This is a genomic window from Bacteroidetes bacterium GWF2_43_63, assembly GCA_001769275.1.
Taxonomy (GTDB): domain Bacteria; phylum Bacteroidota; class Bacteroidia; order Bacteroidales; family DTU049; genus GWF2-43-63.
The window spans coordinates 57,672-115,342 of the sequence record MEOQ01000042.1 but is presented as its reverse complement, the minus strand read 5'-3'; the positions used below and the strand labels follow the sequence as shown (position 1 = coordinate 115,342).

The 57,671-nt window shown below is 43.1% G+C and carries 42 protein-coding genes (2 of these 42 cut by a window edge); 20 read left to right on the top strand and 22 right to left on the bottom strand.

What is annotated here, in order from left to right:
- From A2W93_06635 to A2W93_06625, 3 genes are all read right to left on the bottom strand, one after another.
- Positions 1-357 carry the start of a hypothetical protein gene (locus A2W93_06635; protein OFY53296.1) on the bottom strand. It extends 510 nt beyond the left edge of the window, so 357 of the gene's 867 nt are visible here — the first part of the coding sequence; it begins with the start codon at positions 355-357; its stop codon lies off the left edge, out of view.
- Positions 358-635: 278 nt separating this feature from the next.
- Positions 636-1,286 (bottom strand): hypothetical protein, encoded by a 651-nt coding sequence (locus tag A2W93_06630; GenBank protein ID OFY53295.1) that lies wholly within the window; start codon positions 1,284-1,286, stop codon positions 636-638.
- Between the two features lie 212 nt (positions 1,287-1,498).
- Positions 1,499-2,563 (bottom strand): hypothetical protein, encoded by a 1,065-nt coding sequence (locus A2W93_06625; GenBank protein ID OFY53294.1) that lies wholly within the window; start codon positions 2,561-2,563, stop codon positions 1,499-1,501.
- 44 nt (positions 2,564-2,607) lie between these two features.
- On the opposite strand from A2W93_06625, the gene A2W93_06620 reads away from it, so the two are divergent.
- Together A2W93_06620 and A2W93_06615 are read left to right on the top strand one after the other, a co-directional pair.
- Positions 2,608-3,288, top strand: coding sequence for a hypothetical protein (locus tag A2W93_06620; GenBank protein ID OFY53293.1), 681 nt, complete (start codon positions 2,608-2,610; stop codon positions 3,286-3,288).
- A gap of 64 nt (positions 3,289-3,352) precedes the next feature.
- Entirely contained in the window at positions 3,353-4,978 is a 1,626-nt protein-coding gene (locus tag A2W93_06615) for an NAD+ synthase (protein OFY53292.1), read from the top strand.
- Positions 4,979-5,338: 360 nt separating this feature from the next.
- Here the strand turns inward: A2W93_06615 and A2W93_06610 are convergent, their stop codons facing one another.
- From A2W93_06610 to A2W93_06600, 3 genes are all read right to left on the bottom strand, one after another.
- Positions 5,339-5,572, bottom strand: coding sequence for a hypothetical protein (locus A2W93_06610; GenBank protein ID OFY53291.1), 234 nt, complete (start codon positions 5,570-5,572; stop codon positions 5,339-5,341).
- 11 nt (positions 5,573-5,583) lie between these two features.
- Positions 5,584-6,678 (bottom strand): ATP-binding protein, encoded by a 1,095-nt coding sequence (locus tag A2W93_06605; GenBank protein ID OFY53290.1) that lies wholly within the window; start codon positions 6,676-6,678, stop codon positions 5,584-5,586.
- Between the two features lie 168 nt (positions 6,679-6,846).
- Positions 6,847-14,613 (bottom strand): hypothetical protein, encoded by a 7,767-nt coding sequence (locus A2W93_06600; GenBank protein OFY53289.1) that lies wholly within the window; start codon positions 14,611-14,613, stop codon positions 6,847-6,849.
- Positions 14,614-14,873: 260 nt separating this feature from the next.
- Between A2W93_06600 and A2W93_06595 the strand changes: the two genes are divergently transcribed.
- The 8 genes from A2W93_06595 (at position 14,874) to A2W93_06560 (ending at position 24,618) form a co-directional block, all read left to right on the top strand.
- The gene (locus A2W93_06595; protein ID OFY53288.1) at positions 14,874-17,699 is read left to right on the top strand and encodes an excinuclease ABC subunit A; all 2,826 of its coding nucleotides are present in this window, start codon (positions 14,874-14,876) and stop codon (positions 17,697-17,699) included.
- Positions 17,687-20,308: a hypothetical protein gene (locus A2W93_06590; GenBank protein ID OFY53287.1), complete on the top strand. Its 2,622-nt coding sequence runs from the start codon at positions 17,687-17,689 to the stop codon at positions 20,306-20,308. The genes A2W93_06595 and A2W93_06590 overlap by 13 nt, the downstream gene beginning before the upstream one ends.
- A 146-nt stretch (positions 20,309-20,454) precedes the next feature.
- The gene (locus tag A2W93_06585) at positions 20,455-21,993 is read left to right on the top strand and encodes a phenylalanine ammonia-lyase (GenBank protein ID OFY53286.1); all 1,539 of its coding nucleotides are present in this window, start codon (positions 20,455-20,457) and stop codon (positions 21,991-21,993) included.
- Positions 21,994-22,059: 66 nt separating this feature from the next.
- Positions 22,060-22,401: a hypothetical protein gene (locus tag A2W93_06580; GenBank protein ID OFY53285.1), complete on the top strand. Its 342-nt coding sequence runs from the start codon at positions 22,060-22,062 to the stop codon at positions 22,399-22,401.
- Between the two features lie 22 nt (positions 22,402-22,423).
- Positions 22,424-22,861: a hypothetical protein gene (locus A2W93_06575; protein OFY53284.1), complete on the top strand. Its 438-nt coding sequence runs from the start codon at positions 22,424-22,426 to the stop codon at positions 22,859-22,861.
- A 361-nt stretch (positions 22,862-23,222) separates the two neighbouring features.
- Positions 23,223-23,666, top strand: coding sequence for a hypothetical protein (locus A2W93_06570; GenBank protein ID OFY53283.1), 444 nt, complete (start codon positions 23,223-23,225; stop codon positions 23,664-23,666).
- A 31-nt stretch (positions 23,667-23,697) separates the two neighbouring features.
- Positions 23,698-24,075, top strand: coding sequence for a hypothetical protein (locus A2W93_06565; GenBank protein OFY53282.1), 378 nt, complete (start codon positions 23,698-23,700; stop codon positions 24,073-24,075).
- A gap of 69 nt (positions 24,076-24,144) precedes the next feature.
- Positions 24,145-24,618 carry a hypothetical protein gene (locus A2W93_06560; GenBank protein ID OFY53281.1) on the top strand — a complete coding sequence of 158 codons (474 nt, stop codon included), beginning with the start codon at positions 24,145-24,147 and terminating at the stop codon, positions 24,616-24,618.
- Positions 24,619-24,985: 367 nt separating this feature from the next.
- Here the strand turns inward: A2W93_06560 and A2W93_06555 are convergent, their stop codons facing one another.
- The 7 genes from A2W93_06555 to A2W93_06525 form a co-directional block, all read right to left on the bottom strand.
- Positions 24,986-25,405 (bottom strand): hypothetical protein, encoded by a 420-nt coding sequence (locus A2W93_06555; GenBank protein ID OFY53280.1) that lies wholly within the window; start codon positions 25,403-25,405, stop codon positions 24,986-24,988.
- Between the two features lie 33 nt (positions 25,406-25,438).
- Positions 25,439-25,720, bottom strand: a complete 282-nt coding sequence (locus A2W93_06550; protein OFY53279.1) for a hypothetical protein — start codon at positions 25,718-25,720, stop codon at positions 25,439-25,441.
- A gap of 2 nt (positions 25,721-25,722) precedes the next feature.
- Entirely contained in the window at positions 25,723-27,942 is a 2,220-nt protein-coding gene (locus A2W93_06545; GenBank protein ID OFY53278.1) for a hypothetical protein, read from the bottom strand.
- A 35-nt stretch (positions 27,943-27,977) separates the two neighbouring features.
- Positions 27,978-28,433, bottom strand: coding sequence for a hypothetical protein (locus A2W93_06540; GenBank protein ID OFY53277.1), 456 nt, complete (start codon positions 28,431-28,433; stop codon positions 27,978-27,980).
- A 53-nt stretch (positions 28,434-28,486) separates the two neighbouring features.
- Positions 28,487-29,713, bottom strand: a complete 1,227-nt coding sequence (locus tag A2W93_06535; protein ID OFY53276.1) for a hypothetical protein — start codon at positions 29,711-29,713, stop codon at positions 28,487-28,489.
- Positions 29,710-31,569: an asparagine synthase (glutamine-hydrolyzing) gene (locus A2W93_06530; protein OFY53275.1), complete on the bottom strand. Its 1,860-nt coding sequence runs from the start codon at positions 31,567-31,569 to the stop codon at positions 29,710-29,712. Before A2W93_06530 ends, A2W93_06535 begins: the two co-directional genes overlap by 4 nt.
- Positions 31,570-31,971: 402 nt before the next feature.
- Positions 31,972-32,301: a hypothetical protein gene (locus A2W93_06525; protein OFY53274.1), complete on the bottom strand. Its 330-nt coding sequence runs from the start codon at positions 32,299-32,301 to the stop codon at positions 31,972-31,974.
- A 758-nt stretch (positions 32,302-33,059) separates the two neighbouring features.
- Here A2W93_06525 and A2W93_06520 point away from each other — a divergent pair.
- The 7 genes from A2W93_06520 to A2W93_06490 all read left to right on the top strand — a co-directional run bounded on the left by A2W93_06520 (position 33,060) and on the right by A2W93_06490 (position 38,513).
- On the top strand, positions 33,060-33,515 hold the full coding sequence (locus A2W93_06520) for a 50S ribosomal protein L13 (protein ID OFY53354.1): 456 nt from the start codon (positions 33,060-33,062) through the stop codon (positions 33,513-33,515).
- Positions 33,516-33,520: 5 nt separating this feature from the next.
- Positions 33,521-33,907: a 30S ribosomal protein S9 gene (locus tag A2W93_06515; GenBank protein ID OFY53273.1), complete on the top strand. Its 387-nt coding sequence runs from the start codon at positions 33,521-33,523 to the stop codon at positions 33,905-33,907.
- Between the two features lie 109 nt (positions 33,908-34,016).
- Positions 34,017-34,883: a 30S ribosomal protein S2 gene (locus A2W93_06510; protein OFY53272.1), complete on the top strand. Its 867-nt coding sequence runs from the start codon at positions 34,017-34,019 to the stop codon at positions 34,881-34,883.
- Between the two features lie 12 nt (positions 34,884-34,895).
- A complete protein-coding gene (locus tag A2W93_06505; protein ID OFY53271.1) occupies positions 34,896-35,729 on the top strand; it encodes a translation elongation factor Ts in 834 nt (277 codons plus the stop codon).
- Positions 35,730-35,823: 94 nt separating this feature from the next.
- Positions 35,824-36,333 carry a hypothetical protein gene (locus A2W93_06500; GenBank protein OFY53270.1) on the top strand — a complete coding sequence of 170 codons (510 nt, stop codon included), beginning with the start codon at positions 35,824-35,826 and terminating at the stop codon, positions 36,331-36,333.
- A gap of 94 nt (positions 36,334-36,427) precedes the next feature.
- Positions 36,428-38,251 (top strand): hypothetical protein, encoded by a 1,824-nt coding sequence (locus tag A2W93_06495; GenBank protein OFY53269.1) that lies wholly within the window; start codon positions 36,428-36,430, stop codon positions 38,249-38,251.
- Positions 38,252-38,333: 82 nt separating this feature from the next.
- Positions 38,334-38,513: a nitrite reductase gene (locus tag A2W93_06490; GenBank protein OFY53268.1), complete on the top strand. Its 180-nt coding sequence runs from the start codon at positions 38,334-38,336 to the stop codon at positions 38,511-38,513.
- Between the two features lie 4 nt (positions 38,514-38,517).
- Here the strand turns inward: A2W93_06490 and A2W93_06485 are convergent, their stop codons facing one another.
- The 4 genes from A2W93_06485 to A2W93_06470 all read right to left on the bottom strand — a co-directional run bounded on the left by A2W93_06485 (position 38,518) and on the right by A2W93_06470 (position 49,692).
- Complete coding sequence (locus A2W93_06485; GenBank protein ID OFY53267.1) at positions 38,518-39,063, bottom strand: hypothetical protein; 546 nt, start codon at positions 39,061-39,063, stop codon at positions 38,518-38,520.
- Positions 39,064-39,405: 342 nt separating this feature from the next.
- Positions 39,406-41,586, bottom strand: coding sequence for a hypothetical protein (locus A2W93_06480; GenBank protein ID OFY53266.1), 2,181 nt, complete (start codon positions 41,584-41,586; stop codon positions 39,406-39,408).
- Between the two features lie 84 nt (positions 41,587-41,670).
- The gene (locus A2W93_06475) at positions 41,671-47,787 is read right to left on the bottom strand and encodes a hypothetical protein (GenBank protein OFY53353.1); all 6,117 of its coding nucleotides are present in this window, start codon (positions 47,785-47,787) and stop codon (positions 41,671-41,673) included.
- A 471-nt stretch (positions 47,788-48,258) separates the two neighbouring features.
- Positions 48,259-49,692 carry a hypothetical protein gene (locus tag A2W93_06470; protein ID OFY53265.1) on the bottom strand — a complete coding sequence of 478 codons (1,434 nt, stop codon included), beginning with the start codon at positions 49,690-49,692 and terminating at the stop codon, positions 48,259-48,261.
- Between the two features lie 67 nt (positions 49,693-49,759).
- On the opposite strand from A2W93_06470, the gene A2W93_06465 reads away from it, so the two are divergent.
- On the top strand, positions 49,760-50,554 hold the full coding sequence (locus tag A2W93_06465; protein ID OFY53264.1) for a hypothetical protein: 795 nt from the start codon (positions 49,760-49,762) through the stop codon (positions 50,552-50,554).
- Between the two features lie 15 nt (positions 50,555-50,569).
- Entirely contained in the window at positions 50,570-51,178 is a 609-nt protein-coding gene (locus tag A2W93_06460; protein ID OFY53263.1) for a hypothetical protein, read from the top strand.
- A 144-nt stretch (positions 51,179-51,322) separates the two neighbouring features.
- On the opposite strand, the gene A2W93_06455 is transcribed toward A2W93_06460, so the two are convergent.
- From A2W93_06455 to A2W93_06435, 5 genes are read right to left on the bottom strand one after another with little or no spacing between them, the layout of a single operon-like run.
- The gene (locus tag A2W93_06455) at positions 51,323-52,171 is read right to left on the bottom strand and encodes a hypothetical protein (GenBank protein ID OFY53262.1); all 849 of its coding nucleotides are present in this window, start codon (positions 52,169-52,171) and stop codon (positions 51,323-51,325) included.
- 54 nt (positions 52,172-52,225) lie between these two features.
- Positions 52,226-53,650, bottom strand: coding sequence for a hypothetical protein (locus A2W93_06450; protein OFY53261.1), 1,425 nt, complete (start codon positions 53,648-53,650; stop codon positions 52,226-52,228).
- A 9-nt stretch (positions 53,651-53,659) separates the two neighbouring features.
- Positions 53,660-54,190 carry a hypothetical protein gene (locus tag A2W93_06445; protein OFY53260.1) on the bottom strand — a complete coding sequence of 177 codons (531 nt, stop codon included), beginning with the start codon at positions 54,188-54,190 and terminating at the stop codon, positions 53,660-53,662.
- A 29-nt stretch (positions 54,191-54,219) separates the two neighbouring features.
- The gene (locus A2W93_06440; protein ID OFY53259.1) at positions 54,220-54,915 is read right to left on the bottom strand and encodes a two-component system response regulator; all 696 of its coding nucleotides are present in this window, start codon (positions 54,913-54,915) and stop codon (positions 54,220-54,222) included.
- Positions 54,905-56,581: a hypothetical protein gene (locus tag A2W93_06435; GenBank protein ID OFY53258.1), complete on the bottom strand. Its 1,677-nt coding sequence runs from the start codon at positions 56,579-56,581 to the stop codon at positions 54,905-54,907. The genes A2W93_06440 and A2W93_06435 overlap by 11 nt, the downstream gene beginning before the upstream one ends.
- Positions 56,582-56,798: 217 nt before the next feature.
- On the opposite strand from A2W93_06435, the gene A2W93_06430 reads away from it, so the two are divergent.
- Positions 56,799-57,671, top strand: the 5' portion of a protein-coding gene (locus A2W93_06430; GenBank protein ID OFY53257.1) for a hypothetical protein. It continues 426 nt past the right edge of the window; only the first 873 of its 1,299 coding nucleotides appear in the window; it begins with the start codon at positions 56,799-56,801; its stop codon lies beyond the right edge, outside the window.

Genomic DNA, 57,671 nt, shown 5'->3' with positions numbered 1-57,671 from the left:
AGGTGCTGAGTTGTCGCTCTCACAGCAAAAGCCACGGATTTTCACTTTCACTTCGGAATTGGGCGCTATTGTAACAAAATAAGCTTTCACAATGAATAAATCCTGACATCGCGCAGTGTCTGCAATAAGCCTGCGTCCGGGCTCGACAAGAACATTCATGGGCTGGTTGCTTTTGTTTTTCATGGCTGCTTCAATAAACATCCCTCCGGTATATCCCAGATATCTGGCTGAAAATTCGAAGCCCGGATTCTCAAGACATTTTCCAAGAGGAGTGTATTGAACACCGCTCTGGTTCTGCGAAACGACAGCTCCAATCATTGAGCAGATCAGAATAAATAATACAGCTATTGATTTCATTTTGGATGGATTAATGCAAGTATAACGATTTTTTGAATGGAGATATTATATTGTGGCGCAAGGCTCTAAACGATTTACAAAATCAGTCGCAAGAGTTATCGCGATTTGAAATTTCTTCCCGACGATTCCAGGTCAGCAGGTCTGTTTGTCAACCCTTTCATGCTGACGCTAAAATGTCGGAAAGTGCACCCAACATTTTGGCGTCCAACCGACCTGCATAGAGAAAAGGAATGGACACGGAATCGTTGGGTGCTGGTGAAAAACAATTTTCAGGACAACTAATAATCACTCCATGCTGAATCATCCGAAAATTTCGCCTTGTGAGCATAAATGAAGTTCTCTTCAGAATCAAATAATTTAATGATTTGTCTCGAATTGCAGAAAACAGAGCTCCCTTTTAATATTTCATTATACGATGACCAGTAGTACAAATCAGGGGTGGGAGTTATCCGATGTTTAACCGGGTTGTTGTGAATATAAAGAATCAGTTCAATTAAATAATCATTGTTTTCAACAAGTCTTCGTTCGATTCCTCGCTCGAAAAGCACTCCAGTTCTTTTGTATTTAAAATTGAAATATTTCGAGTAGGCATCAAACATGAAATTAAGCATTCGCAGAGGATTTGGGCTTATCTGATATTCTTCAGGTATATCATTTCTTTGAAAAAGTCTCCACTTATCACTTAAATCATTTGCCCATCGGCTTCGTTTATCGAAGCAACCAATTTCCTCAAATCTCTTAATACGTACACAAAAATGATAGTGATTCTTCATCAAACACCAAGAAAGTGTTTCAAGAAAAGGATTTGCATATATTAAATACAACTCAAGAAAATGATTGTAGTCATCCTCTGATTTAAACAAGTCAATCCCGTCATTTCCTCTGTTGAAAACATGATAATATCTGCCTGCCACAAATGGCTCTTTCATTTCATTTTATTTAAACAAAACTACATAAAATCTGTTACTTCCCGACGATTCCAGGTCAGCAGGTCTGTTTATCAGCCCTTTCTTGCTGGAGTTTACCCCGCATTTGGCGGGGCTAAAATGTCGGGATGCTGTTGTCGCCGCGGCGGGGTCCAGCGCTAATGGGCGCGTGACTCTGACGCGTGACCATGATCTTAGACTTCTTCTCGACCTTTCTATTCCGTTTTCTCCGGCTTATAACCTGACTTATTCAGAATTTCCTGTGAATTGTTGTTTTTCAGCAACTGCTCGAATGTTACGTTTTTGTTTTTCGCCATATATGAACGTACAATCTGCCATCCGATATAGCGCCCGATGCGGGGTGCGCTGTTGTTCGAAAAAGCACTTGTGAAAGGAGCTTCGCCGATAAACTTATTGATTTCGCGCATTTCGGTTGAATGAAGAAGCTTTTTCTCAATAAAAAAGCCCCATACATTTCCCTGATTTTTCTCGGCCCAAAACAGCTGCTGCCCTGTATATCCAATACGAATAGAATCGGCAGCGGAAGGAACTGTCACGTCGGTAAAATAAAGCAGTTTTCCTTCGTACACCATTTTATCCAACATCGATTTGCCGGCAGGACAGTTTTTTTCAAGATATGCTCTGCAGATTTCCGTTGCACATTTAATAACCAGATAATCCTTTGTCATTCGATTCGAAATATACTGAGGGATACCCCACATATTGTAAACCGGATATTTTTCGCCCAGAAAAAGATCCAGCGCAATCACAAGATTATTGTCTGCATATTTCACCGGCAATTCAATATCGCCGCCCGAAACATACGTGTACACCGTTGGAACAGTCCAGGAGGGAATCAGATATTTAATCCGCCTGAAAGTCATGGTAAGCTCCGATTCGAGCCATGCGAGCGAAGGATATTGTTTCATGGCTTCGCGATACAACGACAGAATGGTCGGATCTTTCAGGTATTGCTTCATATAGGCAATATTCATCGGATCGTTTAAATCTTCGGGTGAATAAAAAAAGCTGTATTTATCCTGCATGTTTACGAGTCCTTCCTTCAGACTGTCAACAGGAATGGCAAATAAATCCTGTTCGTAGCGATTGATGCTCACTTTTATGAATGAAAGCGAATCCAGTTTGCTGTCGGAAACTTCACGATCAAATTCCTTTTTCTCGCGCTTACAGCCACAGCTTGAAAAACCCACAGCTATGACCATCAAGCCAATGATTAACAACAGATTGGGAGTCGCTGCAAAAATTTTTGCCTGTCTCATAATTTTATTAACTTTGTACTACGTTGAAAATAAAACCCAAAAGTATGAAAAAGATTGTATTAGCTCTGATTCTTTTATCCGCATTTGCATTTGTATCCAATGCTCAGAATGAAAAATTCTTCCGTTTCGGATTACATGCAAACACAGGCTTGGCTTGGATGAAACCAGATCAGGATTCACTCGAATATCAGGGAATGAAGATCGGAATGGGTTGGGGATTTATCGGCGAACTTACCATTGCCGACAACTTCTCATTCGCTACAGGTTTCGATGTAAATTACATGGGTGGCAAACTTCAGAAAATTGGTGTGAACCAGATTTATCCTCCCGACACGACTGCAGTCTTTTCTAAACTAACATCAAATTATCGTTTTCAATTCCTCGACATTCCGTTGACATTAAAAATGAAGACGAACGAAATCAACTATATTACATATTTTGCACGCATCGGTGGATCTATCGGTATTTGCCTCAACGCAAAAGCTGACATGGAATACAGCCCACTGAGCGGCTCTCAGATGCTTTCGCTCAACGATCAGGATCTGAAAGATCAACGCAATTTCTTTCGCGCAAACTTCCTGATTAGCGGCGGACTTGAATATTCACTCGGTGGAACAACCAGCGCACTGGCTGAGTTGTCATTTGTGAACGGTCTCACCTACCAGCTCGAAGACACCAAATCTGTGGGCAACTACATCATGCTGAAATTCGGCATCATGTTCTAATAAAGAATTTGTTTACACAACATCCCGGTTCCAAAGAATCGGGATTTTTTTTAAGCAGACCATCATGAAAATCGCTCTCTGTCAAACAAACACACATACCGGATATTTTGAATTCAACCGGAAAAAACTACTTGAATTCATTGATAAAGCAAAACATGCCGGCGCCGATCTGGCCGTGTTTCCCGAACTTTGCATCTCCGGTTATCCCGCACGCGATTTTCTCGATTTCGACGATTACACCAACGCTTGTTTGCGTGAAGCAAATGAAATAGCAATTCATTCCAATGATATTTCTGTGATAGCCGGCTGCCCTACTTACAACAACACCGGTCGCGGAAAAATGCTCTTCAACTCAGCGCTGGTAATGCAAAACGGAAAAGTGGAAACAGAGATTCACAAAGCGCTGTTGCCAAACTACGACATATTTGATGAGTACCGCTATTTCGAACCAGGTCGCGATTTTTCATGTGTAAGTATTTCAGGAAAGAAGCTTGCAATTACGGTTTGCGAAGACCTTTGGAACATTGAAGGAAAGCATTTGTATGTTTCTGATCCGATGGAAATGCTTTCAAAAGAAAATCCCGACGTGATCATCAATATTGCTGCATCACCCTTTAGTAGCGGACAATTCGAAAAGCGACTTGAAGTTTTTCATTATCATTCCGCGAAATATAAAATACCGGTGGTGTATGTAAACATGACCGGGGCGCAAACCGAGCTAATCTTCGACGGCCGCTCCATGATTGTCTTTCCCGATGGAAGTTATAAAGTTTTGAATGCTTTTGAAGAAGACTTTTTTATTTTCGACACCGACATTATTCCTACGGTACAACAAGAAATAAACAAAAACAAAATAGAGCTGATACACGATGCGCTCGTGTTTGGCATCCGTGAATATTTCACCAAACTTGGTTTCAAAAAAGCAGTCCTTGGTTTATCAGGCGGCATCGACAGCGCAGTGGTGGCCTGTCTTGCGTGCGAAGCACTCGGGAAAAAAAATGTCGATGGATTACTAATGCCTTCTGAATTCAGCTCGCAACATTCGATTGACGATGCGGTAAAACTGGCACAGAATCTTGGAATGCGACATGAAATTATTTCAATCGGAAAATCATTCGACGCTGTAAACGAAACACTGAAGCCGGTTTTCAAGGATCTGCCTTTCAATATTACCGAAGAAAATATGCAGGCCAGGCTTCGCGGTTTATTGCTGATGGCATGGTCGAATAAGTTCGGAAACATTTTACTGAATACATCCAATAAAAGCGAAGCAGCGGTAGGTTACGGAACACTGTATGGCGACATGTGCGGCGGGCTGAGCGTGATCGGCGACCTGTACAAAACGCAGGTGTATGAACTCACCGCCTACATCAATCGCGAAAAAGAAATCATTCCTTTAAATACAATTACCAAAGCACCATCTGCGGAACTCAGGCCTGATCAGAAAGACAGCGATTCGCTACCGGACTATAACATTCTTGATGAAATTCTTCGCTTATATATTGAAGAAATTCAAAGTCCTGCAGACCTTATATCGCGCGGCTTTGACAAAGATCTTGTGGCGCGCATCTGCAAAATGGTGAACACCAATGAATACAAGCGATACCAGTCTCCGCCCGCACTGCGTGTGTCTTCCAAAGCATTCGGCATGGGAAGAAGGATGCCACTTGCTGCGAAATATTTGTCGTGATTTTTTTCGTTACACGTTACGGTCGTTACGCGTGGAATTTATCCCGATGAAAGCGGGAATCGTTACATGTAGCATTCAGTTCAGAGAAGAAGCTTAGAACTTCTTCAACCTCTCTGCGTCGCGAAGCGACCTGAGTGCGTTGAACTTTGAGCACCGCATGCCGCAAGCGTATACGTCGCCTTTATGAACCTGATACTTTACGAACTTTCAACTTGCGCAGCGTTGCGCCCCACATGCCACTCACCGCATGCTGCATACCGATTGCCCTGTGCGTTGCGCGTGAGCGGAATTCTTCCTACATCAAACAATATTTCAAAAATCAGATCTAAAATCACATATCAAAAATCTGATTTCTCAAATCTACACCTGCTCCACCGATTTAATTTCCGGCAACACTCGCAACATGGTTGCTTCGACACCATTCTTCAATGTCTGAGTAGCCATAGGACAACTATGACAGGCGCCTTGTAAATGTACATACACCACGTTGTCATCGGTCAGACGGTCAAAGGCAATGTCACCGCCATCAGCCTGCAGATAAGGACGAATTTGTTCAATAACGTTTTTAACTTTTGTCTCGAGTTCTGTGTTCATGTTATTCTGTTTTACTGATTTTTCACTTCAACAATTTTTGTCGGCTCCATGGTCGCATTTCGGATTGCAACAGCCTGAGCGGTGTTCTGAGCCATGCTCATAAAAACTTTTTGCAGCGGATTGTGGTCATCGCAAACGGCAGGAATACCTTTGTCGCCGCTCTGACTCACGGATTCGACAAGCGGAATTTCGGCCAGTAAGCGGATATTGTTTTCAGCAGCCAGTTTGCGCGCACCTTCTTTTCCAAACAAATAATATTTTTTATCCGGTGTTTCGGGCGGACTGAAAAAAGACATATTCTCAACAACACCCAATACAGGCACATTCACCTGCTGATCAACAAACATATTTAGTGCTCTGCGAGCATCTGCCAGAGCCACTTCCTGAGGAGTAGAGACCACAACGATTCCAGTTACACTGTAATTCTGCACCAGCGTCAAATGAATATCACCCGTGCCGGGAGGCGTATCAAAGATGAGATAATCTAGTTCGCCCCAATCCGTATCGTTCATGATTTGTGTGAAGGCACTTGCAATCATAGGGCCGCGCCAGATGAGCGCTTTGGACGTATCGGTAAAAAAGCCCATCGATACCAACTTAACTCCGAATTTTTCGAAGGGAACAATAATTTGTTTTCCATCTTTTTCAATCACCTTCGGATGCTCATGCTGCACACCAAACATTAATGGAATGCTGGGGCCGTGAATATCACCGTCGACCAGACCAACTTTGGCTCCGCTGCGTGCAAGGCCGGCAGCCAGATTCACAGCCACAGTCGACTTCCCAACTCCGCCTTTTCCTGATATAACAGCAATAATATTTTTGATGTTTTCGTGTGCGGGTTTTTCTTTATAGCTGGTAACTTTCGCAGAAAATTTCACCTCCACCTCTGCATCCGGATACACAGCATGAATAGCCGAAACACAATCTATTCTGAATTTCTCTTTCAGCGGACAGGCCGGTGTTGTTAGCACAACGGTAAACGACACTTTCGCATCAGAAATTTCCAACGCATCTATCATGTTAAGTGTTACAAGATCCTTTTTAAAATCGGGATCAATAACAGTTTTCAGCGCGCCTAAAATTACTTCCTTTTCCATGGTCATTCGTATCAGAATTCTATGCAAAGGTACGAATTCCCAGGTAAAACAAAACGGCATGCAGCAAGGCCGCAGATGATATAAAACAGCTTATACTTTCGCCCGAAAACGGGTACAAAATATAAGCTGTTAAAATTTATAACTGATACTAAAAATCAGCTTGTTTAATTCTTACTAATCCACAATTTCAATTCTTTTGATTTTTTCTCCTTTTGAATTTCTGCAGCGGATCAGGTACACGCCTTTAGCATAAACGCCCAGACTCAGCTTAAGTTTTCCTTCATGTGATTCTTCAGAAGAATATAGTACCCGGCCAAAAACATCCGAAAGTTCAATTACGACATTTTCATTTTCCGTAAAATTCCATTCAACGAAAACATCTGATGATGCGGGATTGGGATACACCTGCATGAAATTCATTTCTGCATTGATGTCGTTTATTCCGTCAATATAAGACACAACAAAATCAAATGTAGTATCACACCCGCTTGGCGTGGTAACCGTTACCGAATAATTGTCAGGTAAAAGTCCGTAAACATCTTCGGTAAATAACCCGACTGACCACTCGTAAGAAAGAATCACACTGCCTGCTGAGCTCATTTCAATTGCGCCATCGTTGCAGGTTGCACAGGTGGCCTGGGTAACAGTACCGGAAACGGCGGGCCAAACAAATAGATCAGAAGTCCATGCAGCAGTAAAACCAGCCATTTCTACCGACGCGTCCGAAGTTAATAAGATAAACATCGCGCCGGATTGAGCTGTCAGCGCTGATGGAACAACGACACCCGAAAATCCTCCCAGCAAAATGCCGGAATTGTCTATGCCATCATAAACATAAACACTGTCGAAGTTGTCCTCCATTTCGAATGAATCAAAGGTCAGAACAATGGTATCAGCACAAGGCGGTTGAATCAAAAATCCACAATTCAAATTACTGCTGTAATTGCCGTTCACTCCTCCATCATCAGTGAGTGTGCCGCTTTCGAGAATAGATAAAGAATTTACACAAACCGCCTGACAATAAATACTCTGATTAATAATGACGGTGTCTGTTATTACAGGATTCAGCGGATCGTTGGAAGAAATGGAATTATAATATTCATAAAATCCAACCACAGGTTCACTATTAAATACAACGACAACAATCTGAGTATCGCCAGGAGCCACAATGCCGGCAGACGGCACAAAAACCGAGCTTCCGTTGCTGATGCTCCAGTCAAGATCTCCGGTGCCGTTGTTGATTACATAGATTGTGTGTGTGATTGAAGTGTCGCAGGTAGCAATGGTATATTCCGATGGAATCAAAGGCAGAACTTCAATTTCCGGAGATGTCTGCACAACAATTGTCTGAGTAGTTGTATCAGCTCCAACACAATTTGATGCAATCAAAGTTACGGTATATGTTCCCGGAGTATCGAATGCATGAGTTGCGGATTGTGTTGTATAATCAGTTGTCGCATCACCATCCACATCCCAAAGCCAGGCAGTTGCATTTGCATCCGTGCTTGTGAAAACGACGTTGGAATTCATTGGCGGATTATTGTCTGAAACTGTAAATACTGCAGCAGGAGGGGTCGTAATCAAAACCGCATTCCATTCAGCCACAAATCCTGCAATTTGATTGAAAGCATTGGTTGTAAACAATAGGAACATTGAGCCGGAATTAGCTGTCACTGCAGCAGGAATAGTCGTTCCGCTAAAGGTGCCAAGTAAAACTCCAGTTGTGTCGGTTCCGTCATACACTTTCAGATTATCGCCCCAGCCCTGTGTTGCAAAGCTTGTGAAAGCAAGCGTGACAGCATCGGCACAATAAGGCTGAATTAAAAATTCACAGGATTCATTTGGACTGTAATTTCCTGTTGGGCCACCACTATCTGAAATTAATCCGGATTGCTGTGTTGAAGCTGTGTCTGTACACATGACAAACAAACAGTTTGTTGACTGATGTAAAATGACAGTGTCTGACAAAACAGGGCTCAAAGAATCATTGGAAGAAATCGTATTGTAAAATGAATAATCTCCCGCCGTTGCCGATGCCTGGAAAATCACGGTTACTGTTTGAGAAGAACCTCCGGCAATTGTTCCGGAAGCCGGCACCAAAGCATAGGTTCCGTTGGTTCCGTTCCAGACAAGATCTCCTCCGCCATTATTGTAAATTGTAAAAGTGTGTGTAATTTCTGTACCGCAATCGGAAATTGTGTAATCCGTTATTGAGTCGGAACTCAACGCAATCTCAGGCCCCGCCTGAACAACAATCACCTGTTGCGTTGTATCACCACCCAGACAATTCGATGCAATCAATGAAACAGTGTATGTTCCGGGAGTTGTGTATGCATAGCTTATATTCTGTGTTGTGTAGTCGGTCGTTCCGTCACCATCCACATCCCATTGCCAATCGGATGCATTGGCTTCTGTATTTGTAAAAACAACATTCACTCCCAGGGCCGGATTGTTGTCCGAAGCTGTGAAAGCGCCTGTAGGAGCGGATGTGAAGAGATCGGATGACCAATTGGCAATAAAGCCTGTGTTGGTAATTGTAGAATTACTCGTAAACAAAACATACATTGATCCTGAGTTTGCTGTTACAGGAGCAGGAACATTCGTCCCGGAAAATGCACCAAGCAAAGTACCTGTTGCATCTGTTCCATTATAAACTCTCACAAAATCAGATCCTGCCTGCGTTGCAAACGAAGTAAATGCCAGCGTTACAGCATCTGCACAATCGGGCTGAATCAGGAAGCCGCAATTCATATTATCGCTATATGGGCCTGCAGCGCCACCATTATCGGTCAACTGTCCGCTCACCTGAACTGAACCGGTTACAGAACACATCAGGTTTAAACAGTTCATGGTCTGATGCGTAATCGCAGTATCTGTCAAAGTAGCCTCGTCTGCATCGTTTGACGAAATGATGTTGTAGTAAAAATAATCCCCGGCCAGTGAAGAAACAGGAATTGTGACAGTAACGAGCTGCTGCGCACCCGAAGCAATTGTTCCGGAAGACGGCACCAGCGTTAGTAATCCGCTAGCTCCGGTCCAGACCAGATCTCCGGTTCCTGTATTGAAAATTGTGAAAGAATGTGTAGCGGAAGTATCACAGTTCGTCAAAGTGTAATGTGTTATTGAATCAGAGCTGAGCGAAATTTCCGGCGCACTCTGGACAATAATTGTTTGCGTTGTTGTGTCAGCCCCATTGCAGTTCGAAGCAATCAAAGAAATTGTATAAGAACCAGGAGAAGTGAAAGTGTTAGAGACACTCTGCGTTGTACCATCGGTAATGCCATCGCCATTAAAATCCCAGTTCCAGTCAAAAGCATCTGCATCCGTATTTACAAATGAAACAGACGTGTTCAAAGCCGGATTATTGTCAGAAACAGTGAAGGCAGCTGTTGGAATTGTTGTAAGAGGAATGGTGGTCCAGTTTGCTTCAAACCCGGCCGCAGTCCCGTTTGCATTGCTGACAAACAGAAGGAACATTTGTCCTGAAGCGGCAGTGAGTACTGGCGGAATTGTCGTAGCAGAATATGTTCCAAGTAAAATACCAGTAGCATCATGACCGTCATAAATGCGTAGATTATCATTGGTCGATGCAGTCACAAAGCTAGTGAAAGTAAGAATCACAGAATCTGCACAATCAGGCTGAATGAGGAATCCGCAGTTCTGATTGTTTGCATAATTGGCTGTGGGACCGCCTGAATCAAAGAGCACTCCGCTTGTTTCGGTGGTCTGGGCATCAATACAAATACTGCTGCAATTCAAAGTATTTTCGACCACAAATGATGTATCAAAAACGCATCCCTCAAACGATGAAATCTGAACGGAATAATTTCCGGCACCAATTCCTGAGAGATCTTCGCTTGTCGCACCATTACTCCAGTTGAATGCATACAGACTTCCGCCTGAAACAGAAATATTTATTCCACCATCTAAAAAATTGCAGGCATCATTTGTTATAGAAACGGAGTCCATTTCCAGACTTCCATTCACTACATACGATGAAGATTGGGAACAACCAATTGCATCGGAAACAGTAACAGTATAAAAACCAGTCGGAATACCAATTATGTCTTCTGTGATGGCTCCGTTTGACCAGATAAATGTGTATATACCACTGCCACCAATGGGTTCAATGTAAATTTCTCCCTGACTCAGAGCGCACGTTGTATGGACAACACTGTCGCTTATAATTGTCAATGAGCCGGAGTTTTCGGACACATAAATGGCCGAGGATGCGGCGCAAGCGTTGGCATCGGTCACTGTGTACGTGTAGTTGCCGCTTGTCAAACTGTCAATATCTTCCGTCGTTTCACCATTTGACCATGCATAGCTGATCGGGCTTACACCGCCAGTTACCATGATGTTGATGCTTCCAAGATCGTTGTTGCAGAATTCTTCGCTCATGGCATAGGCAACATTAAGCGTTCCAGCCGTATTTACAATTACAACCGGAGCTGAGGACACACTGCATCCCGATGCATCAGTTGCTGTGCAGGAATAAGTTCCTTCATTCAGGTTGTAAATATTATTTGTTGTTTCTCCGTTTGACCACAGTATAGCATAAGGCGCAGAGCCACCTGTAACGCTTGACATGATTTCACCGTTGTTCTGATTGCAGTACTCATGGTCATAATCAAGAATGTTTATGGCCAGCGTTCCGGCAAGATTCTGAACATTGAAAACCGGCGTTATCAGCTGACAACCGGTGCCGCTTTGTGTAACTGTGCAAGTATAACTTCCTTCAGATAATCCGGTCAGATCCTGCGTTACAGCACCGCTTGACCACAGATAAGTGTAAGTTCCGGTTGAAAGATTAATGTCGATTGAACCCTGATTGTTGTTGCATGTTTCGTTCATCACATATTGAAATGTGAGCGACATTCCGCTTGTTTCATTGATTACGTTGAATGATGCATTTACCGAACAATTGGTCTGATCAGTAACTGTAACAGAATATATTCCTTCTGAAATACCGCTTAAATCCTGGGTTACAGCACCATTACTCCAAAGGTAAGAAAGTGTTCCGTTTCCGCCGGATGTTGATATGTTTATCGAACCATTGTTGTTTCCACAAACTTCGTTAACAACAATTGGATTTGTAATTAATAAATTTCCCGCATTGTTTACTATCGTGTATGAACTTGTCACACTGCAATCTTCAGCATCGGTAAGTGTTACTGAATATGCACCTGCCGGCAGGTTGCTGAGCGACGATGTCGTTGCACCGTTGCTCCAGTTGTAAAGAATCGGTGCGTTGGAACTAAAGGCAGAAATGCTGATGGAACCGTTTGCATTGCCGCAGGTTTCCTGAACTACTGTAGCATTGTTAATTGCAAGATCACAAGCAACAGAACACTGTCCTACAATATTCATTACCGTCACGCTTTTAACAGCAGTACAGCTATTGGCATCGGTTACGGTTACTGAATAAGTGTTTTGAAATAAATCAGTAAGATCTTGTGTCGATGCACCGTTTGACCATACATACTGATATGGCGAAACACCGCCGGAAACTTCAAGATTGATTTCCCCTTCCATGTTGCCGCAGATTTCATTGATAACTCCCGATGATAATATAATTGGATTGGCCGGCATCACTTCAAAAGTTTTCGAGGTCACACAACCGGTAGCAGCAGTTACAACCACGGTATAAATTCCGGGTGAAAGGCTGGCAACATCCTGCGTTGTGGCTCCATTACTCCATGCATATGATGTAATAGTCTCCGAGACCGAAATGTCAATGGCTCCGTTATTCTGGCCAACGCATGGCTGATGAGTAATCACTTCAGTTACCACGGCACCTGCAATGTTTGAAACCGTAAATACACCAATAGTGTTACAGTCGTTTGCATTCGTAACCGTTACGGTATACACGCCTGCAGCCAGATTACTGATGTCTTCGGTGACAGCACCATTACTCCAGAGATATGTGAAAGGTCCATCCGGGCCGCTGACAGTGATGTTGAGAGCACCAGTGTTTGCTCCGCAAGCCGGGCTGGTTGTAGCAACAGTGATAATATTTGAATCGGGTTCATTCAGTGTCAAAGTATTTCCCGAATTCAGGCTTGTGAAACTGATAGTCCAGTTGAAAATCCACCCGTTATCCTGTGGATTATGATCTTTAACCCAGATTGTCCAGATACCATCCAACGGAACTCCAACCAGATTCATGAATGATTCATATGGGGTGTATGAGCCGGCAGGAAGATAATTGTCGGTCAACACCTCGCCCAACAAATCAGTGTAAGTATAATTGTAATTTGATTGTTCATCAACCATGGTTCCAAACACCGGATTATTTGTAAAACAATAATCGTATCCAACTCCGGCTGTGGTATCCGTATTTCCGCCATCGGTGGGACCTTTGGCACATGGTTCGCCCATATTTGTATGTCCGCCATCTGCATTGTTGAATCTTTCTTTCAGAGTTAGCTGAGTTCCGTTTGGTGCTATCAAAACGATCTCAACCTCACCCAGCGCCGAATGTTCCATGTTCAGACACAGCGACTGCAGCTGACTTGGATTTGTGAGCACAGCTGCCCCAAATCCGGTAATCGGAATAGATGTGGTATACACGTTTCCATTTCCATCCGGCAGAAACGTAGCACCAGCATCATACTCACCGCTGATGACTTGTGCATCGCCATTGCAACCGTAAATATCGTCAACAAACACTTCATAGGTTCCGGCCTGGAGATAATCAACCGGCAAGTCAGTGGAGAGAACTGTCAGTGAGTTGCTGAGTGAATCCACTATAGTTAATACATAAGGTTGGAAACCGCCTGTGATGGCTGCATCAATCTGACCACTGCTGTCGCCAGCGCATCCAAGATCAATTCCCGCCAATGAATAATCTATCGGCTGCGAATCATCAATAAAAAGCTGAATGGTGTCTTTTTGGCCGCATGCAGTGGGTTCATAAACTAAATAAATTATTTCCTGACCTTCTGTTAGTCCGTCAGCAAATGCATCAATAATGATGGTAGCACTGGATTGTCCGGCAGAAATTGTTATATGGTCCTCAATCTGATCATAGTCCACGCCGTTGATAGCAGAACCAAGAATTTCATAATAAATTGGAATATCATACGTGTAAACACTATCCAGCTGAAAAGTGAAACTGGCCTGAATACAGCCTTCCAGCGCGGTGTTGTCAACAGTCGGTGTTGTGGTGATTGCGCTCACATTTCCCTGCACCAATGAGTTTTCCTGAAGAAGCACCCATGAGTCATAGGCCTGATCCGATCCGTCAGCAATTACAAGACGCAATGTGTAGTTTGAACATGGAATGAGTCCGGACGCAACGGCTTTCATTTTTGTTGTATAGCCATCAAACTCCACATGATTTGTCAGCATTCCCAATTCATTGTCATTATAAAACTGCCAGAAACTTCCATTGTTTATGGAATTGATGGTAACAGGGACGTTGGTGGTAGGTACCACTGCAAGATTTTTTTCGCCAACAATTCCGGGGCCGCTGATATAAAAAGCAAACACATCGTTATACTGCGTGTTTACAAATTCATTGTATTCTTCGGATGCAAAAATATAGCTGAACTCCACATAATCGGACTGAACCTGAAAGTCGAATTTCAACTCAACCCTGTCGAAGGTGCTGTACCCTGCCAGCGCAGTCAGAGCTGCATCACCCGGCTGATTCATGGATGATGAAGTGTTTTCGCTGCTATTCGGGCCCACAGCATCGGCAGCATTACCAGTTGATAAAATCACGCCCGATGAAGTTTCAAGCATACCTCCGGTATAAGTAAAATAGCCCGATTGCAATGTGCTGCCAAGAAGTGTCGCATTGTACACGGAAATATTCTGGCCCGCAAGATATTGCGCCAGCACCGTTGCGTTCGACTGAGCAGTAACACTAATCTGGGCAATGCTGCTCAGACTAAAAAGAACACAAGCTGCAACAAAAAAAATCTTTATTTTCATAAAACTGAATTAGAGTAATCATCCGGATTAAAATCGACCTCCCTGAAAATAATCAGAAATAACACAATGAATTGCTTGCAAAGGTAATTATATACCTTGCAAACACAAAACAGGCCTCCATTGCTATAATGCTGGAAATAAACTGTCAGGTGGGCGGTCTTTAACCCAATAAAGACCAATCCTGCTCAAAGTGGTTGCACCTGCAAAAGAATAATTTAAGGTGAGGAATTTCCTGACTAATTTCTTATCTTTGCAAGTCCATGAAAAAAGATCAGAAAATCATTATAAAAGGCGCACGGGTAAACAATCTGCAGAATGTTTCCGTTGAAATTCCGGCAGGGAAGTTAACCTGCATTACCGGACTTTCCGGTTCCGGAAAAAGTTCGCTGGCGTTCGATACACTTTTTGCTGAAGGTCAGCGCCGATATGTTGAAAGCCTGAGTTCCTATGCGCGTCAGTTTCTGGGACGTATGCTCAAACCCGATGTTGACATCATTGAAGGCATTGCTCCGGCCATCGCTATTGAACAAAAATCGTCCACTCGAAATCCGCGTTCAACAGTTGGAACGGTCACTGAAATTTACGACTATCTTAAGCTTCTGTATGCGCGCATCGGCCGCACCTATTCTCCCGTAAGCGGTAATGAGGTGAAACGTCATCAGACAAAAGATGTTCTCATTTATCTGAAAAAACTTCCTGCCGGCACCCGCGTATATCTCATTACTCCATATGCAGTTCGCGAAGGGCTGAGCCTTAGTGAAGCACTTGCCCTCAGTTTGCAGCAAGGCTACTCCCGCATGCTTGTTGACGGTGAGACTATTCCCATTGAAACGCTACTCGAAGAACTGAAAAAGAAAAAATCGGCAATAAAATCAGACAGACTATATCTGATGATCGATCGCGCAGTGACAACGGAAGACCCCGAAGAAATTGCGCAACGCCTTTCACTGAGTATTGAAGCAGCCTTCACTGAAGGAAGCGGAATCAGCATTATCTATTCTGAAAACGACAAACATTACGAATCGTTTTCAAACCGCTTCGAAGAAGATGGAATTTCTTTTGAAGAACCGTCAGTCAATTTGTTTTCATTCAATAATCCCTACGGTGCCTGCCCCACTTGCGAAGGATTTGGAACCATCATAGGCATCGATCCCGATCTTGTGATTCCTGACAAAGCACTATCCGTTTATGATGGCGCCATCGCTCCATGGAAAGGTGAAAAAATGAGTGAGTGGCTGAACGATTTTCTCAATGTGGCCTGGGAATTTGATTTTCCTGTGCATAAGCCATTTTGCGAACTCACCGCCGCGCAAAAAAAATTGCTTTGGACCGGCAACAAACATTTTGAAGGCCTCGATGCATTTTTCAATATGCTTCAACAAAACCTGTACAAAATACAATACCGCGTCATGTTGTCGCGCTACAAGGGACGTACAGGTTGTCCCGACTGCCGCGGAACGCGACTTCGCCACGATGCATCCTACGTGAAAATAAACGATCAATCTATTTCCGATCTGGTGCTGATGCCTGTCAGAAACCTGATTGAGTTTTTCAACAATCTGAATCTATCTGAATACGATGAAAAAGTTTCTCATCATATTTTGCGCGAAATAAATTTCCGGCTAAAATTTCTTAGTAATACAGGACTGGAATATCTTACGCTGAACCGGCTTTCAAATACACTTTCCGGCGGTGAAACACAACGCATAAACCTGGCGCGCGCACTCGGCAGCAGTCTGGTGGGTTCAATGTACATTCTGGATGAACCCAGTATCGGACTGCATCCGGTCGATACCGAAAAACTAATTAGTGTGCTGAAAAGTTTGCGCGACATGGGCAACACTGTAATTGTTGTTGAACACGATGAAGACATTATTCGTGCGTCGGATTTCATAATTGACATCGGACCCGGCGCTGGCCGCAATGGCGGGCACATCGTGTTTCAGGGCACTATGCAACAGCTTATGAAAAACAAAGACAGCTACACGGCTAAGTATTTCAGAGGCGAAGACCAATTGCCATCGAAAGAAAAAACAGTAAAGCCTAAATTTTTTATTGAACTAAAAAATGTTGAGCAAAACAATCTGAAAAATATCAGCGTAAAAATTCCCATCAATGCCATTACTGCCGTGACCGGTGTGAGTGGAAGCGGAAAATCATCATTGGTCCGGCAAGTGCTGTATCCAGCACTGCAACGCCATTTCGGAAATTATTCAGAACAAGGCGGAAGCTTCGGATCCATTGATGGTGACATCCATTTACTCACCGGAGTTGAAATGGTGGATCAGAATCCGATCGGTCGCTCTACCCGCTCTAATCCGGCCACCTACCTGAAAGCTTTTGACGAAATCCGCGATCTTTTTGCATCACTACCGTTGTCAAAACAACGAAATTACAAACCCGGATTTTTCTCTTTCAATGTGGAGGGTGGACGCTGCGAAATGTGTCAGGGCGAAGGAACAATAACGGTCGAAATGCAGTTTATGGCTGACGTTCATCTTGTTTGTGAAGAGTGCGAAGGAAAACGATACAAATCTGATGTACTTGATGTGCAATTTGCCGATAAAAGTATTTCAGACATACTGGATTTGACCGTTGAAGAAGCATTAAAATTATTCAGAGATCAGATAGACGGAAAATTTGGAACGAATTGCAAACGCATATGCGACAAAATTCAACCGCTTGCCGATGTCGGCCTTGGATATCTTCAGCTTGGACAATCCAGCAGCTCGCTCTCAGGTGGCGAAGCACAACGCATTAAGCTTGCTTCATTTCTTTCAAAAGCACTCCCCAACGAATCAATATTGTTCATTTTTGATGAACCAACCACAGGCTTACATTATCACGACATTCAGTATTTTTATCAGTCCATCACAAGACTTATTAATGCAGGCCATTCGGTAGTTCTTGTTGAGCACAATATGGAACTGGTAAAATGCGCCGACTATATTATCGATCTGGGTCCGCATGGCGGCGATCTTGGTGGCGAAGTTCTTTATCAGGGACCTATTGGAGGAATCAGAAAAATAAAAAACTCTGCAACGGCATCTGTTATTTCAAAAAAATTACCGGAATGGGAAAAATGAGTTCTATCGGAAAAGCTTATAAATTCAAGGCCCTGAAAGTGTATGCAAGCACTGAATGGGTGCTCGATGGGAAAAAATACAGAAAGGTTTTCGAAAATCTTGAAACAACTTATCTGTATGCTGAACTTAGTTTCTATAACAAACTTTTTGACGAAGAAGACTGGACTGCAGAAATCAATCTGAAATGTTTTTCCAAAGACACAAAGGGAAATAATAAAGAACTGTGCAACATTGTGGAAAAACTCGATGTGAGTAAAGAAAAAAACGAAATCTATTTCCGTCAGGGATGGGGTGCAGAAGCCAACGGTTCGTTCTGGAAACGCGGAGACTATTTCTGGGAAGCCTGGATTGAAGGCGAAATGGTTGGTACCGCTGAATTTCACGTGGAAGGGGAAGGCCTCGTAACACAGGAAAATAATCCATATTTCAACCTGCAATCCATGCGCGTTTTCGAAGGTGGGTGGAATTTCGTTGATGAAAAAGAACGTGTTTATCTGAAGCAATTTTCGAAAACGGATACCAAATATGTTTGGGTGGAAGTGACTATCGAAAACAAAGCAGCTCAACCATATTACTGCGAAGTGTTTTTGTTTTTCTACGACAAGGCCCGTCAATTGAAAGGCACGACCAGCATGCTCAATTATGTGAATTCAAGCGCCAATGCAAAGTTGAGTTTCGCTACGGGATGGGGCAACAATACTGGCGGTGACACCTACAAACAAGACTTGTACTACGTCGAAGTCGTGTTCATGGAAAATCTGCTCGGCACCATCCCGCTGCATTTCGAAGAAACCGCCGAAGAAGGAGATGTCGAAGTTTTCGCTCCGGGACTGATTCAGAACAATGCTCTTGTAAATAATGCAGCAAAAAAAGAAAACATTGAAGAGGTGCTTGCGGAACTCGATCAGCTGATCGGACTTTCATCTGTAAAAAAGCAAATTCGCGAGCATATCAGTTACATCGACTTCATCAGTATCCGCAAGGAGAAAGGGTTTCAGGATTCCGACAAAGTGAGTCTGCACAGTATTTTTACCGGCAATCCCGGCACAGGAAAAACAACGGTTGTCAATTTGCTTGGACGAATTTACAACACAATGGGGTTGCTGTCGAAAGGTCATGTGATTGAAGTAGGTCGCGCAGAACTGGTGGCCGAATACATCGGACAGACCGCGCCGAAAGTGAAGAAAAAAATCAGCGAAGCTCAAGGTGGAATTCTGTTTATCGATGAGGCCTATGCGTTGTACCGCAAAGACGATGAAAAAGATTTCGGCCACGAAGTAATTGAAATTCTCATCAAGGAAATGTCCGATGGTAAAGGCGATATAGCCATCATGTTTGCAGGCTATCCGAACGAGATGCATGATTTTCTTTTCTCCAATCCCGGATTGAAAAGCCGCATCAATTATTCATTTCACTTCGAAGATTATCTGCCGGACGAGCTCTTGAAAATTATTCATCATTATGCAACAAAGAAAAAACTGATCATTTCGCCGGAAGCAGAAAAAGAAATGAATGATTTTGTAATTGCAGAATACCGGAGTCGTGACCGCACATTCGGAAACGCCCGCATGGCCTTGTCGCTGGTAGATGAAGCGAAAATGAATATGGCCCGCCGCCTGATGCTCAAGCCAAATGTGAGAGATCTGAGTGAAGATGAATTGTCGACAATCCATCTGAGCGATGTGACTGAAATCAGATCGCGTGAAGTAAAGAAAAAGCTGAAACTGGCTGTCGATGAGGGTTTGCTCAATATCGCCCTCAACGATCTGAATCATTTGGTTGGACTCAATCTTATCAAAACCGAAATGAATGAGTTGGTGAAATTGGTCCGCTACTACAACGATCTCGGAAAAGATGTTCTGAATAAATTCTCTCTGCACACAGTTTTCACCGGAAATCCGGGAACAGGCAAAACCACCGTAGCCCGCATCATTGGCCAGCTTTACAAGGCACTTGGCTTACTTGAGCGTGGACATGTTGTTGAAGTTGACCGATCGGAACTCGTAGCTGGATACATTGGTCAGACTGCTATTAAGACACAGACAGTGATTGATAATGCCATGGGCGGCGTGCTGTTCATCGATGAAGCATATGCGCTCACCGATAATGGTGGCAACGATTTCGGGAAAGAAGCCGTGGAAGTTCTGCTCAAAGAAATGGAAGATCATCGCGGCGAATTCGCTATCATTGCCGCTGGATATCCCGGACCGATGAGTAAATTTTTATTGTCGAATCCCGGCCTCAAATCACGCTTTGACAGGGTGCTGAATTTTCCTGATTACACCGAAACCGAGTTGCTCGATATTGCCAGAGGCATGTTTGAAACCGAAGGATTGCTGATGGATTCCGATACTGAAAAACATTTTCTGACACTGATTGCCGACATGCTTAAAAAACGCGATGAATATTTCGGCAATGCGAGAGAGATCCGCAAGATCACCCAAACCGTCATCCGACGCCAGAATCTGCGACTCGCCTCGATGGAAAGCAGCCTGCGTGCGCCACAAATGATTGCCACCATCATCAGGGAAGATTTCAACGACATTGAGTTGCCCACCAGCACACAAAGCGGCAGCATTGGTTTTAAGCGGAGTGAAACAAACTCCTGAACAAAGCCCTCAAAGGGTTTGAAACTTAGCCCTCGAAGGGTTTGAAACCCTTCGAGGGCTGGGTTTCAAACTTTTTTCCTTTGTCTTTCCATTTTTTCTAATTTAGCGTTTTCGAATTTTCACAAAACAATCTAACCCAAAACAAAATGGCAATAGTAATAAACGGTCAGGGTCTGACCATTGAAAAACTGGTGCAGGTAGCACGTAAAGGCGAAAAAGTTGAACTCCATCCCGATGCAGTGAAACGCATCAACGCTTGTCGCGCCATGGTGGAAAAGAAACTCGAGGCTGGCGAAATTATGTACGGCATCAACACCGGGATCGGTGAATTTTCGGAAATGGTTCTCAACGAAGAACAGATCAAAGAATTTCAGAAATACCTCGTATATAATCATGCTGCCGGTATCGGCGACCCAATGCCCATCGAATGGGTGCGGGGCGCAATGGTTGGACGAATCAACGTTCACGCTCACGGAAACTCGGGCTGCCGCCTTGAAATCACACAGACGCTGGTTGACATGCTCAATAAAGGCGTGACTCCAATGGTTTGTAAAAAAGGTTCTGTTGGTGCCTGCGGCGACCTTGCCCCTATGTCGCAGATCGCGTTGCTGATGATGGGCGAAGGACATGCATATTTTGAAGGCGAACTGCTCGAAGGTAAAGAAGCGCTGAAACGCGCCGGTATTCCCGTTCCCGGCCTGATGGCCCGCGACGGTTTGGCTACCATCAATGGTTCAAACGTACTTACGGCTATGAGTGCCATTTTCCTGTACGATGCCAATCGTTTTCTGAAACAGGCCGAAATTGCCACAACCATGTCGCTCGAAGCGCTGAAAGCCAACTTTGGACCTTACAATCATAAAATTCATGAAGTGCGTGGCTTTGCCGGAGCCATCCGTTCTGCAGCTGCCATTCGTAAAGTGGCTGCCAATGGCGATTTGATGGAAAAACGCATGAAGGTAAAAGTACAGGACGCTTATTCTATGCGCTCAACTCCGCAGGTAATCGGTGCTGCACACGATGCATTGAAATATGCCAAATCGCAGGTTGAAATTGAATTGAATGGTGTTGGCGACAATCCTATTTTCTTCCCCGAAGAAAATCTGCAGCTGTCAGGTGCCAACTTCCAGGGCTCACCGGTAGCGGTTCCCATGGACATGGCCGGATATTGCATCACCATGGTTTGTGTGCTTTCAGAGCGCAGAATGAATCGTTTGAACAATCCGGCGCTGAGCATTGGACTTCCACCGTTCCTCAGTGAAAATCCCGGACTTTTCTCAGGCCTTATGCTGAGTCAGTACACTGCCGACATGCAGATTGTTGAACAGCGGATTCTTTCGGCTCCCGCATCAATTCAGAGTATTCCGGCAGCTGCCGATCAGGAAGACTTTGTTTCGATGGGTATGAATACAGCTTTGAAAAATTTCCAGATCATGGAAAACGCCAATGGTGTGTTGGGAATCGAATTCATGGCTGCCGCTCAGGCACTCAATCTCCGCAACAAACTCGAGACTCCGTACAAATGGGGAACCGGCACCGAAACGGCCCATAAAGTAATCCGCAAATATGTTGATTACCTTGAGATTGATCGCCCGCTCTATCCTGATCACAACAAAATGAAAGAACTGGTGAGTACTGGTGAGATTCTTGACGAAGTTGAAAAAGTAATCGGATCAATTGAATAAATAATTTTACCTGATGCAGCCATCTTTCCGAAGCTGCATCCGGATTCTCATTAAACTATAAAAACTATGAACGCACAAAATGTCGACATGTTTCTGATGACAAATGCGAAATTTTTCGAACCGCATCAACTTGGATTTATCAGAGAAAAATTGCTCGCCATGGATGACTCGAAATGGATTAGTATTCAGGCCCTGCAGCTACATGATCCAACGATGATTCTTATCGTTTCGCTTTTTGCCGGCTCACTCGGTGTCGACCGTTTCATTCTTGGAGATACCGGACTGGGCGTTTTGAAACTGCTTACCTGCGGTGGATTCGGCATCTGGACAATCATTGACTGGTTCACCATCATGGGTCTGACCCGTCAGAAAAACATGGAAAAATTCCAGATGTATCTCGGATACTAAAAGTATTTTGAAAAACATTGCTGTGACACCCGCGGCTACAGTTGAAAAGAAAAAAAGAAAATTCTATTTTTTCGCAGCTGCTGCATGTCTGCTGGGTTTTTGCTGGCTAGCATTTTTAAGTGTTGCAGAAAAGCTTTTCGGGATCACTGATTTAAAAGTGTGCTATTTTCGAAACGTAACCGGCATTCCATGTCCTTCGTGCGGCTCCTCACGGGCCGTAGAATCACTTTTCCAGGGCGATTTAGTTGCATCTGTTTTGTTCAATCCGTTCGGGATTGTTATTGCTGCCATCATGGTTGTACTACCGTTCTGGCTGCTGTACGACGCAATCTCCAAAAAGGCAAGCCTTTATTTGTTTTTTGAAAAAACCAACCGTGTTCTTGGACAAAAAACGGTTGTGATTGTCCTTGTCTTAATTGTATTGCTCAACTGGGGTTGGAATCTTTTCAAATATTGCTGAGATACTGCTTGAAATTGCACATTGAACCGTAAGCCATAAACTGTCTCAAAATAACGAGTTGTTACGACATTCCACCGTTCCGGCTACAATTAACCCACGAAGAGTTCGAAACTCTTCGTGGGTTTTCTAAACAGGCCAGAACATGGAACCGTCGTAACATCTGCAAAAACAACGGTTCCATGTCCTTCAGCTCCTTCGTCGCTTTCGGACGGTGGAATGTTGTTTTTGCTCCCGATCGCAATTTCAGACAGATTCCTTCATTACAGAACCACAGATTTATGAGATGTTTTTAAAAAAAATCTGGTCCTGTTTGACAATGAGTCAGAATTATTATATATTTGCTTCTTTAACATAATTAACCATGGAACAGCAACCCAACAATTATCAGGATCCCAATCAGCAGCAAAACTATTATCCGCCACAACAACCGCAGATGACATGGGAAGACGTGATTAAAGACCACATTGCCAAAACACGTGGCTGGATGATGTTTATGGGCGTGTTTAATATTGTGATGGCTGCTTTATACACCATTATGACATTTGGTATCGGAATTCTTTTCACATGGATTCCGTTTATTATCGGACTTTTCCTCATCAATGCATCTAACCGCGCAAAAACATTTCTGATGTCTGGCTCCCAGTCAGACTTAGCCGATTATCACAAACAAGTGAAAAACTTCTTTGTCACCAGCGGAATTGTTATGATTGTCAGTCTTGCACTGATGATTATTGGTGTTATTATCGCTCTGGCAGTTGGTCTCAACTACAGCAATATGGATTTTTCAAGAGGTTTCAATTTCTAAAAACTAAACACTAACTTAAAACCCTAAGCCTATGATCGCAATGATTCTCGTTTACCTGGTTATCATGATTTTTCTGGTAATCGTTCCAATGTGGAAAATTTTCACAAAAGCTGGTCAGCCCGGATGGGCAGTTCTGGTTCCCATTTACAACATTTACGTGATGACGCTGATTGCAAAAAAACCAGCATGGTGGCTGATCATTATTCTCCTCGTTCCCATCGCCAACTTCATTTTCTTAATTATGCTGCTTCACGCTATCAGTGTTAATTTTGGAAAAGGTGTTGGTTTTACACTTGGATTGATTTTCCTGTCGATTATTTTCATCCCTATTCTGGGTTATGGAAGTGCACAATACAATCCGCCGGTAGAGCCAGTAGCACCGGTATATCCTAGTCAACCAACTATGTAATTGAATTAAAACTGCCTTCGGGCAGTTTTTTTTATTTTTTTTGTTAGCTTTGAAGTCTAAATATTTACCATGACCTTCAAATTCAAACCTTCGTTGCTGGTTAAAATTCTGTTTTTTCTAACCGGAATTATCTCACTGTATTTCTCTTATATTTACATTGAGTGGATGATTTTTGAAGAAGCAAATAAAGCCATGTTTTCTTCTTTTCTTGATGGCGCATTAAAACGTTCTTTTAAGATGGACTTTGCGCTGAACGACAGCAAATACTACATGATTGTCGCTGTCGGAGAATTGTTCATCCTGATAAAATGGCTTGGTTCATTCATCATGTTTCGTGGAAAAGCCTGGGGTTATATCTTATACGTAATACCAAATCTCATACTGCTCGCCTGTATGACCGCCTTTATAATCATGTTCGAACCAAACGTAAATATTATTGGAATTCTGAGCGGAACCGTTGCTTTCATCATTGCCTATACCATTGCTCTTATTATGATAATAAAACGGAGAAAAGCTTCCAGAAAAATGCTGGTTGCCGAATAAAATCTGCGAAATCTGTGGGCGGAAAAATAGAGAAGCCGCGAAGGTTTTCCGGGAGATCCCGGTTGCGTCAAATTAGCTACAACTCAAACAGGGACCGGGAACTTCGTACTCAGGAAGTTTTGTGCTTTGGTGGCAACACCTCCGCGCTCCGTTTGTCAACAGATTAACCACATGAGTGCAATAGCACTGGGACAAGGTCACGCGTCGGAGACGCGCGCCCAATGTGTTTCAGATTTATTTTGTGTCATAGTGGCCATCAATCTGGGCGCGCGTCTCCGACGCGTGACCAATGTTGTTCATAGCGCACAAAAAAACGGCGCCCGGAAAAACCGAAACGCCGTTTATAGTGATTCTGATTTTAATTACATCAGTGCTTTCCGCCACAGCCCTGGCCTGAACCGCTTCCAGCGCCGGCTCCACTGCCTTTGCAGCCACTTTTGCTTTCAGTGCCGCCTGAATCCTTACATCCACCAGTGCTTTTTGTGCCGCCCGGGCAGCATCCACCGATAGTCTTGGCCTGATAGCCGAGCTTCTGAATGCGCTCAACAATTACATCAGCGCTGGTTTTCTTCGGGCTGAACTTTACAGTGACAACTTTCGTGTCAACATCAGCAACAGCTTCTTTCACTCCTTTGACAGAAGCCAATTCAGCTTCAATTTTCTGCTTGCAATCACCGCAATGCAGATTGGTCTGGATTTTAATTTCTTCCGTTTTCTTTGGTTTAACCTTCGTTTCGGTCTGGCCAAATGTAATCATCGGCAATACAAAGAGGGCTGCCGCAACCATTGCAAAAATGCGTGTTTTCATAATTCTCCTTTTTTATTTGTTTTTGTTTGAGTCGATTCTTCCTATGGCGCAACTAACGTAGGACTTGATTTTCCTGCCCGTTGAATTTTCACCTGCCTTCGGGTATCCAAGCGATCTTAGCTTTTCAGCAAATTCATCCATGCGCTCGTTGTTGCCGTCATATTCAATGGTAACACTTGATGTCTCATGATCAACGATGACGTTGTTCACACCTTCCATCGCGGAAATGCCCTTGCTGATTGTGTTTGCACAACCATGGCATTTCAGGTTTTCTATTTCAATTGTTGTTTTCATTGCTAGTCTTTTTTGTTGAATCTGATTTTTACTCCTGCATAAATCTTCCTGCCCATCACCGGACCCCATATAACACTGCTGTCGAAATACTGACTATACGGCTTGTCAGCAGAGATGATGGGATGGTGTTGCTTGAAATCAGTGATGTTCTCAGCTCCTGCATAAATCGTCCAACGTTTAAAGTTTCTTGCAAGCTGCAAATGTACAATAAAGTGTTCAGGAGAGTATTCATCCAGCTGATACGGTGCAGGAAACTGGCTGCGGTCTGGCAGTCGCGACTTTCCGATAAACTGCGCTGTCGCATCGGCCTGCCAGCGCTTCATGTTACTTGCAAAAGCCAGGGTAACCAATCCTTTGTAATTGCTTACAAGCGGCTTCTGCTGAAATTCTCCGTTTCGCTCCGACTGTTTCACATCGTTATAACGGAAAGCAGCGCGGACTTCAAGATGCTTAAGCACCGGATAGGAAACTTCTACCTGCGCATTGTGCGAAAACGATTTACCATTGAGATTGTAAACATAAATATTCGAAGTGTCCGATTCCATATCAATCAACATCTGATGCTGAAAATCGGTTTTGAAATATTCAAGCGACACCATCAATTCTTTTCCCAACACATCAAAATAACGCACCAGTGTTGCTCCGTAATTCAGCGCCTGCTCAAGTTCCGGTTCATCCAGAAATACAATTTGACTGGCTGAGGTCAATAAAGAAATATTCTCGGGAATCGCATACGGAGAGCGGGATCCAAGTCCAGCTGAAGCTCGAATGGTGGTCTTTTTATTCAAATGATATTTTACGTGTAATCGAGGTGTTGTTATTAATCCAAAGCGGTTATTGTAATCCTCGCGCAAACCCGCCATCACCGTAACTTTTTCAGGAAAAGTATAAGTGTATTGAAAAAAAACACCCGGCACCACTTCTTCGGTGTTCCAGGAACTGTCGTTCATCGTTTCCGATACATTGTCGTAGATGAAATTGAAGCCTGCATCATACTGATGTTTGCTGTCTTTAAATTCTGAATGAAAAATAAAATTCGAATAAAAAGATTTCTGCAAACCGCTGTACGCCTTGTTGCCAAATAGCATTTCGAGTTCATGCACTGAAAAAGAATTAATAAAGCCAAAACTGGTTCCAGCCCTTTCTTTGAATACATATCCTGTTTTAACAAACGCCTCTCCTCTGCGGTTGGTAATGTTGGATTTCCAAAGTCCTTCGGGTGACACCACGAAAAAAGGACTGCCGCTAATCTGGCCCCCGGCGCGGGTTTCGTCGAGTATACGCATGCCCCATCTCATCTCAAGTCCTTTGGGGCTGAAGTACTGCCAGAAGTTGGCAACATTGATCTGATGGCCCGTATTCATATCTTTAAAGCCATCTTTGTTATGGTCAATTTCAGTGTTATTAAACGAATAATGACCAAGCAAAATAGTGCTTAGCTTTTTGTTCAAATCGGCGGCCGCATTGAAATTGAATTCGTGTCGGCCGGCATCATTGAGATAATAATTGAAGAAGAGCTTTTCCTTTGCTTCCGGTTTTTTAAACTCCGCATTGATTTGTCCTGTAATGCTCTCGTAGCCATTAATTACAGCGGAAGTTCCTTTGGATATCGAAATGGAATTCATCCACGTGCCCGGAATGTATTCGAGTCCAAACGCAGATCCAAGGCCGCGCATAAACGGAATATTCTCAATCATCAGCTGACTGTAAACTCCATTCAACCCAAGCAACTGAATCTGTTTAGCACCACTGACGGCATCGGTGTAATTCACATCAACCGAAGCGTTGGTTTCGAAACTCTCAGACAAATTGCAACAGGCTGCACGCTGTAATTCTCCACTGCCAATTTCCTGAGTCCACAACGGATCCATTCTGTCAAGATGCGACCCGGAGCCATTTTCAACGATATCAACCTGAGTCAGCACATTGCTTTCCTTCAGAACTATTTCAGCGTTTTTTTGATTGAAATCCGTCAGTGTATCGCTCACATAACCAACATAAGAAACTATAATTCTAACGCCGGCAGGCGGCTCTGCAATTGAAAAATTTCCCTGCATGTCAGTTACAACACCAAGCTCTCTGTCAGACCAGTAAACATTGGCAGCAGGAAGCACTGTTCGCTTCCCTGAATTGTCTTCCCCAAACACCACTCCAGTCACCTGAGAATGCCCGGTAAGATATATCATGGCCATGGCCATGAACAATAAAATTGTTTTTTTCATTAAAAATCTGTTTTGTTGTTTTTAATCTGCTTGTTTTACACAACAGAACAACAATCAATCTTTAATGAATGTAGTTTTACAACTGTGGATTTGCCTGAATGTTCAGGCGGCGACGTATAATCGGTGAATAAATATTCCTCCGGAATTTTTTGATTCAGTGCGATAAATAAAATGGTCGCAGTAATATTAGAAAGTGTGTTATCAGCATCAATGACCGGTCGGTCATCCGTATTTGAAACATTGTCGATGGTGCGAATAAATAAATGATTATTCTCGCAGCATGAATTCGTAGTTTCCATATGATTGCAGCAAGCTGCAAGGCAATCTTCGTGGTGCTCTCCTGATTCATGCTCGCACGATTCCGGCGATTGAAACGATACCATCGTTACGCCGGTATCATGGCACATGTGTTTGAAAATATTGAAGCCCCCGGTTGATAAGATCATCAGCGGGATTAACAACAGCACAAAGAAAGTGTGCAACATTTTCATATTGCAAAGGTACAAAACTTATAATCAAATCTTTGATTTCAGACCATACCAGGTCAATGATATTTATCAGCTTTTACTTCGTGATAAACAGCAAAGTACTTGTCGACATTTCTGGCCAGATCATACGCAAAAGCAGATCTGTCGCGGATATCCGCAGCACTGAAATCAAATGCTGCAAGTCGCTTGCAAGCGGCCTCATATTCTATAATCGTTGTAGTATTCACAACAACTCCGAATTTTTCATCTTCAATAGTACCAAGATCACCAACGCCGGCATTGCAAATTACAGGAACACCCATTGCAAGCGATTCTCCGAGCTTTATTGGAGAAGATGCCTTTTTGCTGAATGCTGGTTTAATAAACATAACACTAAAATCCGCCAGCGAAAGTACATGCGACATTTGACTTCTCGGAATTCGCTCCAGAACAACAATTTCTTCAGGATATTTAAGCTTCATGGATTCAACAACCGGATTTTTTTCATTGATGCACAAAACAAACTGAGAATGCGGAAAGTTTTTTCTGAACACATCGTAAAAATCGAACATCTCCTGCATCATATACCAGGTGCCGGTTGATCCAACATACATCAACGTTTTTCCGGATACAGCAGGCACCTGAACCTTTAATCTGAATTCGTCAATCGAATTTTTATCCGGCTTTGTGAAGTGCGCATAATCAGCGGCACAGGGAATAACATGAATTTTATTTTCCGGCACGCTCCATTCTTCGCACATAAGCGATTTGGCAGCATGCGTTAATGAAATGATGACGGCAGATTTCTTCAGTAATGTTTTTTCTTTTCTTTTAAAGTAGCTGTATATTGTTTTATACAACGGATTCCGCATATTCCATATCCGGCCGTCGACGCGTTCGTCAGCCCAGAATCCGCGCATATCAAATATAAACGGGATATTTCTTTTTCGAAACAATTGCAATGCAGCCAAAGCCGAAATATAGCTACGGGCATGTATGAAATCAATTGCATTCTCATTGCATATTTTTTCGCACAAAAGCTTCATTTTCCGCAAATCAAGCGTAGTGGAAACTACCGGTGGGTTTTTTGTGTAACTGCACGGATACCACTTTACTGACAACCCATCAATCTGTGCCCTGACAACGGCTTCGCCCGACTTAAATTTATCAGCTTTTTCAAAACTGATCAGAAAATATTCGATGTTTTTTTTCGAAAGTTCCGCAATATATGGAAGCACCTGCGAAGCTCCCACCGGGTCGCACATGCCGTCGTAGCTGATGTATATTACTTTCAGCGAACTCATGATAATTTCGGAATTTCAATGTCGCTATGCTGTTCAAGATAATGACTCAATACAGTGAGAACCCATACGCGGTTGTAGTACCAGTCTACCTTTCCCGATTTGTATTGTTTGACAATATTCTGTACAAAACATTTTGGAATCGCATCAAACAAACGCAGACCAGATTGTTCAAGATATTTTTCGGGCAAAAATGAAAGATCTGTTTTCAGCCAACGCTGCATTGGGACAGAGAATCCTTTCTTCGGTCGTTCGAACAGTTCGCGTGGGACATATTCCGCCAGAATTTCCTTCAGCAACAATTTGGTGTTTCCATTTTTCGTCTTGAATTCCATCGGCAAATGGAGCGATGCTTCCACAAGCCGGTGATCGAGCAGTGGTGGCCGAACTTCGAGACTTGTGAGCATGGATGCGCGATCAATTTTTACAAGCAAATCGTCTTTCAAATAATGCGTAAGATCGAAAAACGCCTGCGATGCAGCCGGCGAAAGATTAAGATAAGCGCGGCTCACTTCCGGGAAATGCTCAGGCATTGAAAACTTCAGCGAATCCAGTTCCCAGGATGGAAACAGGTTTTGCTCTATCGAGAAAATATTGGACTTGAAATGTTTTTTCAGCGCAGAATGAAAAAACTGATAATGTCTTTTGCTTCGTTGTTGCAATCGAGCCATGGGTGATCCCATCTGCACCCAGAAATTACTTAATCGTTTTGCCCAGACATAAGAACCATAGCCCTGAAAGAGCTCATCGCCGCCATCACCGCCCAGTGCTACAGTTACATGTTGCCGCGCAAATTTCGAAATGATGTACACCGGAAAAAACGAAGAATCCGCCAGCGGCTCATCCATCTGCTGAAGCAATGGCAGCGCAAGATCGAGCATTGCTTTTTCATCAGCCGCCATTTCATAATGCTCCGAATTCAGATGCTGTGCGATTTTCCGGGCATAGGTGCTTTCATCGTGCAGCGCGTCGGGCGACGACACCGTGAAAGTTTTTATTCGTCCCGATGCCCGCGAAGCAGCCACAGAAGCCACCAGACTACTGTCGATGCCACCACTCAAAAAAACACCCAGCGGCACATCGCTGATGAGCGAATCAGTAACAGATTCCTCCAACAAATTTTTAAATCTTTCAGTTGCTTCGGAAAAAGAAATATCCTCCGTCTGGCCCGCAAAATCTTCCGGATTCCAGTATTTTGTCAGCGTCAGATCAACGCCGTTCCACACGCCATAATGCGCTGCGGGAAATTTTTTCGCTTCATTGATTACGGTATGCGGCTCTGGAAAATATCCAACATGCAGATACAACGGAAGAGCACCCGCATTAAAAGTTTTCACCGATAACGCTTTCATCAGACTTCGCAATTCAGACGCGAAGCTCAAATTCGTTTTTTGTTGAGAATAAAACAACGGCTTAATGCCAACACGATCGCGAAACAAAAAAAGTTTTTTCTCGTTCCGGTCATAAACCGCATAGGCAAACATACCATTGAGCATTTTCACCGACTCCGGACCATAAGCGGCAAATAATTCCAGCACAACTTCAGTGTCCGATTGTGTTTTGAATCCGTTGCGACCATAGGTTTCCGGAAAATCATTCAGGAGTTTCTGCGCCAGCTGTTTGAAATTATAGACTTCACCGTTAAAAGCAATCACATAACGGCCACATGCTGAAACCATGGGCTGATGCGCCGCTTCGGAAACATCAATAATTGAAAGGCGGCTGTGCGCGAGCGACATCTGACCTTCGGTCCACTCCGCATGTGCATCCGGCCCGCGATGCTGCAGCTCCGCGTTCATTGCTGTAATGCGCTGACGAAGCAGTTCGTCCGACGAAAATATTCCTGCAATTCCACACATAGATGCAAAGATATAAAAATAGACAAGTTGAGTCAAGGTTGAGGTTAAGATTAAGGTTGAGGTTAAGGTTAAGGTTGAGGTTGAGGTTGAGGAGCGAAGTTCAAAAACAGACAAAAAGTCCATTGAAAGAACTACTCCGCCTTGCTGAGTAAACGCCGTAGTTCAAAATGAATAGCGGCGAGCCCCGCCGCTGTCACATTGAGCCCTGCCTGCTGTCACACTGAGCGGAGTCGAAGTGACAGTAGCAGGATAAACTCCGTCGAAATGTCGACAGCGGGGTAAACTCCGTCGAAGCACGAACAGCGGGATAAACTCCATCGAAGCGCAAAATTGCGGGGATCCGCGAACAATCGCACGATGCACCAAAATACAATAAGAAAATTTTCAGATTAAAAAAGAATTTCAATTCCAGAACACCGCGATCCAGGTACAGGGCGGATCGACAGAGGTGAATGCAACTCGGTGGCGTTCGTGAGCAAATATGGTAAGCATGTCACCTTCGTTCATTTCAACACGCCGGTCATTTTCGAATTCGATAATCGCATTACCTTTAAGAAGCACTACTGTTTCGTTTTCATTCTGATCGAACCAGCCTTCAGCGGGAGAAGTATGACCCGAAGACATTATTTTTTCGACCCGAAAACCCGGTTTTTCGACCAGCGTTTCGTAGTATTCCTTTATTTTATCCCAACCCGGGGCATCATAAATATTTTCAAGTCGGTTGTTTTCCATAGACTCTTCACTTAAATAACATGCGAAGTTACATATTTTAAAATTCGCATTCGTTAAATATATTGAAACGGATTGGAACTCAGAGGTCACGCGTCGGGAGACGCGCGCCCAATACGGGGTGCTGGTTTTGTGTTCTACAAATGAGGATTTGAGCCGGAGATCACGCGTCAACGTAAAACGTTGCAAGCAGGAGACGCGCGCCCAATTATGGATTGATATTCTCCGATTGGCGAAACACTAAATGATTCCCGACATTCCACCGTCCGATAGAAAAGAGGACATGTAACCGTCGGGAATCTATGTATAAGCATAGAATGTTATAATGCGATCGCAGCTTATTAGCACAGTGAATATGGAGCATGGAAATGAGTAACAATAGTTATCGCAAATATGAAGGAAATTAACCAAGCAAAGTTCACACTGCCTTCTTCCTTCAATTTACTTGTTCCTTGCTCAGTGTTCGATGCTCAGTATTTCACTTCACCCTTCCTTGTTCCTTGTTCGATACTCTATTGGTATACATGATACGATGTTCTCAAAAATTTGTGACTTGGGGTCTAAGTTACAAAATTCCGGGGCAAAACAGGGTCACTTTTTTAACAATTTTACAGGTTCCGGTACAAAACAAAAGGGCTATAGTGTTCACTATTAACGTTTTTCAAACTTTTTTTATTAAACGGTATTGGTTAATAAAAAAATCTTCTTACCTTTGCAGCCCGAATTGAAAAATGGGCCTATTTCTCTCTAAAACAATTGTAATGGACACGCTCAGTTATAAAACGAAATCAGTCAACAAAGCCAACGCTAATAAAGAGTGGGTTATTGTTGACGCTACAGATCAGACTTTGGGACGCTTTGCCGCAATGGTGGCATTCATGCTCAGAGGCAAACACAAACCCAGCTTCACTCCGAATTCGGATTGCGGAGATAATGTCATTGTCATCAATGCTGAAAAAGTGATGTTGACTGGCAAAAAGCTGACAGATAAGGAATATGTGCGTCATACGGGATACCCTGGTGGACAGCGCTTTACCAATCCTGCTGATTTGCTGAAACGCAAACCCGAAGCCGTTGTTGAAATGGCTGTAAAGGGCATGCTTCCAAAAACAAAGCTGGGCGCTGAATTGTTCAGAAATCTGTATGTTTATGCAGGCACAGAGCACAAGCACGAAGGCCAGCAGCCCAAATCGGTGAATATTAACGAAATCAAATAAAGGACATGTCTGAAACTCTGACCTTAGGAAGAAGAAAAACAGCTGTTGCCCGTCTGAGACTGAGTTCCGGAAACGGAAACGTAACAGTCAACGGCAAGGATTATAAAATTTATTTCCCGCTCGAAACTCTTCAATATATTATTGATCAGCCGTTCATCATTACCGGTACCACTGGAAAATATGATGTGAGAGCACTGCTCGATGGTGGCGGATACAAAGGACAGGCCGAGGCTCTGCGTCTCGCCATTTCACGTGCCCTTGTGGAACTCAACGAAGAATATCGTCCTGCACTGAAAGAACAGGGATTGATGCGCCGCGACCCACGTATGGTTGAGCGTAAAAAACCTGGTCGTCCAAAAGCAAGGAAGAGATTCCAGTTCTCTAAACGATAGTCTGCATAAGACATCGCGTTTAGTATCCAAATTGCTGAGACCGTTCAAAACGCTACTCAGCAATTGCTTTTTCAAACAAAAGGAATGTAAACAAATAACACAAATCTAAATGTCAAACTTATCTTTTGATCAACTGCTCGAGGCCGGCTGTCACTTCGGTCACCTCAAACGCAAATGGAATCCCAACATGGCTCCTTATATTTTCATGGAGCAAAACGGAATTCACATCATCGACCTGTATAAAACCATCGCCAAGCTGGATGAAGCAGGCGCTGCTCTGAAACAGATCGCAAAATCAGGACGCAAAATTCTCTTTGTAGGAACAAAGAAACAGGCAAAGGAAATCGTTGCAGAAGCTGCAAAGAATGCCTCTATGCCTTATGTGGTTGAACGCTGGCCGGGCGGTATGCTCACCAACTTTGCCACCATCCGCAAAGCCGTGAAAAAAATGGTCTACATTGATAAAATGCTCAACGACCCATCTTTCACAAGCATTTCAAAACGTGAACGTCTGCAGATTAAACGCGAACGTGAAAAACTTGAAAAGAACCTTGGTTCAATCGCCGACCTGAACAAACTGCCTTCAGCACTTTTTGTTGTTGACATTGCCAAAGAACACATCGCTGTTGCCGAAGCTCAGATCCTGGGTATCCCAACCTTTGCAATTGTTGACACCAACTCAGATCCGAAAAAAGTTGACTTCCCTATTCCCGGAAACGATGACGCAGGAAAATCAATTTCAATCATTCTTCAGGAAGTTGTTGGTTTTATCAACGAAGGTCTCGAAGAAAGAAAAATGACAAAAGATGTCGAGGCTACCGAAGAGCACGAAGAAGAATATGACAAGGACGGCAACCTGATTGAAGCTGCTGGTGAAGAAGAAGACGGATCCGACAAGCCAAAACGCAAACGCGTTCTCAGCAAGGCAACACCTAAAGGTGGCAACCGCAAAACCAATATTGAAGTAAAAGACTAAAATTTCAGAAACATGGCAAACATTAGTGCACAAGACGTATATAAACTCCGCGATTTAACCGGAGCCGGTGTGATGGATTGTAAAAATGCCCTCGTTGAATCAGAAGGCGATTTCGAAAAAGCCATTGAAATTCTTCGCAAAAAAGGACAGAAACTGGCCGTTAAACGCGCCGACCGCGAAGCCAACGAAGGCTACGTGATTGCAGCTGTTGACGATACCAATACCTTTGGCGCTGTTATCATGATGAACTGCGAAACTGATTTCGTTGCTAAAAACGACGATTTCGTGTCTGCCAGCAAATCATTTGCTGACGCCGCTATCGCTTTCAAACCGAAAAACATCGACGAACTGAATGCTCTCATGATCGACGGACGCAGCATTGCAGACCGCGTGACTGATCTCGTTGGTAAAATTGGTGAGAAGATCACCCTTACCCATTACGATTGCATTGAAGCTCCCTGTGTTGTGATGTACAACCATTACAATCATCGCATCAGCACCCTTGCTGGTCTGACCGAAGGTGGCGAAAAAGTAATCGAAGCCGGGAAAGACGTGACCATGCAGATTGCATCGATGAAGCCTATTGCAATTGACAAGGACGATGTTTCGGCCGAAACCATTGCGAAGGAAATCGAAATCGGAAAAGAACAAGCTCGCCAGGAAGGCAAACCGGAAGAAATGCTTGAGAAAATTGCTCAGGGCAAACTCAATAAATTCTACAAGGAAAGCACCCTCGTGAATCAGGATTACATCAAGGACGGCAGCATGACTGTAGCTCAGTACCTGAAATCGGTAAGTCCAAATCTGAACGTGACTAAATTCTACCGCTTAGCTTTAGGCGAGTAATCGCTTCAAGTCAAAATAATGAAAAGCCATCCAAATCGGGTGGCTTTTTTATTAATTTTGAAGCTGGAATTTTTTCGGACTAAACGTAAGCTCAATGAGAATTATCGCCTTTATCATATTTGCATCTGCAGCAATTCTATGTTTCAGTCAGCCCGAATACACACACAAACAAAAAATATTACTGCAGTCCGATGATGAATCTCTCCAACTCCACTGCAAAAAGAACAAGTTCATCGTATCCTTCAATCCAGCCGATTTGTCTTACGCCTTTTCTGATGAAAAGAAAAGGGAACTTGATCAATTTTTAAATCGTAATGACACTATTGAACTTGACTCGTTAATCGAAAAAGCAACGTCCATTGTGCGCGACACCAATATGAATTTTTGCAGTATCCGCTTCAGCACAGTGATTTCGAAATGCTTTCTGAATGGCAGTATTGCCGTGAAAAATACTGACACCAATGTGTTTCTGAAAAAAATATTTGCACTTGTCGATGACCGCATGAGCTGGATGCTGGTGAATTATTACTATTTCACCGATCCAAAAAAGTCATCTGTAATTTTTGAATACAGCGATGTTTCGTTTGGCTGCCCGGCGTTTTAGCATTGTTTTTTACAACTTTGTTCAAAAAATCAAATCAAGTTCTGTTATGCTGACAGATTTGTGTATTTTTGCCATCAATTAATTTATAACGTACATGAAGCAAATTTTTCTTGTGTTACTGCTGACATCATTCGGGTACCTGCTGCTTGCTCAGGAAAATGAAAAAAAAGCCCTTGAAGAGCTTGATGCCTGGAGTAAAGAATTCTACGACGCGCTGGATATTTACAACGAAATAAAAGACAGCAAAGAAGAATCAACGCAGCTTTGTGACAAAGCGCGCGAAGCATATCGTCTTTTACAGTCGTCCATTCAACATTGCGATGCTGCCAGAAAGCTTCAGCCGGATTTTTCGAAAGACATTGACATGTATCTCGCGGATACTTACCTGACCATTGCCTGGTTCAATTTAAGCAAACACAAATGCGTTCAGGATATTTTCACCGACGAGTTACTGAACACCTATGTAAACAAAGCTCTTGCAATCAGACCTACGCAAAACACCATTTTGCTGAGCGATATGATACTGGATTTTTATAAAGCAGAAGATTTAAAAAACAGCTATTCCAATCTCGTTTATCTTGGATTTTACAATGGTGGTAAACAAAAAAACAATGACTACCGGCGCAAATATGGGCTCGAATATATCAGCTTGATGAAAGAGGAACTCGGAAATGATTTTGTCAGAATCATTAGTAACGATTCCGCTAAAAAATATCACTTTATCCGAGTAAACAACATTCTGATGAATTCTGAAGAATACCTGAAAGATCAGGAATTATTGGAATCTAAAGTTCTGATGATGGAATTATATGCAGCCTGGCTGGCAAACAAAAAGCTGAGTATGCCCGATGCTGAATTCTCAAACACTGATGTCAAGCGACTTGAAGCAGCCGACGTTATTCTGAAAGACCTGAAAGATGACGGGTCATCGTCTTTCGTTGATCAGCAGCTGATGCGCCTGTACAATGCCAACATGCTCATGAATGAAAAGAAAATCGCGCACAACTACCTCACCGAGGCCAAACTGCATGATCACTCTGTTATTGAAGAGTTGTATGATTACATTGAAAAAACAAAAGCCTGGCGCGATGAAACCTCGGTCACAGAAGATCGCTCTACTGCTAAAGACCGCATCAGAAAAGCGTGCAATCTGATCTTTGAAAAAATGAGTGAATACAGCACTTCTGCTGATTATGAAAAACTTCTTGCTTATTATCAATATATCGATGACAGCAATGGAGTCACTACGACTGAACAAAAAATTGCAGAGAAAAAAGAACAAGAGGCAAAAGAACTACGACGCGAAAAGCTACGCAACAACTGGGGCCTGTGTGTTGGTGTTGCCCCCGGCAAACTCATCTGGCAGTCAAAATACAATCAGCTTTCGTTGCATGCCGATTTGGTCACAGCCGGATTTAGTCATGGATTCCGATATTGCACCTACGATATGTACACCGATAAAAGTCGCTTTGGCGCGTATGGGGTTGATGACGGTGAGCCCGGCGACAACAACACCTACTCAGGCTGGGAAGGTTCGTGGTGGATAAATCTCAACAGTGTTAACGGCAATGAAATTATTAATGTGGGGCCATTCATTGAATTTCGTTATGGTAATTACGAGTTCCTCCCTGTTACTACATCGGTTGTTGATCGCGAAACCAATGCCTTCACTACTGAAACAATCGATCCAATCGGAAAGCGTTTCGATGTCACATATGGAATGAAAGCTACAGCCTGGTTGCTTCATCGAATCTATTTCCAAACTGTATTTGGATTAGGTCTTGGATATCGCTGGCTCGAAACAGGATTTGATAGCGAAAAATATTATCTCGAAAACGTGAACTTCGGCGATGAGCGCTGGCCCAAAGTAACTGTGCCTTTCAGAGTCGGGGTAAGGGTTGGCATAAAACTATTCTGATGATTTTTTGACAGTTGTTGCTGCTGATAAATGTCACTATTGCATTTATTAAGGTAATTTCTGACTACATTTACAAGAAAAAATGGAAGAAGATATTATCATTTGCAATTGCAACGAGATTTACAAAAGCGAAATCGTAAAAGCCATTAAAGAAAAAGGGCTTAAAACCGTTGAAGAAGTTGGAGAAGCAACTACGGCCGGCACTGTGTGCGGATCATGCCAGGACGACATTCAGGAAATCCTCAACGAAATCAACAAATAATTTATTACAGACAAGTTGTTGATTTGGCACCGAAGTCGAAGACAGCATCCAGTTCCTGCCACATTTCATCAAATTCTCCCTCCACTTTCAGCGCGTAGCGAAAAATTGGATATTCGCTGCTATAGCGCTTATACAGAGATATTGCCCGTTCACCCTCTCCCTTTTTAGAATTGGATCCGTTGGCAATTCGGTCACACATTTTTAGAAATGTAGCTTGTTTGTTTTGCCAGATTTTCGGCAGTGTCTTAAACAGAATTTCCTTCTTGTCCCAACCGCGCTCGTTCGATACACGCAGCACCAGTTCTGCAATACGGAGGTTGAACATTGACTTAAGCATCTCTGGAGTTGTATCGGTATCTTCTACCGAATCATGCAGGTATCCGGCAGCAATCACGTCTTCATGACACTCTTCTTCCAACAGATAAATGTACTTTTTGATCACCTCCACTACTTTTTCCAAATGCATAGAATATGGAGCAGAGCCATAGCGCTGACTTTCAGAAGGCCTGTTGTGTTTCCAGTACGCGTACTCTCTTGCCTTTTCAGACATGGACAGGATGTTTCTTTCTTTCATAAAAACAACTTTTTCTTCTTAGGTATAAGACGAAATACAATTTACAAAGTAAAATATTTTTTCGTTGGGTGTAATCTTTTATAAATATACGCTGGGCACAGTCTTTTTAGAATAAACTGATGGGTTTGGCCTGGAGACTGAACCCAACCAGTATTATCTCTGACTGCTACCAATGGACATATTAAAACAATCGTTTTCTTTTGCATTGTCTGAAAAAAAGGATAGGAAAAGAAACACGCGCATCGTGCGTTTTAAAACACGACGTGTGATTTTTCAACAACCATAAATCAGCAAAAAATAATCATGAAAACTGTTATATCAGAGCTTGATGATTTTGTAATCACCAAGTTGTCCAGAGCTGGTTATAACACGACAATTATAAACACCTTTCGCCATGTCTTCGAGACTGAAATCAATTCTGTCAGAAAAGACCCCTGCCACATGTCGGATTAATGTTCCTGACATATTGAAGACACTTATTGAAAAAATCATTTCTCCTCCTGGCAATACAACTGAAATAATTTCATTTGCCGGATTCGGGAAAATTCTGGCAATCACAACTGAAGGATTCTGTTCAATCCCGGCATAAATAATCCCATCTGAACCAATGATAAAATCATACCCGGAATAATGTCCTTTTGTTCCAATGGTAATGTAATACATTGACGCAAGCTCCATTCCAGCAGTATCAATAAACAGCATGTATGAGCCGGCATCAACATTCTCAAACATATAGTAACCCAAAGAATCCGTTCGTGTGAATGAGACCAGAGACCCGTTTAAATCTGTCAAAAAAACAGACATATAAAACACAGGTTCGCCCGAAAACAGGTTAACATGACCTGAAATTGAATCGGTTCCCGACATTTGCTGGGATTGTAAAAATAAAATATCAACAGGGTTTATGATTGTGTCATCGACTATATGAAAGACCTGAGCAGAATCCCACCGATAGGCATTTTCATAATATGTTACCGGCAGCATCATATACGATGATGAAAGGACAAATTCACCGGTATCAATAGCTGACACCTGATAATTTCCTGCAGCGTCTGTTAACGCACTTCCCCTCAAATAAGCAGCACCATCTTCCAGCTGAAACAATTTGACCAACGCTCCATCCACTGGAGAGCCTCCATAAGTGACTTTTCCTTTAAAAGAAGATGCAAAACCGTATGATTCAAGATCTGCTGCAAACAAGACCGTGCTGCCAATTGTATCTATATTCATGGTCCCTGAAGGCAAGCTTAAATTAAACTGAAAATAACCGGATACAAAATACTTGTTGTTTCCGTAAGGTAATACCGTATTTATTCCAGCCCAATCATATGTGGAAGATCCAGAAGCAGCCCAACTTACATTAAAAGCTGTATCCATCTCAAATGTGAAAAAATTCCAATTGCTGGTGAAATTCAGCTGTATAGTGTCCAAAGTAAGAGAGGAGTTTGTCTCACCTGAAACAATCAGTTTATCATCAAAGCCATTTGTAAGATTAGTCACAATTTGATTTGATAATGCCCCGTAAGAATGAGCATTCAACGGTGTTCCTGCAGTATCATATACAAATATTCCGATGTCTGAACCACCAACTGATGTTAATGTAGAACTCCCGAATGAAAGGCTCCCTGAAAAACTTCTGCCAACGTAAATTCTGTTATCTGTTCCAAGGCATTGTGAGTTACCCCCGATCTGCTTACTCCAGACCGACATTCCGTCAGGAGTAAACTTGTGTATATCATAACCACCTGTATAGTATGATCCAGCAACATAAACATTACCGTCATTATCCGTAAACATATCAATGGGTCTGGATTCATTGTATGAAAAGACACCAATGTTCTGCAACCAAATGCATTTCAGAGGATTAGTTGAAAAAGCCGCCAAAAAAGGCTCTGGATCCCAGCCCATACCACCAGGTATTGAATCAAAAGACATTCTAAGACCACAATAACCTGATATATACAACGTGTTATAATCCGGGCTGAAACAAACCTTTGTCGGCTGCACATGGCTGGGAGCGTCGATTGTATATGTACACCAGACAGTATCTACATTGCGGTTCGGATCAAGCCTGACAATAAACATATTTGAGCTGTATATTCCATTATTAATTATTGTAAAAGTATCGACGGTCAAGGTATCATCAAATGTTCCGAGGAGATAAAGACAATTATTGTCATCCGAAATAATATTTGTGACAGTTTCATTGCCTGAACCATTGAGCTGAAAAAACCACAAAACATTTCCGGCATCATCAAGCTCTGCGCAATAGCCATCTATTCCCGCAACAGCGTTAGCAGAAAGCCCGTTCTGATAAAATGTGGTGAATCCTCCTCCGGCATATTTTCTATTTAGATGATCCACATAAATTGTATTGTTGTTGCGCGGATTGTCAGACTGATTTCTTGGCAGTAAATAAGCATTGTTATAAACCATGTTTTGAGAAACTGCTATTACTGACAAAACCACAAACCAGAGAAGCAAAATAAAGTTCTTCATAACATTTTTTTGCAAATATAATTAATCTTCATATAATATTACAGGGAACACCTCTCTCAAGCGGCATTCCCTGTAATTAATGCTTTATTCAACCACCTTCACTCTGATACCTTCGCTGTGGCTTGAGAATTCCGGTGCATACATGCATTGAATTGTCGTTATTCCATTGCTGAAATCGCCGGCATGAGTTGTAAACATTGAGTACTCAAACACGTAAGTGCCTTTCAGAAGATTATTGAAGAAGAAGTTGGTTGCTGCGTCGCGTGTGTTTTCGAAATACCAGAGTCCGCCCTGATATTTGGTTGTACTCAGCACATTCACCGGCTCCATGCACGATGCACGCATATCTTTCATGTGCACATATTCCATTTCGCGGTCAACACGAATTTCAATTCTAACTTTAACTTTGTCACCGACTTTCAGTGTTGCATTGTCGCCGATTGGCTCCATACGTGGACCGGTTGGACTTTGGCGCTCAACAAACAATTGCTTTTTGATGCTGATTGGCGTTTCGTGCGGAGTAATTTTATCCAGGTCTTCAAAATACTGCCAATACACAGCACCCCATGCAATTCCGCTGTCTTTCTTGGTTACCTGAATTTTTCCCATGTCGGGTTTCACCTGATCGCCGGTCCATGCTGTCTTGAAATAACCGGTTCCTGCTTCAACTTTACAATTGTCAATCTTATAAGGATCGATCACTTCGTTTCCGATTTTTACTTCAACAATTTTGTCGGAAGCAAGCAAATTAAATCCGCGGATCAGCAATGCATACACCGCATCAACAGTGGCTTTAGTTGATTTCCAATCCTGAACCTGTTTTTGTTTGAGCAACCAGATTTTCAGTTCTTCAACAGCCGTTGCGTCATTGGCAACTTCACTGAAAACCTCCACCATCAACGCCTGTGACTCTATAGGAGCTTCCCACCAGTAATAGCCACCTGCAAATTCGCGCCAGTACATTCCCATTTCATCTGAGTGAAGCGAAGTCTCTTTCAGCGATTTCACAATGTCAGCCGGAATGGTTTTATCAGCGTAACGATTAAGAGCAAGCGCGATCATGCCGCGTCCGTAAGTAGAAAAAGATGTCCAGTAGGTCCTCGCCTGCGCAAAGAAATAATCGAACGCCTCCTTGTTTCTTTCACTTACAGCATAGTTCAGAAAATAACTGCGCGCATAAAGATAATGCACCTGAATGTAGCTGATATGCTGCTCGGTTTTATATTTCGGATAATACTTTTTAATGTTAACCAGATCTTCTCTGATGCGGTCATCGAGATAATAAACCGCTTTCGAAACCATGTTCTCAATGCGGCTGTTTTCCTTGATTTCACGAATTCCGAGATGATCGAGTTTTCCGAATCCGGATACAATATGCTGAGTGATATAACGATCGTCAGGCATTCCCTTATACCAGGGAAAGCCACCATTGGAAGCCTGCAATTTGATGAGCAGCGTTTCGGTGCGACGTTGTTCCTTCGCCATTCTGTTCAGATCGAACAGCAACCCAACACGTTTTTTGCGTTCGCTCTCATCCTTTGCATCCAGCACCCACGGCGTTTCTTCGAGCACCAATGATTTCAATTCCTCATTTTTCTCCAAATTTGAAAGGAATGATTCCGGTGTCAGATTTTTCCAGGTGTCAAAAACTTCTTTGATTTTCGGATAGCTGTTGGCAATGAATGTGGCAATCGTATTTGCATAATAGCGACTAAATGTTTGCTCACTGCACTCATACGGATACTCCATAATATATGGCAGTGCCTGCACAGCATACCATGCGGGATTGCTGGTGAATTCAAGGGTGTAGCGATGACTCACCAGTGTTTTTGAATTGCCGCTGTTCACGAGTTTATCAAATGTAAAAGTCTTTGTTTCGTTTCCGCGAACAGGCAACGGCAATGATTCAGTAACCAGCATGCGGTTTGAAAGAATCGGCAACGACATTTCTTCACCATCGGTGAATGCACCGGATTTTGCTTTTATCCGATAAGTAACTGCTCCGATTCCAAACGGAATATTGAGTTCCCATGCAACTTTTGTGCTTTGTCCTTTCTTCACACTGAAAGTCATTGAGTTTGCAGTCAGGCCAAACTTTTCAGCAATCGATAGTCCTGTCAGCGGATCGATGAGTTCAAGCATAACAGTTCCATCCATGTCTGCTTCGCTCAGATTGGTAATTTTTGATGTGAAAATAATTTTATCTCCTTCGCGCAGAAAGCGGGGTGCAAAGGAATTTATCATCAGCGTTTTTTGCGTAACAAGATTTTTTGTAATCGAACCGGTCTTTAGATCTTTTGTGTGAGCGAGCCCCATAAACTTCCATTTGGTGAGCGATTCGGGCATAGTGAACTCAATTACCGTTTCTCCGTTTTCGTTGGTACGCAGCTGCGGAAAGAAAAAAGCCGTTTCGCTGAAATTCGTACGCACCGCAATATCACTCATGTTTGCTTCGCCGCCCTTATCATTGCGATAATCTCTATCCACTTTGAGTCCGCCTTTGGGTATTTCGCCATCTTCATCCATCGATTCTTCGAGCGACATTTCCGCTTCACCAGCAACGAGCAGATCCATGGCAGCCGGCGCATCTTTTTTGTTTGCTGCTTTTTCTCTCGTGGCACCAGTTGATGTAGTCTGACAGGCCATTGTAACAACACCTGTATTGTCAGCCATGTCTCCACCATAACCATCGTACCCATAGGAATAATAACCATAGGAATACAATGGAAAACTAAACCATTTGAGCTTGGGCAGATAGATATTTTGATTGTAATAATTGCGCGTATATGCAAGGGAATACTGATAGGAAGATTTGGTTGTGAAATTCGAAGAAGCATCCCAGTTGCGATAACTGTAATAATAGCTCAGCAGACTTAGATACCAGCTATGACTTTTATATGCATCGAGAGAAGCATCGTACATACCGGCCATAAGTTCTGCAAGTTCTTTGTCGCCTTTTTTATTTTTAATAATGATTTTCCATTTTTCCGCTTCGCCCGGCTGTAGCTTGTCGCGGAAAGATTCAATTTCAATATCAAGTTGCTTGTTGGTATGCGGTACATACACATTCACTTCGCCCGAATAGAAACGATTTCCCTTTATGCAAACCAAATGGATGGCAAAGTTTCCGCGATGGGCCTCGGTTACAGGAAACGTCAGCAGCTTCTGTTCATTGTTCAGTGTGTACCATTGCGCGCTTACAATTTTGTTTTTGTGCTCAACTTCAACCATTATCCGCGTGTCTTCACCATAGCTTCCAACAAGGATTGAAGCCGTTTCTCCGGGCTCACAGGTTGTTTTTACTTCATGCACATAAAACGCCTGATTGCTGCATGACTTTTTTTCCGATGGAATATAATAATTGAAGTAGCGCTGATATTCGACATTTTCTCCAAACGCATCCTTTGCAGTAAGAACCATCATAAACGGGCCCTGTGTGCCAGCCAGGACACTGTCAATGTTTAACAACGAGTCTTTACCGGTATTGAAAAGATGTGAATAAATCAGCTTTCCTTTTTCCCAGTTCGAAGGATTGTTTTCATCAGCAAATTCGCCGAAAGGGAACTTATTCAAATACTCATCTTTCGATAAAGACTTGTATTCAGGTTGTGCGAGCAAGCGCTGACTGATTATCCTATCCGGAGATTTTAAAGTGTAAATCAACATCGTAACTTCCGAAGGCACCGTCTGACCTGACAAATTTTCTGAGCTTATTTCGTAGTTTTTAATCCCACCTTTCACAACATCCTGCGAAATGTTTGAGCCAAGGATTAACGCTTTGTATCCGGCTCCCACCCATGTATTTCCGGAACGTGTTTCGCCATTGATGTCAGTCACATCAGCATAAATTGTATAATTAAAAACCGGCAGATAATCCTTGCGGATCGACTCGTCGGGAAGCGCCGTAAAATCAATTTTAAAAATTCCGTTTTCATCCGTTGTTGCTACGCCGTTTGCGATTTCAACCTGCGCTGAATATGGCATCGAGAACTGCCACCAGCCCCACCAATACGGAAATCTTGCATTGCGCACAACACGGTATTTCACCTTGGCGCCATCGATATTATTGCCAGCGTAGGCAAGCGCTTTACCGCTCACAGTCACCTTTTCATTCAAACGATAGGAGCCCTTGACCGGGTCGAACTGCACATAAAACTTCGGACGCTTGTATTCCTCCACGCTGAAATACCCAGTACCGTAACCGTTGGTAATTCTCATGTTCCCGGTTATTCCATTATCAGGTGCAGTGAATGAACCCGTAAAAGTACCGAAGTCATTTGATGTCAGCTCAACCTGGCTCACCACCTGATAATTGGCATCGTAGAAAGTGACAGTCGATTTTGTTCCAGGCAGAATACTATAATTGTTTTCTTTGTCGGTTTTCAACATGATACCCTTGAAATAAACGGTCTGACCGGGGCGATAAAGACTGCGGTCTGTAAAGAAGTATGAAACCGTTTGTCCGTCGTTGCTGTAATCATAGGGCGGATACATGTAAAAAGTCGTGTAAGGGCAATAGCGATCACCGTTGTATGACACATCTGCATACATGTAGCGGTAATCCGATCCTTTCGGAAGTGTACCCAGGAAAGCTTTTCCGTTTGCATCGGTGGTCAGCACCTTGTATTTATTATAAACATACTCCCGTGTGAGGTAATTGTATTTCTCATAAAACACGGCTATTTGCGCGCCAGCCAATGGTTTTCCGGAAAGCCGATCAGCAACAAGAAATGTCGTTTCCTGATTGTTGTAATCCTGCATCAGATACGAAATGGATGTTGACCACAACGAAGTGTAACCTACCCATCCTTTGGCCAGACTAAAATCGGCAGAACTGGAATGAAGAATGATGTAATAACCTGAATTCAAACCTTCGAAAACCACATTGGTGCTGTGATTCTGATGATCGCCCGGATCATTCAGCTTTACTGAAAATTCTTTAACGGGCGTCAGCTTCGAATAATATTCAATGATTTCTTCATAACTCATTTTATGGTCCAGGTCTCGGTCTTTGTCATGATCAATTTTAATAACTCTGAACCAGGTTTCAGCGGTATTTGAATACGACAGAATTCCTTCAAAAGGTTTTCCCGGATAGGAAGTGTTTTCGAAACTCAGCGTCACCGAAGGAGTCAGAATAGTTTCCTTCAGCACATTGCAATTGTTGGCTCCGCGCGTTCCCGGATAATCACGGATGACTTCATTGATATATTCCAGCGCCGTGTTGTAATGCCATTTATATTGAGGAGCCGTTTCGAAATGATAGCGCGATGCGAGTGAATTGTAATAGACGGCCAGCGCATAACCCGTTTCCGCCTGGTCTTTTTTCCCAGAACTGGCTGCATGCAACTCTTTGAGAGCATTCAGATACAGAGAGTCCCTGTCCGGCATTATGCATTTCGATCGCATAAAGGAAAGCCGCTGCAATTCAACGAATGTAAACACTTCAGAGTCTTTGTCTTTCTCATGTAAGCGCGTCAGGGTTTGATAAACCTGCGTGGCGTAAAACACAAACGATGTCGTATCGTAGGCAGAGACTTTCATTCCTGCAAAGCTTCGTCCCGGAAAAAAATAGTCCTTACTGTCAATTTTAAATACACGAGCTGGTTTTGTAAGAGCTGTTTCTTCGTTTGTAAATCTCGAAATGGCCATCCAACCTATCAGATCGAGCATGGTGGGCGAATATTGCAGATAGTCGTAATAATCAATGATGGCCTGATATGAATTGAGTTTCACTTCTGCCAGTTTCTCCGGCTCCTTCAATGCCTGATCGTAACACCATTTCACTTCTTTCACAAGTCGGTCAAGCGTCCATGTTTTAATGTCTTCGTTGTCGAAATTATCGGTGGCCGTGCGCTGATAAAATTTGTAGCGATTCACGGTGTAATAATTCCAGTACATTTCACCAAGCATGGCATACATCAGTGGCTTGGCAGGAAAAACTGCTTTTTCGATTTCCTTCTTCAATTCCGAAATTGAATTTTCATAATAGTCTTCCTGATACTGCGACATAAGCGTGATGCGGTAAATCACAGACTTGATTATCTGCGGACTGTTTTTTTCGGCAGTCGCTTTCGCATAAATCTTTTCTACTTCAGTCATTGCTGATTGCGGCAGCGATTTCCCGATCAGACTGTCGGTGGTTTTCCATAGCTTTTCATATGCTGCTTCGTTTTGCGAAAAGGCCGGAATTGCCGACATCAGAATGATCAGGCTCATGAACAAATAGGTGCTTTTCATATTTTGGGCATTATTAAACTTTTTCTAGATGCAAAAAAGGAAATTCTTCACATCAACAATTAGTAAAGATAGGAGATATTTCACAAATAATCAGTGCGTGCATATGTTTTAGCATGAATTTAAGGTCAAGAACAAGGTCAAGGTTTAGGTCAAGGTCAAGTGGCGGAGCCTTCAAGAAAGCTGCAAAGCACCAGCAGATGCGCCTCCGCCTCCTGCGGAGTAAACTCCGGTGCAAAATACATTAGCCGATGGCTGAGCCTCAGGTAAAACGTGCGCAGCACCCATAAAGGATGTCGGAGGTAAGAATATTTCACGAGTCAGCGTAAAACGCTGCATGCAGGAGACGCGCGCCCCAATTCAGATCGAGTGAGTAGTTCCGATAGCAATAGAAAGAGAGCGAAGCCCCCGGCGCCATACTTCTTTCGTTGCGCGCTATTGCAGCTCATAAGCGCCCAGATCTGGCGCTGTACCAACAATACGCGGATTGCCGGTAATATCTGTCATAAGCGTACCGGTGATTGTTGCATCGCCAGCATCGATGGCTGCAGATCCTGAGTTGATACTAAATATTGTTGAGTCTGCAAATGCAGGATTGGCATTTCTGATGCAATCTGTAAAGCCGCTCTGGGTAACACTTAGCGTGGTCTTGATCAAACAATGATCGAACGAATAATTAAACAATCCGCCTGAAGCACTTTTATCCAAAAGCAATTCATCAGCATTGGCACCATAGAGAATGCAGTTGCCGAAATAAGCATTGGTGAGATCGCGATTCTGTATGTTTCCATAAACGTCTTCATAGTAATTATTCAGCACAATGGCTGATGCACTGCGGGTTCCGTGCGACCAGTAGTTTCCCATGGTACAATGACGAAAATCGTAATTTCCGCCGATATTCAACAAAACCGAGAAATAGCCGGCATTTCCGAACACACAATTTTCTGCTTTCACGTACGATCCCTGTGCAACAAAACAGGCCGTTGACATGTTATCGATGATGGTGTTGGTGATTGTAAGCGTAGGATTGACCGAAGCGCCAAGTGTATCGACATGTACGCCGATGCGACCGTTTCTGATGATGGCATAATCAATCACATTGTCTTTGCTTCCTGCTGAAAGCCAGATTTTGCCCCACATTCCGGGCAGGTCTTTGTAATAATCATCGAGGCGATCGCCCTGAAAAGTCACTTCATTATCTTTCGCACCATATATCTGGAGCGAGCCGCCGTCATAAACCCAAAGCACGGCATCGTTGTGCATGTACACGTTGGTTCCGGCAGAAATTGTGAGAACGCTGTCTTCATCAACGACGGCATAACCATAGACCACATGCGGCTTGTCGCTGTTCCACACGCCCGAAACCAGCGAATAAGCCGGCAAATACTCCGTTTCAGGATGATCGGGAAAATGAAAATAAGCATCTTGTCCACAAGCCACCAGCTGAATTTTCTGATGATTTCCGTTAATAATGAAATTGATCGAATCCTCTATCACAACAGGGTTTGATAAATTATTCGGATCGACTGTTACTTCAGCAAAAATAAAAATACTGTCTTTGGGTCCAATCTCAACATCCGAAAAAGATGTTCCTTCCTGCCCATTGACATTGATGCGGAAATTGCTGTTGCTGCCTCCGCCAAGTGATACCGACGAAATGCTGATGTAGTCATTGCTGTTATTGAACACCCTGGCCGACAATGTCACACTGCCAACCGTTGAAAAAACGGTGTCGAAATAAATAGTGTCTGCCGAAAACTCCAGTCTGAAATCAGGATCATCGTTGAACTGCTCGTCCTTTCTGCAGCCAGCAGCCAGCAACAAAACACAGAGGGTGAGTAATGGTATTATATAACGGTTCATCTTCATCAATGATATTAATCAGATTAGAAACGGAGATTTGCCAAAATTAGTATTTTTGCTGAAAACAGCGCATATGAAGTCTTTGTGGTTATGGATTCTGGCCATTATTCTCGCAGTCTCGGTTATGGTATATCAGCGCATGACCGGGCCCACAACACCGGTACGCGGCAGTGTTGAATATCTTGGACAAACCGTAAAATATAAAATGCTTCGTACCTGGGGTGGCAGCGATGGTGCGCGAATCGAAGTGAATACAAGCGATCCCGACGCAGCAGGAATTGTTCAGTATCGCCGTTTTCGGAGCAACGATGAATGGCAGGTGCTAGTTCTCAAAAACAGCAATGGCGCGCTGACAGCAACGCTTCCAGCACTGCCTCCTGCCGGAAAAATGATGTATCAGGTATATCTTATCGAAAAAAACAAACAAGTAGCTTTAACTGAAGAACCAGTCGTTCTGCGCTACAAAGGTGAGGTGCCTTCGTGGGTGCTGATTCCGCACGTGATATTTATGATTTTATCCATGATTATTTCTATCCGCGCAGGACTGGAAGCCATCAAACGCCGCAAACAACTGGTGAGTCTGACATTCTGGTCAATGATCACTTTGCTTGCCGGAGGGCTTATTCTTGGGCCCATTGTTCAGAAATATGCTTTTGATGCTTACTGGACTGGCTGGCCATTTGGCCATGACCTGACCGACAATAAAACAGCCCTTTCATTTATTCTGTGGGTTGTTGCTTATTTCATCATCCGCAGAAATCCTCAAAAACGAGGATGGGTACTGGCTGCATGTATTCTGCAATTGGCCGTTTATCTCATTCCACACAGTGTGTTGGGATCTGAAATTGATTTTACCCAACCGCAATAATATCAACTCTAAACAATGAGTATAACTCTGATCATTTTAATTGTTACAGTTGCAGTGTCACTCATTGCCATGAGTAATCGCGCGATGTTTGCAAATCTCCTGTTTTATCCCTGGGAAATCAAGCGCGAAAATCAGTGGTATCGCTTCATTACACATGGTTTCATTCATGCCGATTTTTTCCACTTGTTTGTAAACATGTGGGTTTTGTATATTTTCGGTGATGTGGTTGAAAATTCACTTAAGCTGATATATGGCTCCGAAGGCGCTTTGTATTTCATGTTGCTATACTTCGGAGGTTTGATTTTTTCGTCGATGTACTCCTATGGCCGCCATCTGAACAATCCGCAATACTCTGCACTGGGCGCATCAGGAGCCGTTTCCGGGATCACTTTTGCGTACATTCTCATGTATCCCATGTCTGGACTTATGATTTTCCCCATTCCCATTCAGCTGCCTGCCTTTGTTTTCGGAATTCTGTATCTGATTTATTCATGGTACATGAGTCGCAAAGGCAAAGACAACATCGGACACGACGCACATTTTTTCGGTGCCGTGTACGGAGTGGTTTTCATGATCATTCTCGATTACCGCTTTGCGACTTTGTTTTTGAGCAATTTTATGTAGGATGGAAATGGTCACGCGACCAGAGACGCGCGACCAGACCAAGGTTAAGCACCTTCGGTGAGGCTTTAGGCGTTAGGCATTAGTCGTTAGGAGTATGGAGTTAGGAGTATGGCGTTTTGCGCTTTGCATTGAGCGTTGTGCATATCACTTAACGCGTGCAAGCGAAATAACAACAACGCCTGCTACCGTGAGCAATCCACCAACAATCTGAATCATGTCAGGAAGATTATGCAGCACCAGAAATGAAACAAGCATAACAAAAAATGAACGGCTGGTGCTCAGAATGGACCATGTGGAAACTTTCAGGCGCGCGAGGGCATTGTATCCGGCAAACGCTGAAATCACAGGCCCCATGAGCGCTCCAATAGAAATATATATAATTGTTTCCACTCCAATATCGAGCGAATAGTCATAGATAAAAGTAAAAATAATTGAAAATGCAAGCAGAAAAACAACGCGGTTCATGCTTAGCACAATGGGATGATAATTCCGGATCCGGGTTTTAAGAATCACCTTTCCACCCTGGCTGATAAGTGACGAAATCAGAATAATTCCTGCACCCGAAAAAAGAAATCCGGCCCATGTAAAGTCGCTCCGGTAGCCGATCAGCACAGCACCTGCCAGTGTGATAATAATTCCAACGCCTTCGCTCAGCGAAAGTTTTTCCTTAAGAAAAAGATATCCCAGAACAACTGCATAGACCGGACTTATGTTGGTCATAAACGAAACCAATGACGGATTGTCGGTTTTATCAACCGCTTCGAACCACATAATCGTTGCCGTCATATCAAGAATTCCGACAATGACCAGAAACAACAGGTACGACCCTTTAATTTCAAATTTAGAATATGTCCCGGGTGCAAGTAATGAAAGAAAAAGATTCCAGATCAACCCGGCGGAAAACCAGTAAACACCGAAGACAGGGAAAGGAAGATCCTGAAGAAATATTTTTGAAAAGATGTAAACGCCCGTCATGGCGAGCACGTCGGTCATGGCAAATGCGATGCCCTGATTCCGAATGCGCCTTGGGATAGAGCTATTCACAAATCAATCCTTCAATGTTGGGTGTTTGCGGTAGAAAGCGAGGAAATTAGCAATTTGATCTACCGGAATTTTTTTGCCTATAATACGTTTTTTGCTGTCGAGTACATAAACGACCGGTGTTGAAAAAATATCATACAAATCATGGAAATTGCCTTTTGCCGTGCGCGTTCCATTTACATTAATGAAAGCATCCATTTTCTTTTCTATAACATAGTTTCGCCAGGCTGTGAGACTTGTGTCGGAACAAACGGAATACACTTTTAAATCCATTGTATCTTTCACGTTATTGTAATACTCAACCAGTTTTGGTGTTTCAGTTTTGCAATGACCGCACGTTGGATCCCAGAAATAAAGGATTGTGAATGCTGCCGGAATGGAATGCATTGAAATCAGTTGATTGTCGAGGCCCAGTAAAATAAGCTCAGGAGCGGTTTTCCCAATCAGGTTGGGTTTGAGTTTATCTGCGTGTTCCAGAATTTTTTTATTCACATTTTCCGAAACCCAGGTTGCATCGCCCGGACGATAAACCTTGTCGGCTATAAAAACAAAAACAGCATCCATTCCCATCACCTGCGAGGTTTCGTAGTAATGTGTAAGATACCAGACCGTGTATTTAAAAACCTCTTTATTGGGACGGGTTTTCTCAATGATCACATCAATTTCTGCAATCAATGTATCGGGAATCTGCGGGATAATTTTAGTGAGGTACTGATCGAGTTTAGCATGATAAATAGGAGTCCGCAATAATCTGTCGTCGGTAAAATCGTACATGTCCCAGAAATGTGCGCGATAGTAACGATAGGCAAAAGTAGAATCTTTGCGTCCGTTTGACAGCAGCGGGGCTTCGGGTACTTCGGGTTCGCGGGAACAATCAAATATTTTTGCGATAAGCGACTTTGGATTATCCTTAATAAACTTGTTTTTGTAATCAGCCACTTCTGTGTTGATATCCTTCATTTGCTGTTCAATGATTTTCACCGAGTCCGCTTTCCCTGCATCCTGTAAGCGTTTCATTGATTTGCCAAGCGCATCGATTTTTGTTCCGCGGTCCGCAATAAAAACCTTATAGGCGAACCAAAGGGAATTTTCGGCAGATCCTTTTGCGCGAACGCTTTTCACCAAATCTGCAGTGTCGGCTTCAATCGAAAACTCGCGTTCTTTATCCAGAACAAACTCAATGAAATTTTTGTTTGGAAGCACAATAAAATATATGCCGCCACCTATGGTGTCTCTGGTTTCAAACACGCCTTTGCCGGTTTTATCCAAAGCGATGGTATCTCTGACATATTGGTATTTTCCGTAATAATACCCTAAAAGCAAGGTGTCATCGGCTAGGCCGTTAACTTTAACGGAAATTTTGTATCCCTGTCCGAAGGAAAGTGACAAAACTGTCAGTGACAAAACTGCAAAAAGAAGAATTTTTTTCATGGCGCCGGATTAATCAAACTCTGTTCCAGATTGTTCAGATAATTGTTTCTTTTCAAATATATTGTGCAGAACGGGAAGCAGGTTGGCTGCATGAGCACCCCATCGCTCATTAAACCAGAGCTTCAGACAATACACTGCCCCAGCCTGTTCTGCTTCAATTCCCTTGGTGTACGCAATCAACCCATCCTTCAGGTCCTGATAAATGTCGGTCAAACATTCAGCTATGCTTTTTTCCTCAGGCTCCTTAAGGTCATGATTGAAAACGTAGAATTTCTCAAATTTCTTCAATTTGTTGCGGACATCGTTGAAGATAATTTCATAATTTTCTTCGGTCACATAACGTTGCATATCTCCCTCTTCGGCTCCTTCAGGAGCACTGATCATGCAGCCCTTGATATAAAGCAACGGCATAATTTTCCGCAGAAATTCAAGAACTTTATCTGGCTCGAATCCGGAAATATTTTCCAGCAACCAGCAGTATTCGTTGGCAACAGCCATGAGTTCCTGAACCGAAGTATGTTGAATGTTTTCTTCTAACATCGAGTTTTATGAATTACAAAAATACAAAATCAACTGCACATAAGTTTGTATCCTTGTCCATGCACGTTGATAAGTTCGATTGATTTGTCCAGTTTCAACATTTTACGCAGTTTGGTGATATATACATCCATGCTGCGCGAGCTGTAATAGTCGTCCTTGCCCCAGATCAATTCCAGCGCCAGTTTTCGGTCTGTTATGCTGTTTTTGTTTTCCGCCAGAAATTTGAGCAATTGTGCTTCTTTCGACGTCATTTTCACAGATTCTTTCCCGTCGCTGATGGTTTGCCTGCTATAATCGAACACAAGTTTTCCCAGCAGGAGCGGCTGATCGGAATCGTGCTGAATATTCACCGAGCGGTTTATGAGTGCGGTAATACGTGCGAGTAACACATCCATGCTGAAAGGTTTGGTGATGTAATCATCGGCACCAATTTCGAATCCTTTCAAAATGTCGTTTTGCATCGATTTGGCTGTCAGAAAAATGAGCGGCAATGCAGGTGACAAAGATTTCAAATCAGCTGCAAGCGAAAACCCGTCTTTTTCGGGCATCATCACATCAACCAGCGCCATATCAATTCCTGTGCTCTGGTTGTACTGCGTCAATGCTTCGACACCATTGCGGGCCAGCAACACTTCAAACCCCTTGGCATTCAGAAACGACTGAAGGATGAGCCCCATATTTACATCATCCTCGGCCAGCAATATAAAAATCTTATTATTTTTCATGCAATACAGGAATTTTTATGGTGAATGTTGTTCCCTTACCCATTTCACTGTCCACGTTAATATGACCTTCGTGACTTGAAATGATAGCTTTCACATAGCAAAGACCAAGTCCGAAGCCTTTCACGTTGTGAATATTTCCTGTCGGAACCCTGTATAAGCTATCAAATATCTTTTTCAGCTCTTTTTTTTCAATTCCGATTCCATTGTCGCGAACAGATATAACAAGGTGTCCGTTGGTGTTTTCAGTCCGTACAAAAATTTCAGGATGATGTGGTGAGTATTTAATAGCGTTGTCGAGCAGGTTGAATATTACGTTTTCGAAATGTACCGGGTCGACTTCAGCAAAATAATTTTCAGCATTCAGACTGGTGAAGACATCTCCCTCTTTCTGATTCACCCACAATTTAATGTTGTTTACGGATTTTTCTATCAACCGGTGGATATCAGTTCTTTCCTTTTTCAGATCCATTCGTCCCCGGTCGATAATGGCGGTCTGCAGAATTTTTTCTGCCATGGCAGCGAGCCGTTTGTTTTCTTCGGCAATGATATTAATAAAGCCAGTCTGTTGGCCGGCATCGAGTGCTGCAGATTTATCGGAAAGCATTTCACAGGCCAGCGAGATGGTCGAAATTGGTGTTTTTATCTCGTGGGTCATATTGTTGATGAAATCTGTTTTCATCTCCGAAAGCCGCTTCTGCCGCAAAAGATTGAATAAAATAAAGAAAAAAGACACCGCAATGAGGGCTACCAGAAACAAGCTTAGAGAAAGCATTCCTGAAACTTCAGAATAAATATAATTTCTCTTGTCAGGAAAATAAAGCATGATGTAATCGGGCGAAGAAAACATGTCGCTTGGGAAAAGCCGGTATCCGAAATTTGAGTTTCGAAGCTTCTCTTCGTATCCAGGAACGCTTTGCATGATTACCGTGTCACGCTTTGAGCTGTAAATACCAAAGACAACATCGGCCACGATACCACGAAATGCGAGTTCCGCACGGATCATTGAATCGAGAGATACTGAATCAATGCGACTTTCAACCGGAAAGAAGTGATTAATGTTGAAAAAGTCTTCCATTACATCGCCGATAAGGTATGTTCTGCGTAGAAAGCGGTCCACATTGCGATAGAGCTGATCCATTTTTCGCTCCTGAATGGTCTGGAGGTCTTTCTGTGCTTTAGCACGTTCCAGCTTTTCAATAAGGGCAAACGGCAGCTCCATGCGCAATAATGAGTCTGCCTCCGGAATTATCACGTCTGTTTGAATCTTTGAGGTGTCGATGTTTTTCAGATACTCTCCATATTGATTCATAGCGACTTTTTCGCTTATTTCATTTCGCGTACGGCGAATAATACTGTCGGTTCGCATACTGTCAATACCAATCTGCTGAAGTGAGCGGAACAATTCCTGATTTAAGGAGTCTAATGTATTGATGAGTTCCTGTTCACGCGAGAATGATTTCAGCTTTCTGCGCACCTGCGATGCCACCTCGTTTTTTTCCATCTGAAAAACGATTTTCGACATCACATCATTCACATTCCTGTCGAAAGTAGCCTCGCTGGCATTAACGGCTGTTCGTATATAATAATATTGAATGACCGCAATTCCAATCAACGCCACCGCCGATACTGCAATAATGATTGTCTTTAGCCTGTTTTCCTTACTCATGATGCGCGATTAACAATTATTAACACTTCTTAACACCCATTAACAAGAGAGACCCTGCTTCCAACATATCTTTGTGGAGTAAAATCTGATTCACACACACGTAAAAATATTTTCAGGTTTTTGGTTTATTTATTGGTTTATCACAAAATGCAGGACGCCACTCCTGCATTTTTGTTTTTATATAGTTTGTACCTTTGACCATTGCAAGCACAAATGTATGAAAACAAAAGCGGATGTAAATTTAGTGAAGAATTTTATATCTGAAAAAGACTTTTCGGATATTGAGCCGGCGCTGCAAAAGGCCCGTAAATCACTTCTTGAGAAAACCGGGGCTGGAGCTGAGTTTACGGGCTGGGTAAACTGGCCATCATCCTTGCTTGACTCAGGCGAAATTATCAACAGAATTGAAAAAACACGCGAACGGATCGCAGCATTTGATCCCGATGTAATTGTTGTTATAGGCATCGGAGGCAGTTATCTGGGAGCCAGAGCGGTTTATGATGCACTCACACCGCCCATTGGCCGGTGCAGACCGGAAATGATATTTGCCGGCCACCAGCTCGACGCTGATTATCACGCATTGCTCTTGCAATATCTCCAGGAGCGGAATCCCGTAGTGGTTGTCATTTCAAAATCGGGGACCACCACCGAACCGGCAATTGCCTTTCGGCTCATCCGCACGCTGATGGAGGATAAATATGGCGACGACGCCAATCAACGAATTATCGCCATTACCGACGAAAAAAAAGGCGCTTTGCGCTCTTTGGCCGATTCACAAGGTTATGAATCATATATTATTCCCGACGACATCGGTGGCCGCTTTTCGGTTCTGACGCCAGTCGGGTTGCTACCTCTGGCACTCTGCGGCTTTTCGGTGCGCGAACTGCTGCAAGGTGCAGCCGAGTGTGAAAAAGAATTGTCATCGTTCGATTCAATAAAAGATAATCAAGCCATGCTCTATGCTGCCATCAGGCAGATTCTATACCGACAGGGAAAGAATGTTGAGTTATTGAGCACCTTCTGTCCGCGTTTATCTACACTAAGCGAATGGTGGAAACAACTGTACGGCGAAAGTGAAGGCAAGGAGCAG

Excerpts from the sequence above, each read along its gene's own strand:
- A2W93_06630 (OFY53295.1), bottom strand. The coding sequence starts at position 1,286 with ATGAAAGAGCCATTTGTGGCAGGCAGATATTATCATGTTTTCAACAGA.
- A2W93_06625 (OFY53294.1), bottom strand. The coding sequence starts at position 2,563 with ATGAGACAGGCAAAAATTTTTGCAGCGACTCCCAATCTGTTGTTAATC.
- A2W93_06620 (OFY53293.1), top strand. The coding sequence starts at position 2,608 with ATGAAAAAGATTGTATTAGCTCTGATTCTTTTATCCGCATTTGCATTT.
- A2W93_06615 (OFY53292.1), top strand. The coding sequence starts at position 3,353 with ATGAAAATCGCTCTCTGTCAAACAAACACACATACCGGATATTTTGAA.
- A2W93_06610 (OFY53291.1), bottom strand. The coding sequence starts at position 5,572 with ATGAACACAGAACTCGAGACAAAAGTTAAAAACGTTATTGAACAAATT.
- A2W93_06605 (OFY53290.1), bottom strand. The coding sequence starts at position 6,678 with ATGACCATGGAAAAGGAAGTAATTTTAGGCGCGCTGAAAACTGTTATT.
- A2W93_06600 (OFY53289.1), bottom strand. The coding sequence starts at position 14,613 with ATGAAAATAAAGATTTTTTTTGTTGCAGCTTGTGTTCTTTTTAGTCTG.
- A2W93_06595 (OFY53288.1), top strand. The coding sequence starts at position 14,874 with ATGAAAAAAGATCAGAAAATCATTATAAAAGGCGCACGGGTAAACAAT.
- A2W93_06590 (OFY53287.1), top strand. The coding sequence starts at position 17,687 with ATGGGAAAAATGAGTTCTATCGGAAAAGCTTATAAATTCAAGGCCCTG.
- A2W93_06585 (OFY53286.1), top strand. The coding sequence starts at position 20,455 with ATGGCAATAGTAATAAACGGTCAGGGTCTGACCATTGAAAAACTGGTG.
- A2W93_06580 (OFY53285.1), top strand. The coding sequence starts at position 22,060 with ATGAACGCACAAAATGTCGACATGTTTCTGATGACAAATGCGAAATTT.
- A2W93_06570 (OFY53283.1), top strand. The coding sequence starts at position 23,223 with ATGGAACAGCAACCCAACAATTATCAGGATCCCAATCAGCAGCAAAAC.
- A2W93_06565 (OFY53282.1), top strand. The coding sequence starts at position 23,698 with ATGATCGCAATGATTCTCGTTTACCTGGTTATCATGATTTTTCTGGTA.
- A2W93_06560 (OFY53281.1), top strand. The coding sequence starts at position 24,145 with ATGACCTTCAAATTCAAACCTTCGTTGCTGGTTAAAATTCTGTTTTTT.
- A2W93_06555 (OFY53280.1), bottom strand. The coding sequence starts at position 25,405 with ATGGTTGCGGCAGCCCTCTTTGTATTGCCGATGATTACATTTGGCCAG.
- A2W93_06550 (OFY53279.1), bottom strand. The coding sequence starts at position 25,720 with ATGAAAACAACAATTGAAATAGAAAACCTGAAATGCCATGGTTGTGCA.
- A2W93_06545 (OFY53278.1), bottom strand. The coding sequence starts at position 27,942 with ATGAAAAAAACAATTTTATTGTTCATGGCCATGGCCATGATATATCTT.
- A2W93_06540 (OFY53277.1), bottom strand. The coding sequence starts at position 28,433 with ATGAAAATGTTGCACACTTTCTTTGTGCTGTTGTTAATCCCGCTGATG.
- A2W93_06535 (OFY53276.1), bottom strand. The coding sequence starts at position 29,713 with ATGAGTTCGCTGAAAGTAATATACATCAGCTACGACGGCATGTGCGAC.
- A2W93_06530 (OFY53275.1), bottom strand. The coding sequence starts at position 31,569 with ATGTGTGGAATTGCAGGAATATTTTCGTCGGACGAACTGCTTCGTCAG.
- A2W93_06525 (OFY53274.1), bottom strand. The coding sequence starts at position 32,301 with ATGGAAAACAACCGACTTGAAAATATTTATGATGCCCCGGGTTGGGAT.
- A2W93_06520 (OFY53354.1), top strand. The coding sequence starts at position 33,060 with ATGGACACGCTCAGTTATAAAACGAAATCAGTCAACAAAGCCAACGCT.
- A2W93_06515 (OFY53273.1), top strand. The coding sequence starts at position 33,521 with ATGTCTGAAACTCTGACCTTAGGAAGAAGAAAAACAGCTGTTGCCCGT.
- A2W93_06510 (OFY53272.1), top strand. The coding sequence starts at position 34,017 with ATGTCAAACTTATCTTTTGATCAACTGCTCGAGGCCGGCTGTCACTTC.
- A2W93_06505 (OFY53271.1), top strand. The coding sequence starts at position 34,896 with ATGGCAAACATTAGTGCACAAGACGTATATAAACTCCGCGATTTAACC.
- A2W93_06500 (OFY53270.1), top strand. The coding sequence starts at position 35,824 with ATGAGAATTATCGCCTTTATCATATTTGCATCTGCAGCAATTCTATGT.
- A2W93_06495 (OFY53269.1), top strand. The coding sequence starts at position 36,428 with ATGAAGCAAATTTTTCTTGTGTTACTGCTGACATCATTCGGGTACCTG.
- A2W93_06490 (OFY53268.1), top strand. The coding sequence starts at position 38,334 with ATGGAAGAAGATATTATCATTTGCAATTGCAACGAGATTTACAAAAGC.
- A2W93_06485 (OFY53267.1), bottom strand. The coding sequence starts at position 39,063 with ATGTCTGAAAAGGCAAGAGAGTACGCGTACTGGAAACACAACAGGCCT.
- A2W93_06480 (OFY53266.1), bottom strand. The coding sequence starts at position 41,586 with ATGAAGAACTTTATTTTGCTTCTCTGGTTTGTGGTTTTGTCAGTAATA.
- A2W93_06475 (OFY53353.1), bottom strand. The coding sequence starts at position 47,787 with ATGTCGGCAATTCCGGCCTTTTCGCAAAACGAAGCAGCATATGAAAAG.
- A2W93_06470 (OFY53265.1), bottom strand. The coding sequence starts at position 49,692 with ATGAAGATGAACCGTTATATAATACCATTACTCACCCTCTGTGTTTTG.
- A2W93_06465 (OFY53264.1), top strand. The coding sequence starts at position 49,760 with ATGAAGTCTTTGTGGTTATGGATTCTGGCCATTATTCTCGCAGTCTCG.
- A2W93_06460 (OFY53263.1), top strand. The coding sequence starts at position 50,570 with ATGAGTATAACTCTGATCATTTTAATTGTTACAGTTGCAGTGTCACTC.
- A2W93_06455 (OFY53262.1), bottom strand. The coding sequence starts at position 52,171 with ATGACCGACGTGCTCGCCATGACGGGCGTTTACATCTTTTCAAAAATA.
- A2W93_06450 (OFY53261.1), bottom strand. The coding sequence starts at position 53,650 with ATGAAAAAAATTCTTCTTTTTGCAGTTTTGTCACTGACAGTTTTGTCA.
- A2W93_06445 (OFY53260.1), bottom strand. The coding sequence starts at position 54,190 with ATGTTAGAAGAAAACATTCAACATACTTCGGTTCAGGAACTCATGGCT.
- A2W93_06440 (OFY53259.1), bottom strand. The coding sequence starts at position 54,915 with ATGAAAAATAATAAGATTTTTATATTGCTGGCCGAGGATGATGTAAAT.
- A2W93_06435 (OFY53258.1), bottom strand. The coding sequence starts at position 56,581 with ATGAGTAAGGAAAACAGGCTAAAGACAATCATTATTGCAGTATCGGCG.